Source organism: Streptomyces sp. NPDC107498, assembly GCF_055582805.1.
Genome location: NZ_JBVJPE010000035.1, coordinates 1 through 51,708 on the forward strand (window position 1 = coordinate 1; position 51,708 = coordinate 51,708).

The window sequence follows — 51,708 nt, forward strand, 5'->3', positions numbered from 1 at the left end:
GGGTCCGCTGCGCTCCCCCGCCTGACGGTCCTTCCGGCTGCGCCTCCAGTCCCTTGGGGCCCGCTGGCGCGGGCCGGGCTGGCTACGAGGGGGTGAGGGGTCGCTCGTTCGTGTGGGTTCCAGTGTACCGCGTGCATCCGTGAGATGCAGCATGTACCGTTGGCGGAAACACAGGACACCCCCCAGCCCCCCGCTTTCGGCGCGGCTTTTGAGGCTGCATCAGCACCGGCATTCTGCCCACCACTTGCGCGAGGAAAAAGGAATTGGGACGGCTCCGACCTCAGCCACCGAACGGTACCCCGGAAATCGGAAAGTCAAAATTCCGACGTGCGGAGGTACCGAAGCCGAACGGCCCCCCGGGCCGGGCGGCGGAACCGCCCACCGGTACCGGCCACGCTTCCTCGCTTTTGATCGTCACGGCCGGTACCACCCGAGACTCAGAGCCGCTGATGCCGCCTACGGTCCGCACCCGAACCGCGGAGCCGCACGCGAAGCCGCCTCAGCCACCCCGCCCCAGCCCCGGGACGGGTGAGAGCGCGGCCAGACACGCCCGGCTTCCCGCTGCTGCCAGCCCAGGGGAGCCAAGGCCGGCACCCGCCCGACAGGCCCGGAGGGTGTCTTACAGACACCTAAGAGTGCTCGCGGCTCCAAAACGCCCTGACCTGCACAAACGTCAAACGGCGTGTTCTAGATCTCCAGAACAAAGGGGGGTCTGTTTGTTCTGGAGATCTAGAACAAACTCCGGGCGTGCCGGAGCGGCTCAGTGGCCCGCTGGAGCCAGGGCGTGTTCTACCCCTCTGAAACAAGACGGTTCCCCTAGTGATACCGTTCGTGCCCGACGCACGATGATCTTCCTGGAGGCTTTGATGGAGCAGCTGCCGGTCGTTCGGCCCGGCCAGCGCGTTGTCGCGCGGTCCGACGGCAAGGGCGGCATGGTCGTCAGTGTCGAGAAGATCCAGGGCCGCGAGTTCGCGGTCAGCGCGGAGGCGAAGGGCTACGTCCTGGACGCCCGGCTGCTGATGGACGTCCTGGGCAGCCTCAAGATGCCGGGCAGCTGGTTCCAGGTGTGGTGCAAGCTCGTGGCCGCGCAGGACCCGGCCTACCACGGCGTGGACCGGACGAAGGCGCCGCGCGGCTACGTCGAGATCAACCAGCGCGTCCTCCAGCAGCGGTGCAGCCTGTCCGCGGCCTCGGTGAGCGAGCCGTGTCAGTTCTTCCATCAGATCGGCTGGATGCGGACCGCGAAGCCTGGGGTGCTGCAGCTCAACCCGTGGCTCACGGTGGCCGGCACCTCCGCCGAGCAGGAGCAGTGGCAGAAGGAGTGGAACGCCGCGAAGGGCCCGGCCTGCATCATCCCGGCCCCGGACTACCCCGCCGAGTGGCGCAAGGAGCGGGCCGAGGCGAAGAAGGCCGCCGAGGCCGCCCGTCGCAGCGAGAAGGTTGTGAAGCTGTCGCGCCGCCGTCTGCCCGCCCGGAAGGCGAGCGCGTGACGCGCGCGGGCATATCCTCAGAGCCAGAAGACATCGACCAGGAGGCCCTCGTGAGCACCACTTACGTACCTGGCCTACCGTCCAACGAGCCCGTCACGCTCACCCGTGACGCTCTGCGGATGCTCGCCCTCGTGGACATCTCCCTGACCGCCCGGCGTGTGCTCGATGTGCTCCTGGCCTTCCAGGACCCGGACAGCGGTGCTGTCGGCATCAGCCAAGCCGAGATGGCCGCCGAGCTTGGCGCCGGGAAGCCTGCGGTGAACCGTGGCTTCAAGGAGCTGCGGGAGGCCGGCCTCGCGTGGCTGCTGCGCCGCGGCTGCTACCAGCTCCACCCCGTCCTCACCGGCGGCCGGGTCGCTGGCACCGCGATGGCGGTCCCCGAGATCAACACGACGCCCGCAGAGGACTTCACCGAGCAGCGCCGAACCCGCTTCGCCGCGCAGGTCGCCAACCTCGCGCAAAGCGCCTGAGCGGCCCCACAGGGCCCTTCCCGTCGCTACGGCGCCGCACCCCCCAGGGTGCGGCGCCGTTCGCGTGCCCAGCGGTCCGCTCGGGGCCTTCGGGTGGCACATCCTTCCCGCCCAGGGGAAACCACAGGTCGTCGGGTTGCCGCCCCGGTTGTCGGTATCACCAGAGGTACCGACATGTTCTAGTTCTCCAGAACACGCGTCGCCGGGAACGGGACATCGGGCGCACACCATTCCCCTCCAGGAGAAAGGTGCTGGTCAGCGGAGCGCGGCCCGAGTTTCGGTAGCACCAGGGGAACCGTCTTGTTCTGGTTCTCCAGAACAAGCGCCGACGGTGCGCTGAGGAGCGCGTACATCGTTCCCCTAGAGGGGAAAGCCGCAGGTAGGACGGCCCGTACGAGCGTTCCCGGAAGGCCCTGCCGCGCGCCACCCGCCCGAGTGTCGGTCGCCGCGGTACGAGTGAGTCGTGACCCACAACTTCGGCCTCTACCTCACCCTGGAGCTGGGCAGCCACTACGGCTCGCCCTCTGACAGCTGGCCCGCCGGTAGCTGGCCCGCGAGCACAGAGCACGTCATCCCGTTCTTCACGATCGTGGTCAACGAGCTGGGCGCGGACCGGGCAGCGCACTGGTTCATCGCGGCCGAAGAGGCTCACAAGCGCGTGGTCGCTGCGGACCAGGCCCAGGAGTACCAGTTCGGCTTCGCTGCCCACCTGAACACTGAGATCGGCGACGACCGTGAACCGTCCCTCCCCTGCGCGGCAGCGTGGGAAGCGATGAAGGCCCTGTACGAACTCGTGCGCCGGGACACCGCTGCCGACCCTGCCGTTCTCTTCAGCTGCGCTGTGCTGGCGAGCGGACGGAACAGCGGCCGGACGGACGAGAGGCTGGTTGCAGCAGCCGGGCCCGCGTAGCCGGCTCCGGTGCAGCAGCCATCCGCGCTGCTCCGGTGATGCTGGCCTTGCTACCCGTGCAGCACCCATGTGCCGTCTGGGCCGTGCGAATGCTGCGCTGCGCTGCTCGCCGGACGTGCAGCAGGCGTCTTGCACCCTTCACCACCAGGAGCAGCAGGACGTCGGGGGCCGAGCAGCACGAGGCGCTGCACCCGGTCGCTGACGGCCGCGGCCTGGCGGGAGCGGATCGCGTCTTGCACCCCATTGGTAGGTACTACAGGTAGTACCTATGTGCGGGTTGAATCTCCTTCCCTCTGAGAGCAGAGCTCGGGCCGGGAGCAGCGAGAGGCGGCGACCGGGGAGAGCGCCGGCGCCCGTCGCGGAGCCGTTGCCGAGGCGCGGGGCGCTTCATTCGCCGCCCGAAGCGCTGTACGCCGCTGTGAGCGCCTTTCAGGGTCTTGATCGTCGCTCGGGAGCCCGGAGGGCGTCAGAACGCCGCAGACGGCCGTACAGGGCCGGGAAGGATCATGTGCGCCGGAAGGCGGGGTCGACTTCTGCTGAGGCGAGGGCGGGGTGATGTGTGCCCGCGCAGCGAGCTTCGCTCTCAGGGGGAGAGATCTACAACCCGCACATAGGTACTACCTGTAGTACCTACCAATGGGGTGCAAGGCGCGCTCCGGCCGGTCCGGGTCGGGACCCTGCAACGCGGAGCGCAACGCGCGCCCGATCGGCGCGGTGCGGGGTGTTGCAGCAGGTCAGGGCCGCAACGCGGACCCTGTTGCACTCGTGCGTTGCACCGGCGTGTTGCAGGGCGCACCGTCGGCCTGGAGCTCCGGGCCGACGGCGGCACGGCGATGGGTGCTGGGTGCAAGGCAGGTGGCGAGCCCGGCGAGGACTGCCTGGCTGTACTTCCGGTACTTCGCCTACGGCGGGTGGGAAGAGCGTGCTCGTCCCCTGGTCAGTCAGTCTTAGGTCTTTCTTGTACGCGAGCGATCCCTCACCAACCGGCGGACCCGATCCCTCACCAACCGACGAACATGCGCAGAGGCCGGCCGGGCCCGGCGGCACGCGGTCGGCCTGGTCCAGGTCGTCGCGGGTCAGACCTCGAGGTAGGCGACCACGACCACGGTCTTTAAGGCCGTGACCCAGTACAGCAAGCGCACGCGCTCGACCTCGTCGGCGTACTCGCGCAGCTGGGGGCCGGCGGTGTCGCCGGGGATCGGCTCGCCGACCTCGGGGTCGACGGAGACAACGACCAGGGCGCGGTCCAGGGCGTGGATCTCCGCCTCGCTGGTCAGGTTCTCCAGCTGCTTGGCGGCGGAGTCGGAGAACGCGATCCGGGCGCGGCGCCGACCGTGCTGCGGGGCCATCAGGCGACGGCCGGGCGCTGGGAGGCGAGGCGGGCGAGGTGGGCCTCGCGCAGCTCCTCCCACGGGGTGCACTGCTCGGGGTCGGGCAGGCCGTTGGTGGCGATGTCTTCCAGGACGGCGGCGAACCGGTCGGCGTCGGCGCGGGTCTTGGCCGCGTACGCGCGGACCGCGTCGGCGGCCGCGGGCTCCAGCTGCCGGGCGGTGTCGGCGGGGGCCGGCTGTTCGCTCATCGAGGGCTCCAGGGGGCAGAACTGGCGTTGCTCACCACGGTATCGCCGGGTCGCGGAGCCCGGGACCACTCCGGCTGAACCGCCCCTCGTGACTACGTTCCGTACTGCTCGTAAGCGCTCGGGAGATCAACTCTTATGTGTCACGCTCCGCCCCCGAAACCGCCCTGGAGGCACCTACAGGCCCCGAGAAGCGGACATACAGGGACATATTCGAGGTGGTGTGACACTTTTTCGAGGGAGCGTGACAGTCGGTGTCACGCTCACACTCAGTCAGCGTGACACCCGGCCGGGGAGGCCGGGTCAGTTCGCTTCCGGGTCATCCTGCACCAGGTCCCGGTAGGACTGACGCATCGCGTCCAGCGCGGCGCACCGCGCCACGATCGCGTTCATCTCCTGCGCCAGGTCCTGCGCTCTGCCGGACAGTTCTTCGCCGCTGTACAGAACCCTGCCGTCACAGAAGGCCCGGAGCCTGTCGGAGAGCCCCAGCAGGGCACCGGACAGGTTCGCCGTGCGCAGGTCGATCTGCTCGTACTTCAGGTGCAGGGTGTTGTCGGCCACACCCTCATGATGTCGCCGGCGTGCCGGGCGCGGCGGGCGATTGGCAGAACGCGCCCGGGAGCGGTTGGCCGTACTCCGTCCTACGAGCGGGCGCGGGCGAGGAACACCGCGAGGTCACCGGCGGCTTCGGGTTCGCTGGTGGCAAGCCGGGCCGCGAACGCCAGCTCGTCGACGTCGGCGCCGGGGACCAGGCGGGCGAGTTCGGCGAGCAGTGCGGCGTGGGCGAGGACCGGCGGCGTCAGGAGGCCGGCGGCGGCTTCGCGGGCGGCGGGGTCGCGGTAGTGCCCGCGGTGGGCGGCCAGGGCGTGTGCGAGCCAGGCGTCGACGTCGGCCTGGACGTACCCGCCGGCTCGCCGGGTCAGTTCGTCGCGGGCGGCTTCGTCGCCGTCGCGGGGCTCGGTCTGCTCCAGGGCGTGGAGCTCGCGCAGCGCCTGGAGCTCGTCGGCGCGGGCCGCGACCCGGGCGGCTTCGCGCAGCTCGGCTTCGCGGGCGGCGGCGGCCGCGGCTTCGGCGGTGAGCTCGGCCTGGACGACGTCGTCGGTGTCCGGGTCGTAGACGGTGCCCGATGGTGCGGCGGCGAGCAGCTGGTCGAGGCGCTCCCATTCCGCGAGCTCCGCCCGGCCGCGGACGTCGTCGGCCAGGTCCTCGAACCGGGAGTTCTGCCGCGCGTCGAAGCGGGCGTCCTCGAGGGCCGCCGCGACGGCGCCGGCGTCCATCCCCTTCGCCCGGCGCCGTACGACGCGGCGACCGATCCGGGCCGGGTCGACCGGCTCCCGGGGCGCGGCGACGCGCGGGGCGAGCGGGCGGCGGGCGGTGCGCGGGGGTGGCCAGGGCGTGGTCATCGTCGGCCTCGTTTTCGTGGTGTGGATTCGGGAGCGGGCCGTCGTCAGAGCGCTGTGCGACGGCCCGCCGAATACGTTTCTAGCAGGTCTTGAATTTGGCTGGGTCAGAACCGGAATTCTATTCTCAAGACGTCGGTAAAATCTGCTCGCAGGCCAGCGGCTCGGGTACCCCACTCCGTGAAATACGACTCCGTGATGGCCTCCGCGACGATCGGATGCAGGTCCTCCTCCGTCGCACCCGCTTCCTGGAGTTCGAGGATCTGCTTCGCGTAGTAGGGCGAGATGTCCGTGGTGATCTGGCGCTCGCGGCCGTCGTCCGAGCTGCCTGTGCAGGTGAATCCGAAGTGGGCCGTCACGTCCACCATCATGCCGCTGGAGGTGGCTGCCTGTTGACGCGCCTGTGCTCTGACCTGCGGTTGCCACTCTGATTCCGTCTCCTCCACCAGGGCGGCCTGGAGGCGCTTCTGCGGGGTTGTCAGCGTCCCGGCGCGGTAGCGCTCCACCGTGCGGCGCGAGACGCCCAGGCGCTCCGCCAGGGCCTTGGCCGACCCTTTCGAACGCGTGAGAAGGAATTTGACCTGAGCCTTTGCGGATTTCGGCGTGGGTCGGGTGAACACCTTCCGCTCCGCCCGTGCGAGGGCCTCCAGGACCTTGCCGCGGCGCGGGGCCGGCTGCTGCTGCTCGTCGTGATCGCTCATGTGTCCTAGTCGGCCACGGGGAGCCTGTGGACAGTGGCCGAGCTCCGACAGCCAAGATGGCTGAGTCGCAGGATGTGAAGCAGAGGCCGTGCGGGGGAGTGTTGCGGTGGACAAGGGGAGGACACCGTGGGGAAGCAGAAGGGCGGGGCGCGCAAGGGTGCCCGGCGGTCGGGAAACCCGGCGCGTCGTGAGGCGGAGCGCCTGTACTCGAGGAACGTGCTGGGCGGGACGTACGCCGTTCCGGCCTCCAGGGCTGGGGTGCAACCGGGCAAGGTCATCCCTGTGAGCGTTCCGTCCGTACCGGACGGAGTGGTGATCCGGGACGCGATGCAGTCCGACGCGGCCACTCTGAAGCCCGTGATGCGACTGGCCGACCCGGACAACCCCGATGGGTCCTGGCGACAGCTCCCGGCCGCGATCCGCCAGAGCCTGGACGCCGACAATTACACCCGCGTCCGCGTGGTGGAGGAATCCGAGTCCGGCGCGCTGGTCGGTGGTGCGATGTCGCTGCCGGCTGCCTGGGCGTTCACCCACCCCATGCTCATGGGATCGCCCAACGCGCACGTCATCGCCGGACTGGTCGCCAGCCTGGACTCCCTCGCGGTGGTCGAAGCCTGGCGCGGCAAGGGCATCGCGCGCACCCTGGTCGCCGACGTGGAACGCGGGGTCAGCTCCCATGAGGAGGGAAAGTTCGGCGCGGCGATCCTGTACGTGACGCACGAGCCGGAGCTGACGGACTTCTACGCCGGGCTCGGCTTCACCGTCTCCCCCGACGGCATCGGCATTCCCACCCCGGCCGGGTTCATCTGCCACGGCCCGATCAAGGGCTTCCGCTTCTCCGTGAAGGCGCTGCGCACCGGCGTCCAGATGGAACCCCTGCCCACTCCCTACGGGCGGCAGCTCGTCATTCGCGGCGTCCTGCCCAGCCCTGCACGCTGAGCGAGTGACCCGGGCGCCGGCCTGTCGTTGGGCATGGCATCGCGTGCTTGAACATCCTGCCCCCCGCGGATACGCGAGCGAGCCCCGGACCACATCGGTCCGGGGCTCGCGGGCTGTTCGGGGCGCGGCTGCTACAGGTCGAACTCGAGGTGCTCGATGTCCGTGAACCGGACCTCCTCCAGGGAGCCGGCGCGGCGGCCGCCGTCCTGGAAGTACACCTCCTTGAGTCCTTCGGCTGCGATCTCCTGCAGCTCCTGGTCGCTGGCGCCGGCCTCCTGGGCGTCGAAGAGGCGGGCGGCGTACTGCGGGGGCAGGGCGACGGTCAGGTGCCGGATGCGGTCCTGGTCCGTCGACCCGATCGGCGCGGTGTAGCCCATGCGGGCTCGGGTGTCGATGACGATGCCGCCCGTGGACGCCGCCTTCGCCCTGGCCATGGCCCGGATCTGCGGCTGCCAGCGCTTCTTCACCTCGCGCTCCAGGCGCGCGGCGAGGGCGGGGCGCGGGTTCTTGGCCTTGCCCGCCACGTACCGCTCCACCTGGCGCTGGGACATCCCCAGCAGGTCGGCGACCGGCTTGGTGCCGCCGAGCTTCTTGACCAGGTACCGCATCTGCGGGCCCGCGGTCTTGGGCGCCGGACGCGTGAACGCCTTCTGCACCGCGGCCTCCAGGCCGTCCCCGAACAGGCTCATCGTGGCCCTCTCCTACTCTCCGTTGTCGACGTCGGTGACGGTGCCGTCCTTGATGTACCGGGCGAGGTTGAGCTCCGGGGCGTTGAACTTCTCCCGAACCTCCTCGCCCCACAGGACGTCCTGCGTGCCCTCCCACTTGACCAGGCCGGGGTTGATGCCGAGCTTGAAGCCGCCGGGCAGCGGCTTGCCCTCCCGGTAGGGCAGGAAGTCCAGCGGCGAGGGCCCGCCTGCGGCGTAGACGACGCAGTCCGACAGGATCGCGATCGGGTACTGCCCAGTGAACGCCGCGTGCTTCACGATCTTGCGGTGCAGGTTGATGCGCGTGCGGGAGATGACGGCCGCCCGGATGTCGGGCCGCCAGGTCGGCCGGGACAGCGCGCGCCACGGCTCGCCGGGCCGCCAGCCCTCGCCGCGGGGCCGCTCGCGCAGCTTCCCCAGCCCGCCCTTCACCGTCGCCTTGATGGCCGAGGTGACGATCGCCAGCTCTGGGTCGCGGGCCTTGTAGCCATCCATCGCGGCGAGGAAGTCCCCGGGCGACAGGTCGGCGTCGACGCCGAGGTCGGCCATCGTGGCGAGGTAGGCGTCGCGCAGCCGGTTGTACCAGCCGTCCAGATAGCGGCCGTTCTCGTAGCGCACCCACGCCTCGACCGGGCGCACCTCGTAGCCGAGCTCGACCGCGTACGCCACGGTGGGCGTCGCGTACCAGGCCGGGCCCTCGGGGCGCTCGCCCTTCGGCGTGAAGGGGGAGGGCAGGAGGCTGCCGTCCAGCTCCACCCACTCCTTGCCGACCTTCACGCGGGACAGGTCGACATGGCTGAGGTCGACGAGCCAGGAGCCGGGCAGCTTCGGGTCGAACGCGGGGGCCTTGACGTGCGTCGCCTCACCGAGGCCGACCGGCAGGCCGTTGGCGCCGGCGGCGAAGGCCATGTTGACGTCGATGCCGACGAGGTGGCGCAGGGTGCACTCCGCGTCGGTCATCGGACGGGCCCAGTCGTACGCCTCCTCGAACAGCTTCTCCGCGGGTCCGCGCACGTGGAACCGGGGCAGGTCCTTGAGGACGGGGTGGCCGTCGGGGACCTCGCACGGCGGCCAGTTCATCGGGTCGATGGCGTCCTTGCCCAGCGAGCCGGGGTTGTGCTCGGAGTGCCGCTTGCCGTCGGCATCCGGCTCGGAGGCCCGCGTCGGCGGGTGCAGCGCGGTCATCAGCTCCAGGCCCGTGACGGCCGTGGAGCCGCGCGGCGTCATCACCCGCGAGGCGTACACGCCCAGGACGCGGGCGAGCTCCGCCGGCGGGAGCTGTGCGGCGGTGCCCCAGTGCCGGGTGTCGAGCGCGTTCCACGACGGGATGCACAGCTGCACGCAGGCCCGCTCCGAGCCGGTGGCGGGGCGGTAGATCCGCGCCCACGGGCCGAACCCGCGCTTCGTCAGCTTCCACTCCGCGCGGGCCAGCTGCTTGATGACCTTGTGGCCCTCCGGGATCCGCCCGGCGTGCTTCTCCTCCTCGGTGAGCGTGACGGGCAGGCCGTAGCGCTCCAGCGCGGCCTCGGTGAGCACGATCAGCGGGTCGGCGTCCTTGCCCGGCCCCGACAGCTTCGGCTGCCCGAGCTTGGCCTCGCGCAGCGTCCAGTCGACCAGGGCCGGGATGGACTTGGCGGGCACGTCCAGGACCAGGCCGCCGGTGCAGTACGCCAGCACCTGCCCGTCCTCGACGTCGACGACCGCCAGCGGCCCGTTGGCGAACCGCGGATCGGTGCCGCCCGCCGGGGTGCCGACCGGGACCGCCTTCTTCGCACCCGGGCGACGCGACGTCGACGACGGCCTGGCGGTGCGTGCCGGACGCGGCGCGGCCGCCGGAGCAGCAGAGGCAGGGGCAGGGGTCTGGGTGTTCTCGGTTGCAGTCATGACCGCAGCCTCGGACGCCTGGCCTGTGGACAGAGTCCGCGCTTCCGCCGGGGCGGGCGCGGCGGTGAACGTCGCCGGCACCGCAGCGTCGGCGGCGGGCGCGGCTGTGTCCGTATCGGTCGGGTCGGCGGGGTAAAGCTCCGCGAGCTTGTCCAGCAGCCGGGCGTAGGCGTCGCGCTCGGGCGGGCGGGGCTCCGTCTTGCCGGACTCCCAGCCGGACACCGTGGCCCGGCGCACCTTCAGCGCGGTGGCCACCTCATCGATCGTCAGGCCGTGCGCGGCACGCAGCCGCTTGCGCTCCGCCGGCGGCGGCAGCGCGGCGCGGGACGCCAGCAGGGCGTCGACCGCATCGAACAACTCGGACATCAAAGCACCTCCTGACCACACTCTACCCCATGAAGCGTACGTTTCGCGTACGAACAGCGTACATATCGCGTACGGGCGCTCTATCGAGTGAAGCGACACTTCACGCTGACGTCCGCAGCGGAGCCCGCTGAGGCGTCACCGCTGCTACCGTCCCGGCCTCCTTCGCCGCACGCTCCGCACGGGCCCGGCGCACTGCCGCAGCGTGCGAGGCGTCGGCTTCCCGACGGCGACCGGCGCGGGCCTGTTCGATCGGGGCCGGCACCACGACGTCGGTCTCGGAGAACGCTCTGCGGGACAGCTCCCGCATCGCGGCGGTCTGCCGCTCCACCGCCTCCGCGATGGCCGGGTCCGCCAGGGACGGCCGGGCGGCCTGCCGGTGGGCCTCGATCGCGCGGCGGTATCCCTCGGGCGGGGTCCGGCGCTCCATCGGGACGCCGGGCATTGTCGGCTGCGGGGCCGTGGTGGCGGCCGCCGTGGCGGGGCCGCCCTTTCCGGGGGTGGGCGGCAGGACGTACAGGGTGCGCACGTTCGCACCGGGCGCCTTCTCGTTGGCGGCCGCGATCAGCTTTGGCGCGATCCAGCGCACCTTCGTGCCGTACGCCGGAGCGTCGGGGGCGACGTCCAGGCGGCCGGTGCCCGCGTCGAACTTCACCGCCTGGACGTGCCCGGCGAGTTCGGGCGCGGCCGCGGCGAGGATGTCGTCGAACCGGGCGAGGACGCTACCGCCGGCGGCCGGTGCGACCATGCCGCGCTCGGTCATCATCATCGTGATCGCCGCACCGAGCCCGAGCGGCTCGCGGCCGTCTCGCCGTACGGCGGTACCGGTGCGCCGCTTCGGCTTCTTCGTCTGGGCGCCGTTCTTCTCCGCCGCCTCCCGGGCGGCGAGCAGGGCCTGGCGGGCGAGGTCGACGCCGGACAGCTCCGGGACGGCGTTCACGCGGTCACCTCCAGGGCCTCGCCGTCCAGCGGGCGGGCGGCGAGCTCGGGCAGGCGCCGCGACCACGGCGCGGACCGGACCGGCTCGGGCCGGGCCTGAGCGTGCAGCTGCTCCAGCCGCACGGCGAGCAGGTGCTCGGCGGTGCGGGTCTGCGCCTTCGCGGCGGCCTCGGTCGCGGCGCGCTGGGCGTCGTCGCTGTCGGGCAGCGCCTGGAACCAGGGCTTGGCGAGCTCGGTCGCGTACGCCTTGCGGGCCTCGGCCTGGGCCTCCGTGCTGCGGCCGAGCATCACCAGGGCCTCGTGCCGGTACTCCCCGACGGCGCTCTCCGCGACCACGAACGCGTTGTGCGCGGCGGCGTCCTCGACAGCGTCCGGGCCGGCTGCCTCCAGGGCGGCCGGGTCGGTGATCTCCTGGAACTGGGCCCACGAGGCGGCGATGGCGTCCTCGATGGCCGTACGGACCTCGGCAGCGACGGCCGCGACGGCCACCGGGTCGCTCGGGTCAGCCGACCAGGCCGCCGCGAGGAGACCGGCCTCGCCGATCAGGGCCTCGGTCTGGCACCGGTGGTCACACGCCTCGCACAGCCCGGCCGAACGCTCCCGGCCGCAGTCCTCGCACGCCACGGCCTGCCGGACCGCCGCCTCGGCCACTGCCCGCTCCCGCTCGATGGCAGCCTGCGCCTCGGCCTCGGCACGGGCCGCCGCACGCTGGGCCGCCCGCTCCCGTGCCTCGGCCTGACGGGCCACAAGGTCGGCGGCCTCGGCCTCGGCATGACGGCGCATCCGGGCCTCGATCTCCCGGTACCGCGCGTCCGTCTCCAGGCCGGGCAGCTCCTGGTCGACCTCGGCCGCGATCCGCACCCGCCACGCCCTCCGAGAGTGCAGGATGTTGGCGCAGTTGTCGCAGTCGGCGCCGGTGTCGAGCCGGACACCGTCGTCGCACCGCACATCCGAGCACGACGGCCGGCGCACCAGCCCGCGGCGGGTGATCCAGCCGAACGGGCGGGCAATCAGGGCCTCACCGCCGGTCTCCTCGAGCCGGGACGTCAGCCGGGCGGCCAGCACCGACGGAGCCTGCCCCGCCCACTCCAGCACGTTCCGCAGCTGCGCCAGCTCCGCCTTCGCGGCCTCTACGACGCGGTCCTGCTGCCAGCGGTTCAGCTTCGTCCACAGCCAGGACACCGGCGCCAGAGCCACCCGCAGATCAAGATCGGCCGGAAGCTCCGACCGCCCCTGCTGCTGCGCCTTTCGACCACCCACGACCGTCAGCCGGGCACCGGCACCAGCGGCAACGCCGCCTGCCTGCTCCTGCTCGTCGACCGGTGACTTGGTGGGCTTTTCACCGCGAAGCGGGTCGACCCCGGCCACCGGGCTCCCGGACCCGGCCACGGCGGTCTCGCCGTCGGCGGCCTGGTCCTCGCGCACGCACGCGCGTCCCGGCAGACGGCCCTCACCCCCACGGCCTTCGCCGGAAAAGCCACCAGAGAGCTGCGGAGGAACTACAGGAGTAACCACAGAAGCGTGGTCTGCGTGGAGCTCTGCACCATCGGGACGCTCCTGAACCGCCGCATCTCCGGCCTCCTCAGTACCGCCGATCCCAGACGTACCAAGGGCACCCGTCGCAGCGGCCGGAGCATGATCTCCGCACGCACCATCGGGACGCACCGAAAACACCGATCCAGCCCCCGAAACAGCCTCCACAGAGGCCAGCGAGCGCCCGTACGCGCGGGCGACCGGCAGCAGCATGACCTTGCCCCGGCCGTTCATCCGCGTCGACGTCGCCTTGCGCTGCCGCGCCACGACACCGGCCTCCGTCAGCCGCGCCAGCACCTTCCGCGCCCCCGACGGCGAGCAGCCCAGCAGCCGGGCCAGCGTCGCCGCCCCGCGCCCCTCGCGCTTCTTCACCGAGCCGCCGACCAGCTGCAGCCAGCCCGACGCCCGGGTGTTCAGCACCATCAGCAGCAGCCCGAGCCGGTCGGTCGCCGCGCCCTTACCCATACGGCCGGCCAACAGCCCCGGCGGCGTCGGCTCCTTGTCCTTCGGCGTCCAGCCGTGCCCAAACAGCGCCTCGCACAGGTGCAGCAGCGTCGCCAGCTCCGCCTTCGTCAGCGCCAGCGGATGCCCCGCTCCCCCGCCGTGATGAGCGCGCCACAGCGGCATGACCAGGCAGTCCAGTCCGGTCGGGTGCCCCTTCCCGTCCCTCACCACCTGCGTGTGCACCGCGTCCGAGCTGCGGAGCACCGGCAGCACCTTGTGGTGGACCGTCGACTCCTTCATGCCCATCCACCGGCCGAGCTCCGCGCCCCAGATCGAGGTCTGGAGGTCGTCGTCCTCGCCCTTGGGCGCCCGCGACTTCGCGTACAGCACCACCGCGGCCAGCTTCGGCGCGTCCTTCAGCCCGGCGATCGACGGGTCCGCCAGCAGCGTCTGGACCGCGTCGCGCAGCCGAAGCCGCATCGCGCGACCAAGGCGCAGCGGGTCGTCCGGGCCGCCGTCGTCCGACTGCCCGGAGGCCGGCACCGACCGCAGCGCGGTCCGCTGGCCGGGAAGCCACGGATCGCCGACGGAGTTGTCGACGTCGTCCCGCAGGAGGTGGTCCAGCACGGCGGCCGGCGCCGCGACCGTGCTCATCGGCCCACCGCCGAGACCGCAGCGGCGGACACCGCGAGGACCGAGGTCATCTTCGTCATCGGGCTGGTGTACACGCCAAAGCGGACACCTCCCTGAGCAGGCAGAACGCGCGATTCTTCATCCACCCGCCGAGCCTGTACGAGTCGGCCTGTGGACAAAGTCCGCCGAGCCCCGATCGCCCCCAGTCCTCCCGCACGGCGGGCAACAATCGCGGAAACCGTCCCGCCACACGGGACGGCCCCCTCGAGGACACCGCCGACGCAGTTGTCGATGAAGTCCCGCACGGGGTGAATCAGGGCAGCGGTCGATCCCGGCTGGGGGACTCCCGAGGCCGGGCGGCCCACGGGTCGGGCGGCAACGGTGTGACAGTCAAGGGGTGTGATATAGGTCACAATCCCGCTAGAGGGGACACCACAACCTGCGGTAATCACCCCAGAGGGGGTACTGACCTGGTCGTGGTCGACCTGACAAGACCTGCGGTGCTCGTGCACTATGGCGATACCAGCCTTCATATGGATCAACGCGTACGGCCCCCTGGCGGGGGCTTGACTCGATGGCTCGTGTGATGGGCGAAGACCAGCGGCGGATCTCCTTCCTCTCGGTGGTTTTCGAACTGGTGTTTCGAAGCCCTTGGCGGGGCCTCGGAACGAACCGCGAAGCCCCTTGGCGGGGGCCCGCGGGTTGTGCAATGGCCCTGATAAGGGGCCGGATCAACATGAGCGGCTTGATAAGCCGCAGCTCAGAACCGGTAGCAGCCGGGATCTGAGCGGACCGCTCTGGTGAAGAGCCAGGCGGTAGACGGGCCGCGCGGGGCCGAAGGGATGGCTAGTCCACTTCTTCTTGGCGCGCGCGGCCGATGGCCGGCTAGGTCATCCCAACCCCCTGAATCCGGAGGCTGGCGTCAGCATGCCCAGGCACGCACCCGATGGCGTGATCGCGATGGAGGAACGGCGAAGCTGCGCGTGTAGTTCCGCGTCGGCGGGTAGCCTTCATCCCGCGAGCACCTCCCATCAAGGTGTGTCGCCCAACGAGGCTTAGCCCCGTTCGAGATGCCCCAGCAGACCATGCCCGGTCGCTGGGGTTCTCGTCGTTATGGATCACTTCTGGGCACAGCCTAACCGCATGACCCGACAGAACTGCGGGACGAATTCGGGAAGCGTCCGAGGTGCCCGGAATGCCGCGCCCCCGTGACGGGAAGCACGAAGTAATTTGCCTGTCACACGGGAAGTTCATTGGCCACCCCGCAGTTCGCGGAGGTGAGCGACGAACTCCTGCGCCTCGGAGGCGTGTCCGTAGTGCGTCTGGAGGGCCTGCCCGAGGTCGGCAGCCACCATCGCCAGGCTGGGCAGCGACTTCCGCTCCCCCGCCAGGGCACGCTCCCCGTAGGCGAGCGCGGTGTCCAGGTCACCCTCGCGGGCAGCGACCACGCCGAGCGTGACGCGGGCCTCCGCGATCCGCATGGGTGACCGCTCCGTCCCGTCGAAATCCGTGCCAGCCCGAATGACTTCGGTGGCCAGCTGCTCCGCGAGCCGGTTCTCGCCGGACTTCCTGAGCGCGTCCATGCGGTAGAAGTCGTATTTCGCGGGGTCGACCACGAAATGGTTCTCGATGTCTTCGGGGTACGGCTGGAGTTCGAGGATCTGGCGTCCCTTGTCGAGCGCCACTTCGGTCTGGGACCGATCGCCCAGCCGCGCCCACGCCTTCGCCTTCTGCGCGTAGAGCTGCGCGGCGACACTCTCGTTCGGCGCCACGGCGATGCCGGCCTCCGCGGCCGCGATGACGCCGCGGTAGTCGCCCCGGGTCAGCGCGAACCACGCCCTCATTTCGTGCGCCCAGCCCTGCACGCTCAGCTCCCCGGCCTCCTGGCCGAGCATCAGTGCGGCCTGTCGGGTGGCTTCGGCGTCGCGGGGCCGGCCGGAGTCGTACTCGACACAGCCCACCAGGAGCGAGAGCTTCCCGGCGAGCGCGATGATCTCGCGGTGCTGAGCGAGGCTGACTCGCTGGTGCTGGAGGCCGACGACGCGGGCGAGCCAGGCTTTGCCCTCCAGGAGCAGCTGGTCGGCGGGCATGTACGCGTACTCGCAGCACAGCCGGTCCGCCGTGATCCGCAGCGCGTCCAGCGTCGCGACGTCGACGTCCGAGGCCCGCAGCCGGGCGATGATGTCCACGGTGTCCATGCCGCTGACCTGCAAGATTTCAGCGCGGCCGTCCCGGCGAGACTTCTCAGGGAAAAAGGCACCGGTCGTCGTGCCGAAGGTCTGAGCGATGGCGGACCTGTACTTCACGGGCTGCGCGTCGCCGGCTTCCCAGCGCTTCCACTGCCGCACCAAGTCCTGCTCGCTGACGACCTGGTCCTCCGGGAGCCGGGCCATCAGCGCGCGCACCGCGTCGGTCTGCGACCAGTCGCGTGCCGCGCGCTCTTCGACCATCCGGCGTGCCCAGTCGGGACGCTCATCCATCGCCGTTCCCCTTCCCCGTACGGTCCAGCGGCGCAGCCTGCCCGACAGGGTGATGTCCGAACGGAGGCCGGCCCTTCTGCGGCCGAGCATGGCACGGCCTCTTGATCGTGCGGAGGTGACAAGTGCCGGTGACATTCCGGATGTCACCAGCAGTCGTCACTTTGCGCCGCGTCCGGAAGGGCGCACGGTGTGTGCCGTTCACACGAGTTGATCCACGTCCCAGTGGGAGGCGAACGGCACATGCTGAGTCCCGCCCGACGGCCGCAGAAGACGAGCGCGGCGCTTGCTTCACGGCTCCTCCTCTGCGGTGGCTGCGGGCTTCTGGGTCAGTTAGTCGTGTCGCTGCTGGCGGCGCGATGGGCCTGGAGCACGTACGCGTACGCCGCTCCCAGGTGGCCGTACACCGTCGCGGAGTCTGCGGAAGTCGCGGCGGCTGCCGACTCCGCGGCCCTGCGCAGCTGCTGCGCGACAGCGGAAGGCATGGTCGGCGTGTTCGCGAACTCGCCCAGGCTCCGAGCGATCTCGGAGAGGGGAGCGTCCTCGAGTACGCCGGTCGGACCGTCCGGGCCCGAGAGTGCGGGGATCCACCCGTTGGCCATGGTGAGGGAGCTGCGGATCTCGTCCACGAGTTCGGTGGTGGTGAGCCGCTTCTCAGTGTTCATGGGGGGATCGGTCTCCAGGGACTCGCAGGGGCTTGCGGGGTGGGCGCCCCGGCGCGGCCGGGGCGCCCTGGACACTTCGTCAGGCGAGCGGAGCGGCGTAGCGCAGCTTCCAGCCCTTGCCCAGGACGTGCTGGGTCACCTCAACAACGCGTCCGTCGGCGGTGCCGATGTGGTTGATGGTCAGCACGTCCGCGCCCTCGGGCAGGCCGAGGCGCTCGGACTCCTCCGACGTGGCGGGCCGGAGCTCGATGTCCTCGATGGCGGTGTCGCCCTGGTCGAAGCCGGCCTCCTTCATCCGGCTGATGATGCCGCCGATGCCGGTGTCCACCTGCTCGATGCCCGCCGCCTCGGCGACGTCGACGGGGATGTACGTGGTGACGAGCTGGATGACGCGCTCACCGTCGAACATCTCTCGGGCTCGCACGACGACATCGCCGTCGACGCCCAGGAGCTGAGCGACATCCGTCGGCGCAGCGGCGCGGCTGACGTTGACCTCGGTGCGCGGGGTACGGCCGGACCGGCGCAGTTCGGCGTCGAACGCACCGTGCGCGCCGTTCTCTTCGCGCTGGTCGGTGGTGTACCGAGTGCGCGCGTCCCGCAGGATCACGCCGCTGTCGTCGATTCGGTTGCTAGCCATGTGCTGGATGCTCCTTGCTGGTGTGTTGACGGACGTCTGAGTGCTTCTCGTTGGTCAGCCGGTTCCCGGGTCGTCGATGCCCCACTCGTAGGCCAGTTGCCATTTGGCGCGCGGCAGTACGTGGAGACAGATCTCCACGACCCGGCCTTCGGCTGTGAGGCCCTTGTGGGTGATCTCCATGACGGCCTGTTCGGCTGCGATGCCGAGGGCCGCTGCTTCCTCCGGAGTGGGAGAACGGACTTCGATCTCTTCCCGGAGGCGCACCTGCTTGAAGCCGGCCTCTGCCATGCGGGACTTGCTGCCGCCCACACCGGTCTCCTCTGCGGCGAGCGCAGGACAGGCGTCGACGACGTCCGGGGGGAACCACGAAGTCGCCACCTGGACGACCTCCAGGGCCTCGGTGTTACCGGGCAACCCCACAGACATGACTCGCTCGCGCTTGACGGTCTTCGCCCGATGGTGCATCTCGAAGATGCTGGTCACCTTCTTCGGCGGCACGTCCTTGGCGATGGTGACGACGTTGTTGGTGTCGAAGCCCTTCGCCCGCATCTCGGCTTCGAAAGCGCCGACGGCTCCGCCGGCGTCACGGAAGCCGGGCAGGTAACGGCTGGTTCGATCCGACACGATCTTGTCGATCACCAGCGCGACATAGGTTCCCTTGCCGCGGCGCGAGAACACCAGGCCCTCGTCTTCCAACGTGCCGTAGATGTCGCGCGCAGTTTGATAGGCGATGCCGTGTTCCTTCTGGAGCTGGGGCACGCCAGGCAGGCGCGACCCAGGTGCGAGTGCGCCTCGCTCGATCTTGTCCCGGATCTCGGATGCGATCCGCTCGACCTTCCCCGGTTCCTTCTGCTTGGTGGCCACTGCTCCCCCTCCCGTGCGCATCGTGCGGCCAGCGGATCTCGCTGCCCGGTGCGCACAGCATCGCATGTCTAGTTGTTTCTCGAAAGCTGGGACTCGCCGCCGTTTAACGATGCGTAGAAACCAGCAGGTCAGATGGGGTGCGGAAAACAAGTTAGCTAGACAGGTTGACCGAGGGGGGATAGCAGGGTTCTAATCGAAGTGCCCAGCAAGCGGTGAGTAGCCGAATGCGGGGCGTAGCCAGTGGTGTGCTCATGCGTTTCGGAGCCCCGCTGGACGTACCACTGCACCACCGCAGTTTCTGCAGCTCGTCTCCTCGGAGTCGGGCAGGTGGTCGGAGGCGGTAGCACGACCAAACCCCCCGGCCGGCAGGACTGCTTGTACGACCTCAGCGCTGATGCGCTGTCTATCCGCCGGGACGCGGGCCGCTGGCTCGTGGACCTGGTGGGTGGAGAGAGCATCCGCCTCCCCCGCGAACCCCCCTCCCTCTTCCTGCCGAGGAGTCGCCATGCCCGAGCTCGCCATGCCCAAGGCCGCCAAGCGCAAGGGCCGCACCCGTACCTCCCGCCTCAGCCCCCTCGACGCGATCGTCCTCTCGACCCTGTCGCCCGGTCACATCGACATGCGGACCGTGGAGACCACACAGACCCGCCGCATCTCGCTGGTGTGCCCGGACTGCGGCACCTGGGTGGCCGTGACCCCCCACCGCGGCACCTACCTGCTCAAGACGGTCCCGCACCACACCGGCAAGGCCGGCGTCGCCGACGCGATCCGCTGCCCCTCCAGCAACCGCCTCGTAGACGTGGACATCAGCGAGCACACCTGGAGCCGCCAGTACAGGGACTGGGCGCGCGAGGAGCGCCTCGCCGTCGATCTGACCCGCCACCGCCGCGCGACCGTCCAAACCCTCAAGGTCGCCCGGCCGCAGGAGCGCCCCGCCGACCGGCGGGCGCAGTGGGAGCGTGTGGTTCCCGCCGCTCGCCGGGCCGAAGCCGCTCGTACGGTTCCCGCCGACGCGATCCCCACCACTCGCGGTCGGGCCGTCGACGGCCCCGCCGGCGCCCCGCTGGCCATGGTCCCCCAGACCGCTGGGGACCGGCGCTCCGTCCGCGCCCTGGCCACCGGCACCCTTCGCGCCCTGGCCGACGCCGCACAGGACCGCTCGGCGAGCGACGTCCTCGAGGAGCACCTTGCCCGCGCCGCCTACACGCACCTGGCCACGGTCTGGCGCCGCCCCCTGACCCCGACGGACCAGCCCGCGCACACCGCGCTGGTAGCCGAGGTCAGGGCCGCGCTGCCCGCCCCGGCGCCCGGCGAGACCGCCGCCGCGTACACCGCCCGCTGCAACAGGTCTGCCTTCGCCGCCTGACCCGCACGAACGACCACGGCCCCGGCCACCCCGCGAGGGGTGGCCGGGGCCGTGGCTGCTCGTACGGCGGCCAACTCCCCAACTGGGGAGTGAATGGCGACAGCCCCAGGGATTGGGCCCCCGGGGCTGTCCAGGACCTGACTGGAGGACCTGATGCAGAACAGCATGGCACGCACCGCGGCACAGCCGCAGGCGGGGATCATCGACGACATCGAGAGCGAGGACGAGGCCACGGACTACGAGCCCGAGGACGCCGTCCGCGTCGACGTCGCCCTGGTCCTCGTCTCCACCGTCGCCCCGGCGCAGGCCGGTTGGGAGGTGGCGGCGTGATCACCAGCCTGACCGACGCCGAGCGTGAGGCGCTCTCGCAGAAGAACCGGGAGCAGAACCAGCGGTCGGAGAGGCACCAGAAGTGAGCGCCCGCCCGACCGATGACCTGTACGTCCGCTACATGAAGTCCTTCGAGGACTCCACCACCCACCTCGGTGGCTGCGCGGCCTGCCAGGCCGAGCAGACGTGCGAGGTCGGGACACCGATCCACGAGCGGTTCGCCCGCCTCCAGGACGCCTACCTCGCACGCCAGAACAAGCAGCGCTGAACCCGGCCCTGCCCGTCGTCCCCGCGCCGTCCCGGCCGGGGCCGGCGGAGAGCGCCGGGAGCTCCCGCCCGCTCCGGCCGTCCGGCCGCCGTACACGCAACAGCCCCGGGGCGGCCACCCCGGGGCTGACTTCTGCACTGGACCTTCTGGGAGGCCCTGATGAATCGCAGCTACATCGTAAACGCCAGCTACTCCCCCTCCGCAGACCTGCCGGTGAATACGAACTGGCGGGACCGCAGCGCGTGCCGCGAGGAAGACCCCGAGCTGTTCTTCCCGATCGGCAACACCGGCCCGGCCCTGCTGCAGATCGAGGAGGCCAAGGCCGTCTGCCGCCGCTGCCCCGTGATGGAGACCTGCCTCCGGTGGGCGATGGAACACGGCGAAGACGGCGGCGTCTGGGGCGGCCTGAGCGAGGACGAGCGCCGCGCCATGAAGCGCCGCGCCGCCCGCCAGCGGGCCCGCAACGCCTCCTGATCCGGTCTGCAGGCTGCCTGATCCGCCCGCACCGCCCGCCGACCACGGCGGCCGGGACGGGCGGTGAAGGGGAGCCGGACAGCCCGGACCGAACAGTCGAGGGAGGCCCTCATGGCCACGACGATGACCCCGCTCCAGCCCGGCACGGAAGCCACCGCCCAGGCGTGCGCCTTCGCGATCTTCGGCACCGACATCCCGCCGATCGACCCCGAGGACTACGACGGCAGCTGGCGCACCACCCTCCACGTCATCGCGGAGGAGTGGGTGGGCGAGGGACGTGTCGAGCGGCACGCCGCCCGCACAGCGACCGCGATCAACGACCTGCTGAACACTCAGCGGCTGTTCGGTGAGGGATCGCCCGAGGCGCGTACCGCCGGCACCGCGCTCAAGCCGCTGATCGACAAGTGCCGGATCTACGGCATCACCACCGACGACCTCCGCCGCCACGGCGCGCAGCTCCAGAGCTGATTTCGCGCCCGCCCGGCGGGAGCCGATCGCAGTTTCGCTCCCGCCTCACGCCGCTTCGCGAGCACGGCCGCCCGCCTCCCGGACCGCCGGCCTTTTCGGGCGTGCGGAGCGGGTAGAGCCGGTGTCCAGTTCGCAAGCAACCATCCGCATCACGGGCTGTTTCGGGAACGCCTTGCCACGTTTCGGGAGCAGCCCCCGCCGTTTCGTGCACACCTGAACGATCCCTCTCGGAGGCCCCTATGACGATCACCGACTGGCCGCGAACCGCGGCTGAACCCGACCCCGACACGGCTTCACCGGCCGCCGTTTCGGGAACGTCCACGCCGGTTTCGCGGACGGCCGACGTCGTTTCGGAGACGCCGGAGTTCGTTTCGGAGACGGAAAGCGGAACCGGAGCTAAGCCCTCCCCGGGGAAGCTGACCGGCAGCCAGAAGTGGGCGGCAGGGGCGATCGTGATCGCCGCGCTCGTCCTCGCGGGCATCGGCCTCTACCTGTCCTTCGAGCACGTCGCGATCTTCGCCTTCGAACGGCTCCGCTTCGGCTCGCTGGGCAAGGGCCAGATGTTCGCGGTCGGCGTCGACGTCGGCATCATGGTCATGATCGCCGTCGACCTCCTGATGGCCTGGCTCAAGCGCCCCATCACCTGGATCCGCTACCCGGTGTGGCTGCTGACGGCCGTCACGGTCGTCCTCAACGCAGCGTCCGGCGCTCCCCGGGACCGGGCGTGGGCGCTGATGGACTACGTCGCGGCCGGCGCCCACGGCGTCGTCCCGGTCCTGTTCATCACGGTGGTGGAGCTCGGCCGCGATGCGATCGACCGTGTTGTCCGGCCTGACCAGGCCGAACGGGACTCGATCCCGTGGCTGCGGTGGGTCCTCGCCCCGGTGGCGACGTCCCGGATCTTCCGCCGGATGCGGCTGTGGGGTGTCACCTCCTACCCGGAGATGATCCGCCGGGACCAGGAGCTCATCGCCTACGAGCAGTGGCTCAAGCGCAAGTACGGGGGCGACATCTCCCAGGCCACCGAGGACGAGCTGCTGCCGATGAAGATGGCGCCCTACGGCTACACCGTCGCCCAGGCCCTGGCCATGCCCGATGAGCAGGAACAGGCAGCCGCCGAGCGCGAGGAGGAGGCGGAGCGCCGCCGCCTGGACGCGGAGACGCGCAGCGAGGTCGCCAAGGCGGAGTCCGCGGCCGAGAAGCTGCGCGCCAAGGGGAAGGTGGAGCTGGTCCAGGCGGAGGTCGACGGCCAGACCGGGCAGGCCCGCGCGCACGCCCGAGCCCAGGTCAGCGCCGCAGAGCGGGCCGCTGAGCTGGAGCAGAAGGCCCTCGACAACGCCGTGGTCGCCGAGGCCCGCGCCCGCGAGGCCGAGGCGGAGCGCCTGGAGGCCGAGGAGCGCAAGGCGGCGGCCGAGGCGGACCTGGCGAAGGCCGAGCTCGAGCGGAAGGCTGCCGAGCAGCGCAGGGCGGCGGCCGAGGCGGACAAGGTCGCGGCGGCGGAGGCCGGCGCGATCGAGACCGAGCGGATCGCTCAGGCGCGCAAGGCGGCGGCCGCCGCCGACCTGGAGGCGGCCGAGCTGGAGCGCCAGGCGGCGCAGAAGCGGAAGGAAGCTGCGGAGGCCGACCGGGTCGCTGCGGCCGAGGCTCAGGCCATCGAGACCCAGGCCATCGCCGAAGCTCGCCAGGCCGCGGCCGAAGCGGACCGGCGTGCTTCCGAAACGGAGAAGGCCGCCGCCGAAACGCGGCGCGCCGCTGCCGAAGCCGACCGCAAGAAGGCGGAGGAGGACAGCCGCCGGGAGGCCGCTCTCGCTGACGCCGCGCGCTCCCGCAAGGAGGCCGCCGAAGCCGAGAAGGCTGCTGCCGAAACGCGGCGGGCTGCCGCCGAAATCGAGCGGCGCGCGGTCGAAGCCGAGGACATCGCGAGGCTGATGCCGCGCGAGCGGGCGGTCCGCAAGGTCGTGCGCATGGCGCTCGCGGCCGGCGCGGTGTTCGTCGGCCTGGACGCCGACGGGATCCACCGCGAGCTGTGCCGGGTCGTCTCCATCGCCGACGTCCAGCGCGAGTTCGACGTCTCGTCCACCGACACCGCCTCCAAGTACCGCCAGGAGGCCGTCGCTCTGCTCGCCGGCGGCTACCGCCCCTGATCCACCGTCCGGCACACACCAGTGAGGGCCAGCCCGAAGGAAGCGGGCTGGCCCTCGCTGCGACTGCCGGAAGCAGTCACAGCTCCATCAGTACACCAGGAGGGAATCCCTGCCGTGAACAGCAACAACGACCCGAACTACTCCCCTCTGCGCGACGTCGCGCAGAGCCCGGAGGCCACCGCCCGGTACCTGGCCGACGTCCAGCGGGTCCTGCTGGACATCGGCAAGAACCTGGAGACCCTCTCGATCGAGACCCAGGTGCACCTGCGCGACACCCACGTGGAGGGCGACCGCTGGTACCACGCCAGGCTGCGCGCGATGCCCGTCGAAAGGGCCCTCGGAAACGTCCTCAGGAACCTGAAGAACCTCACCGAGGGCCTGGAAAAGAGCGCCTACAAGCGCCGCGCCCACGACGAGGCCGTGGTGAACACGGCGAAGGAAAGGAAGGAAAAGGAGCTGGAGAAGCAGCGGAAGAAGAACCCGCCGGTCCTCCAGGCCGCGCCCAACCCGCCGCAGCAGGGTGCGCAGCCGCAGAATTCCGGCTATGGTGGTCCCACGTCGATTTACGACCTCGGTAAGAGGGATTCGGCGTGACGCGCCCCCTCAGCAGCATCGAACGCTCCATTCAAGGGCGGATCGGCTGGCTGCGGGAAGAAGAGCGCAAGGCGATCGAAAGTCGCGGAGAGACCGGCCGGATGGAATTCTGGCTCCGAGTCACCCGGACTGAAATCGCCAGGGAAGTCAAAGCCGGTCGCGATGATGTCATCACCGCATTCACGCTGGTCTGCCGCCTCTTCAAGCTGGTGCTGGAGAAGCGGCAGGCGGGCGACCCGCGGCTGTTCGACCACCTCATGAAGTACGCGGACACCGTCCTGAAGCAGCACGGCCCGCATCACTGAGCGTTACCCACGAAGGCCCCGCCGGGCTCCGGCGGGGCCTCGCGCGCGTAAAGCGTGCACACGTGCACGTGCACGCGCGTGCACACGAGACCCCACTGTCTGTCAAGTCCCCAGGAGGGGAGGTGCCCCGTGTCCGACGAGTCCGACGAGACCGACGGCGGGACCCTGGTCCACGGCCCGTGGAGCGGTGATTCCACCTACGAGCTGCCGCCGATCCCGGATTTCATCGACACCATTCCGCCGCCGGAAGACGTCCCGGAGGCTCCCCCGGAGAGCCCGGAGGAGACCACCATGGAACTCCCCGCAGTTCCGGCGGCCCCCGACCCCGCACTGGCAATGCGTTCCGAGGGAATCGCCCCGCCGGTAGCCGAGGAATCCGAAGGCGAATACGAGGAAGGCGAATACGAACAGCGCCGCTCTCTCGCCGACCGTCTCGGTGACTGGTTGGAATTCCGGCTGGAAATGGCGCGGGCCAATCACGAAAGCGAGGCTCCTTTCCGCGAGGCAGAAATAGCGCGGAAGGCGGCGCTGATCGAGGGTCGCACCGCTCAGGAAGTCGCGATGATGGAGCAGAACGGAAAGCTCCATGCCGCGATGATGAAAGCGAAGGGCGACAAGGCGGCGGCACGCGGAAAGGCCGACGCCGACCGCACGAAGGTGTCCGGCTCCGGGATGGGGACGGACAAGGGGCGCTCGAAGGCCGGCGGCGGGGGCGGCTCCTCGCGCGGCGGAGGCGGCGGCGGGCCCTCCCGCACCAACTCCTCCGGTGCCGGGCCGAACCGGACCGGGTCGTCGCGCGGCTCCAACTCCGGCGGGCCTGGAGGCCGTTCGGGGTCCGGCGCGACCGGAGGCGGCAAGGGCGGCGCGAAGGGCCCCGAACGGGGCTCTGGCGGCCGCGCAGCCGGTTCCGGGCGCGACGGGTCGTCCGGGGGCTCGAAAGGCTCTCAGAAGGGCTCTGGCGGCTCCGGCCGCAGCGGCAACTCCAAGGCCGACAGCGGTGGTCCGGCCTCCAGCCCCCGTGCCGAGCGGGCCCGCGGCCGCCAGGAGCGCGCCGGGGCCCGGCAGGCCGGACGGCAGGAACGGCGCACCGCCGGGCACGCCGCCGGTGTCGCGGACCGGTCCAAGGACCGCGACCAGGCCCGCGCCCAGAAGCAGCAGGCGTGGGAGGACCGCCGCGCGAAGCGGCAGGAGCGGGCGAAGGCGCGGCAGGCGAAGCGGGAAGCCGCGGCGTCGGCCGACCCGGGCCGCACCACGCTGGGCCAGGCCATCGGCGAGGAAGCCCAGCGCCGCTTCGACAAGCGCCGCGCCGACGCGAAGGCCGCCAAGGAGGCGAAGGACGCCAAGGCGGCCGGGGCGGAGAAGGTCAGCCTGACCAAGGAGAAGGACTCCAAGGGCAAGGAATCGGAGGACTCCAAGGCAAAGGGCGCCGACGGCAAGGACTCCACGACCGCCAAGGACGGCCCTGACGGGGTCTCCAGCGCCGCGAAGGACGGCAAGGCGGGCGACGAGCCGGACAAGGACTCCAAGGCCGGTGACGGGGCGTCTGACGGCGCGAAGAAGCGCCGCCGGTTCCGGCGCCGGCGCACCGCTGGCACGGGCCGGGCCGGACGGCGCGGACGTACGAGCCGCGCCGGTCGCACCGGCCGGGCGGGACGCGGTCGTACGGGACGTGCCGGACGGTCCGGCCGCCCGGCGGACAGTCCGTTCGGCGCGGAGGATTCCACGCCGACGGTGGAGTGGCCCGACCGTCCCACCCGCCCGCCGCGCACCGACAGCAAGAGCGGCGAGGACGACATCGTCGACGCCGACATCGTCCCCGACGGACCCGCGGCCGTCACGACCGGCGTGCGGGGCCTGCCGCCCGCGCCGGAGCCGCACACCGCCAGGCCCGGCACCAGCCGGCCGACAGCCACGGAAGGGAGCAGCGTGAGCAGTTCGCAGGTCAGCAGGCCGTCCGGCAGCGGCGGCCTGGCCGCCCAGCACCGCACGGACATCACGTTCGACGAGTACCTGATGGAGATGGCGAACATCGCCATCCAGGCCGCCTCCGACCAGGAGCGCGCCGAAGCCCTCGCGGAGGCCCTGGACAAGGTCGCCGACGCCCTGCGGGACATGGCCACCGACCTGGTCGGCGACCACAACGTCAGCACCCAGGTCACCGAGCTGATCTCGGACCTGGCCGACTCCGCGGCCCGTATGAAGCAGCAGGCCGAACGGTGCGCGAGTGAGTGCGGGCTGGCCCTGGAGGCCGCCAAGCTCGCGGCCGCGATGGTCGCCCGCGTGTACGGCGAGGACATGGCCGCGAAGGAAGACGCGGGCCTGACCTACGCGTCGGCCGCCGCCCACCACGACTAGAAGCAGGGAGGAAACCGCTGATGAGCAGCCCCGCACCCCGCACCGACGGCACGGCGCCCGCCGTCGCCGACGGCGACAACCGCTACAAGGCCGTCCAGGCCAAGCTCGACGCCCTCGGGCGCGCGCTCGACGACGCCGGGCTCGGCCTCGAGGAGCTCGTGCGCAGCGTCAGGAGGAACGCCAAGCGGGCCGAGGACGTGGCCCGCGACATCGACAACGCCGGACTCGACGCGAAGTTCGTGGAGCTGACCAGCAACGTCGCCGTCGCCCTCGGTGGCGCCGGGGTGCAGGTCAAGAAGCTCTCCGACACCGCACAGGAGACCGCCGACCTCACCCACCAGACCCGGCGCACCCACGCCCGGCTCTACGGCGCGCTGGACGACATCCGCTCGGGCCGGCGCGAGAAGACGCCCCGGCCCGGGTTCTTCAACCGCTGACCCCCCACTCCCCCACCCCTGCCACGGGCGGCCCCGCGACAACGCGGGGCCGCCCGTGGCCATTCGCCCCGAAGGAGAAGCCGGTGGCCACGCCGCGCAGTGTCACGCTCGAACGCCTCGCCTACACCCTCGCCGCGCCCGTGCTGGCCGTGGCCCCGAACCTCTACCCCGACAGCCCCGTCAACCAGGTCGTGCAGCTGGCCGGCGCGGCCGGGATCGGCGGCTGGGTCCTCGCCGCCAAGAGCGACGAGACCGGCGCCGGACGCAAGATCCTGCGCTGGACCCCGCTGGTCCTGGCCGCCGCCGTCGACGTCGCCGCGAAGACGACCACCGGCTGGGGGCCGTACGGGATGGACGGGCTGCTCGCCGCCGGATGGGCGGCGCTCGGCCTGCTGGTGCTGCCCTACTCCCGGCACGCCCGTCGCCGCCACCGCCCCGCCCTCGCCGCCCCCGCCCCGCAGCCGGCGCCCGCCGAAATCCCCGAGCCGGAAGCCCCGCCGGTGGTGGACGACGGCGCGGACCTGCTCACCCGCGAAGTGCGGATGCTGTGGGAGAACGCCGGGATGCCCGGCCGCACCCACGTCGTCAAGGCCACCCGGCACCCCGGGCAGCGGCACGACCTGACGATCCTGCTGCGCGCCTCGGAGACCGGACGGCCGATCACCGGCCTCACCGAGGCCGCGGTCGCCGCCCCGTTCGCGGTGCCCTCCAGCGACGTCGTGCTCTCGGAGGTCGCCATCCAGCCCGGCCGCCAGGGCGGCCCCGGCTGGATGGAGGCCCACATCACCCCCGACGCCAACCAGCGCCGCCGCACCAAGCCGACCGACCAGGAGAAGTGGACGGACAAGGTCGCCAGTTCCAAGGGCGGCGCCCCCGGCTCAGAGCTGGTCCACACCACCCGCGACACCGAGCGCGGGGTCACGTTCTACCGGGCGAGGATGGCCGACCCCACCGACACCCCGCGCATCGACCTGTCCAAGGTCTGCCGCGGCCTGGGCCTGCCCGATGACGACAGCCGCGTCTTCGTGCTGGTCGAAGGAGCCGAGTTCCTGATCAGCGTCTTCGACACCCCGCCGCTGTCCCCGAAGTTCCCCGCCACCCGCGAGCTGCTCACCCCGGACGCCAGGGGCATGTACGTGTGCGGGTTCAGCATCACCGGCCAGCCGGTGCACAACTTCGTCTTCCAGCACGACAAGAACGCTGCCAAGCACGGCCTGGTCCTCGGCGTCACCCGTGGCGGCAAGACCCAGTTCTTCGCCGTCACCATGGTGGCCGAGTCCAACGCCGGACAGATCGTGTGGCTCTCGTCCTGCTTCAAGGACGAGAAGACCACCGCCCTGGGTGAGTTCATCGACCGCCAGGGCATCACCCCGCTCTACATGGCCCGCCAGCTGCGCGCGGCCAAGGCCCTGTGCCAGATCCGGGCGGAGATGCCGTGGGCGCACGACGGCAAGGCGCACGACTACAAGCCCGGCGACCCGCGCTGCCCCTACAAGCAGCTCAACGTCTACGCGGATGAGTTCATGACCGCGAGCCAGGACCCCGAGTACGGCGAGTTCATCCAGGCCGACGGCGACGCCCTGACCGTCATGGGCCTCAAGTACGGCATCGGCTTCAACCCGGCCGGGCAGAGCCCGTTCGCGCACAACGGCTTCTCCACGGAGATGAAGGACAACCTCCGGCAGAACAGCCGTCCGGTCATCTTCAACATGGGATCGCCCGGCGCCACCCGCAAGGCGGCGGAGGGCACCATGGAGAACGCCTACGACGTCCCGACCATCCCCGCCCGCTACGCCCCCAAGGAAGGCAGCGCGATCGAGCGGGCCATGGCCGGCGAGGCCGAGCCCGAGAACGGGGTCTCCACCGGCGGTGTCGCGGTCGTGGTCCTCGACAACGGGCGGGCCGTCCTGATGAAGGCCCTGTACGTGGACTTCGACCACGACCTCTCCGGCCTGTTCCCCAGCGAGATCCACCGGCTCACCGACTACGAGATCGAGGAGCTGACCAAGCTCGGCCTGTGGTTCGACTGGAGCGAGCCCGAACCGCGGCCCGGCGAGTTCTGGCCCGAGCCCGACGAGGACGACGACGGCGACGGCAAGCCCCGCCGGCGCGGAGGCGGCGGCAAGGGCGGAGGCGGGCGCGGCTCCAAGAGCACCCGCCGCGCCGAGCCGAAGGTCACCTCGCCCCGCCAGGCGCTGGAGGCCATCAAGAGCCTCACCGACGCCTGAACCACCCACCCATCACCCAGGGGCCGGCCCGCCCGAACGGCGGCCGGCCCCCAACCGTTCATGAAGGAGCACCCCCGCCGTGGGCCTGTCCATCTCCGCCGCCGCGCTGCTCGCCATCATCGTCGTCGTCCTGGTCAAGGGCGGACACGTCCGCGTCGGCCCCGCGCTGACCTGCACGCTGTTCGGCTTCACCCTCGCCGCGACCGGCCTGGCCCCGGCCATCAACACCGGCCTGACCGGGATCGCCGGACTGCTCGCCAGCTTCTGACCTACGCCTCGGTCCACGGCGGGTCGGGCGTGTAGTTGAGCCCGTCGCAGAAACGGCAGTCCCACTCCGACGGGACCTCCCACTTGTCGACCCACCAGCCGACCTGCCTGCCGACGAAGTAGTTGTCCCCGCCGCACCAACCGCAATCGAAGACGAACTCCACCCGAATCCCTCCACCGCGCTGCCGGATCGAGGATGCCCGGGGCGCCGGGCGGTGACTACCCACCCGCCAGCCACAAACCACCTCCTGCACAACGCCGAAGGGCGCCGCCGGACACCACTCCGGCGACGCCCTTCCCCGCTGCGCGCGACCACTCCCCCACGCGCCCTCCCCGCCACCACGGCCAGGAGGGCGCACCCCTTCCCGCGTGATCGGAGACCCCCTCATGGACCCCCTGCACACCACCCAGTCCGGCCTGCCCGAGTCCGAGGCCGCAGCCGAAGCCCGCCGCCTGCTCGACGAGTGGGCGGGCAAGCCCGTCCGGCAGCACCCCACCTCCTACCGAGACGACACCGCGCCGCCGGCCTTCGGCACCACCCCGCCCGTGCCGCAGCCCGACCACCGGATCGTCCCGGCCTGGGCGGCCGGGATCGCCGTCGCGAGCATCGGCGTGGGCGCCGGGATCACCGGCATCGGCTGCGGCGCCTGGCTCGTCCTGCAGGGCCTGGCCTCCGTCAGCCTCACCGGGGTCCTCATGGTCACCCTGCCGTTCGCGGGCCTGGCCATGGCCGCCACCGCCATCGGCGGCGCGATCAGCAAGGCCCGCGCGGCCGTCACCAAGAACGTCTACGAGGGCCCGGTCACCCACCACACCGAGATCCACAACAACAGCACCACCCGCGGCGCGTTCTTCGCCCGCACCCGCAACGACATCCACTGACCCGCCCACCACCCGCCTTCTGGCACAGGGAGCAGCCACGCCATGACTCACAACGACAAGCAGCCGATCAACGGCCAGAACAACCCGTCCTTCCTCGACCTGTTCAACCAGTTGCCGCCCGTGCCGCCGGCCCCCGAACTCGACGGCCAGCACGGCAAGGGGCGGCTCGCGTGGCTGCGCGCCGCGTGGAAGGCGTCCTGGGAGGAGGGCGGCTTCCTCTACGAGCGGTGGGAGGAGGTCGGCCAGGCCCGGCACGTCAGCTGGTACGAGATCGCCACCTGGATCAAGGCGGCCCTCCTGTTCGGCGGGCTCAGCCTCATCGTGCTGATGCTGGACGCCGCCGGTGACATCGCCTCCGCCACGCTCAAGGGCCTGTCCGACGTCCCGGCCTCCGACGCCGGGGACGGCAGCGGCCTGTGGGGCACGGTCGACCACCCGATCAGGGTGTTCCTCGCCGACCAGGCCGCGCACCTGCCCGTCGCACCAGCTGCCCTGTACGCGTTCTGGCAGCTGACCGGACTGCTCGGACTGGTCGGCGGGTTCTTCGGCAACGCCGGAGCCCGCATCGCCTGGCTGCTGTTCGGGATCGGCTCCCTCGCCATGATCTGGTCCGCCACCCCGGCCGGAGGCCGCGCCGCCGCCACCGGCCTCGCCGCCCTCATGTGGGCGCTCGCCAGCATCTTCGCCCTGCGCGGCCTGAGCCTGCGGCCGGTCGTCCACAACCACCCGCCGCAGTTCCAGCCCCAGTTCAGCCCCGCCCTGCACATCCACGCCACCCTCCCCGCCCCCACCCCGGCCGGGGACGACTTCGGCGACGAGCCCGACAACGTCCACCCGCTCCAGCGCTGACCCCGGTCCGCTCCGCCTACTCCGACACCACCTCTGGCGCGCTCCCGATCAGGACGCGCGCCGAACCGAAGGGAATCCCATGCAGCTCAAGGAAAACGAGTACCGGTTCGGCACCTTCCACGGCCGCCACGACGGCGCCCCGGCGAAGGTCACCGCCGTCCGCGACGACACCCGCCCCGAGCCGTACTTCTGGCTGTGCAGCTGCGGCGCCGAGCGCTCGTTCCCGACCGAGGACGGCGTGTTCGCCACCGCCTGGCGGCACACCCACCCCACGCGCCTCGACCGGCTGCGGCAGTGGGCCACCCGCCGACTGTGCACCCGCCGCGCCCGCTGACCTGACGCCCTGCCTGGCCCTCGCCCACCCCGCCCGTACGGGGGCGGGCGAGGACCGGACAGGCCGCCCGGCCGCACGCACCACCCCATCCGAGAGAAGGAGACGTCGTCTTGGCGAAAGCGCCGACCGTCATAGGAGTGCTCACCGAGCCCCCGCCCCCGACCTGGTGGAAAGCCAACCGCCACAAGGTCTTCGGCATCGGCGGGCTGCTGATCGGCTACCTGATCGGCACCCACCTGGCAGGCGCCCCCGAGCAGCAGCCGGCCCCGCCCGCTCCGGACCACAGCACGCCCGCGCCCGGTGAGCACTCCACCCGCACGGCCCACGGCCTCGCCGCATAACCAGCCGCACCCCCGCTACGCCCCGCCGACACCAGCACGACGTCAGCGGGGCGCAGCGCTGTCTGCCCGACGACTGGAGGAGACCGCTCGTGCTCACCCCCCGCCCGCGCCGCCGGATCGGCCGGCCCCGCCCGCAGCGCCCCGGACCCCGCTACTCGCAGCGCCCCGCCCGGCTGCCCGGCACCTGGAGCAGGTGATGGACGACCAGGACCAGGACCTGGTCGACGTCGACCCGCACGACCCCGGCGACGGCTCCTTACCGGTCTTCCGGTGGAGGCAGGCCGGGCGCGAAAACCTCGCGACTCGCCGCCAGCTGCGCGCGATGGGCCTGCGCCCCGGAGGCCACGAGCCCGTCGCTCGGATCGAGTGCCGTGGCGGCAAGCGCTTCGCGTGGTTGTACCGGATCGACCTGGCGAAGCCGAAGTTCGCGATGACCCTCGCGAAGGAGGCCGCGCTCGACAAGGCGATGGCTGCTCGCCAGACGTGTCCCGGGCCCTGTGGCCGGCGCTATTTCCACTGCCTTCCCTTGAGGACCTTGGGGTCGTGCTTGGAGTGCTACGACGGCACGCCCGCCGACCCCACCTCGTACATCGCTTCCCCGGCCAAGCACCTGCTGGCCGCCTGATCCGAGAGGACCCCAGCCCATGAGCACCGCCACCCTCGCCGCCTTCACCGAGCCCGACCGCCCCAGGAACCTGCTGATCAGGTTCCTCACCGTCGGCGGCTCGTACGTGGACGTCACCGGCCCCGGCAAGCACTCGGAGAAGAACCGCTGGCACTGCCACGGCTGCGGCGACTCCTCCGACCGGCCCGAGGAGGACTACCTGTTCCGCATCCGGCCGGACGCCAACAACCACGCCGCCGCCTGCCGCGCGATCCCGCTGAGGTGACCGGCCGCCGTCTGCGGGCCGCCTTGCTGCTCGCCGCCGTCCCGGCCGCCGCGGCCGGGGCCGTCACCCTCGCGCTCCGGGTCGGGCACCGGCGGCTGCACGCTGACCGGCACCGCATCGAGCTGACGCCTCTGCCCCGCCGCTCCTGCCCCGACTGCCGGGGCGAGGGCGGCTGGTGGGTCGACGGCGCGAACCCGGAGATGGAGGCGTGCGGCTGCTGGGCGAACCGGCCCACCTGGCGCATCCGGCTCCTGCCCGTCCCGGCCTGGCCGGACGAGCCCCCGTTCTGAACGACCCGACCCCGGCCGGTGCGGCCGGGGTCGGACCTCGGATGGCCGCGCATCGGCAAAGGGCCGGCCACCCGCTCCCTCACCCAGATCCGAGATCAGGAGAACTCCAGCATGCCCCGACACCTCACCATCGAGCGCCTGGCCCTCTTCGGCACCCTGCTGGCCACCTTCGGCGAGCTGCATCCTGCCTGTGACCACTGGGTCCAGGGCAGCAAGACGGCCTCGCGGAAGCGGCTGTACGGCAAGGACCTGGTCCACGCCGACGGCTCCCCCGCCACGCCGGACTCCACCCGCCCGACCATGACCACCAGCACCCTTGGCAGGCGCGCGGTGGCCTGCCACGTCGCGTCGTACACGGCCGTGCAGCTCGGGGCGACCGTCGCGATCACCCGCGCGTTCGGCTACCGCGTCACCCCCGGCGCGCTGCTCGCCGGCGCGGCCATCAACGCCGGAACGCACGCCGCGATCGACCGTGGAGCCGTACTGCTGTGGCTGGCGAAGAAGACTAAGAAGACCGGCTACATCGAGCACTGCCAGGCGGTCCGGCTCGACGACGAAGGCGCGGTCACCAAGGAGATCACCGGGCCGGGCAGTGCGTGGATGGAGCTGGACGCGGCACTCCACCGCGCCATCGGCATCGGCGCCGCCGCCGTCACCACCTGGCTCACCACCCGCCCCGGCGGCCGCCGGTGAGCCGCACCCGCCTGGACCGCGTCCGCGCCTCGGTCGGGATCGCCCAGCTCGCCCTCCAGCAGATCGAGGACGACCTGACCGCCGACGACATCGCCGCCCCCGAGCTCGCCGCGATCCTGCGCGAGCTCCAGGAGGACATCGACGTCCCCGGCGGCCTCTTCCCCGCGCTCGCCCAGCTCGTCAGCACCGCCGCCCGCCGGGCGGAGCAGCTCGAGCTCTACCGCGACGGTGTCGCCTCCCGCTCCCTGTACGAGGCCGCCGCTCTGATCACCGACAACGCCGGGCAGCGCATGACCTGGGCCGCCCGCGCCCTTGAACCGCAAGGAGACGACACGTGAGCCAGACCCAGCCGCAGCTTCCGGAGAACGCGCTCGTCGTGCTGATCGGCGCGAGCGGCGCCGGGAAGAGCACCCTGGCCCGCACCTGGCCGGCCTCCCAGGTCCTCTCTCTCGACACTCTGAGGGGCACGGTCAGCGACGACCCGGGCGACCAGGCTGCCACCGCCGACGCCGCCGACGTCCTCAAGCTCATCCTGGAACGCCGGATGGCCCGCCGCCTGAACACGGTCATCGACGCCACCAACGTGGAGGAGGCCATCAGGGTCGAGCTGGTGATGACGGCGAAGAAGTATGGCGTGCCGACGGTCGCGGTCGTCGTCTCCACGCCGCTGTCGCTGTGTCTCCAGCGCCAGCACCCGCGCCCGGCCAACCGGCGCGTGCCCGACGTCGTCGTCCGGCGTCAGCACGAGGCGATGACCTTCTCCCACCAGAGTCTCGCCCGGGAGGGCTTCACCCAGGTTCTCTTCGCCCACGACCTGAACCGGCTGGAGCCGTACCTGCGGCGGCTGAGCGCGGCCCGCCAGGCCGACCTCGGCCTGGACGGCGGCGACGGCCTGGGCCACCTGCTCCTCGTACGCCGCTTCTTCGGCGAGGAGATCCTGCCGATGTGGCAGTGGAAGGACGACTCCGACATCGCCGACGGCGACCGTGTCGGCGAGGTCCGCCTCGGCCAGCAGTCCCTGACCCTCGCGCTGCGCCTGGACGTCGACGGCGAGGGCGACATCGGGTTCGACGTGCGCGTGCCGTGCCCGTTCGACCCCGACTGCAGCGCCACCGCCTGGACGCCGGCCTTCAGCGTCACCTGCCTCCACCGGGCGCTCACCGGCGACCTGGACCACCGCGACGACATCGTCTGCACCGTCCATGGCCCGGACAACGACGACCAGGACGATGAGGTCGACGACCCCGACCTCGAGGCGCAGGCCCTCGAAGCGATCCACGGCTGACGGACCTCCGTGCCGCCCCGGCCCCGTCCCCGGCTCACCGCCGCGGCCGGGGCGGTCGCGGTGGTCCCTCAACCACCGCGATCACGAGAGGAGATGGACGTCATGACCCAGCCCCAGCCCCCGTACTTCGAGGTCGACGTCCCCATACGGAGCACCGAGACGCCCACCCTGCGCGGGGTGCACGTCTTCACCGGCTGGGCGAGTAGCCGCGCCGCCGCCGTGAAGGCCGCGCAGGAGGTCTACGACGCGGCACGCGCCGCTGCGGAAGCCGGCCGCGAGATCCCCCACGGAAGCCCGGACGGCTGGTCGGCCTGCGGATACCGGCCCGGCTGGGAGCTCGATTGGCCCGCCGCGAAGGCCGGCCCCTGGAGGAACCCGTACAGCTGGCTCAACTCCACGCCCTTCGAGATGTAGCTCTGCCCCGGGACAGCCGCTCTGCTTGACCGGCTTCGACGGCTGTCCCGGGCCCACCCAACCCGTACGAGACGAGAGGGAGATCCTCAGTATGGACTCCGTCCTGCACACCTGGGGCCGGTTCGGCCCGCGCACCCTCCTGATCACCACCGCCGCCCTGCCACTGACCGGTTGGACCGTGCACGCCCTGGCGCTGCACCGCAAGCTCGCGGCGACCCGGAAGGACCCGCTGACCGGCCTCATGCGTCGCGACGCCTACACCGCCCGCGCCTGCCGGCTCCTGGCCCGCCACGGCGGCGACACGACCGTAGTCATGGTCGACGCCGACAGGTTCAAGGAGATCAACGACCGGCTCGGGCACGCGGCGGGCGACACCGTCCTCACGTCGATCGCGGCACGGCTCACGGCCTGGGCGGGCCCGCGCGCTGCGGTCGGCCGGCTCGGAGGCGACGAGTTCGCCGTCGTCCTGGAGCTGCCCTCCGACCGCCGCGCTCTCCGCCTGGAGCAGCTGGTCCGGATGCTGCACACCCCGGTCGCCCTGGACGACGGCCGCACCGTCGACGTCGCCGCCTCGGTCGGCGCCGCCACCCCTGACGCCGTCGGCTCCCGCGACCTGTCCGCGTTGCAGCGGGCCGCCGACGCCGCCCTGTACGACGGCAAGCACTCCGGCCGGGCGGTCCTGGCGACCACCGCGCACGCCTCCGTGCCGTCCGTCAACGGGCGCCGCGCGGGCAGGCCCGGCACGGCCGTGTGGGGACGGGCGGCATGAGCGACCCCACCCTCCTCGCCGACCCGGGCGCCTGGGTGCGGGGCATCACGATCCGCCAGCCTTGGGCCACCTGCATCCTCGCCGGGAAGCACATCGAGAACCGGTCCGCCCACTGGCCGTGGCGCGGCTGGGTCCTCATCCACGCCGGGAAGGCGAAGCCGGACCCCGCCCTGCTGCGTGAGCCGCTGGTGGCCACCGCGATCCGCGGCCGCGAGCTGCACCGCGGCGCGGTCATCGGCGTCGCCCGGCTCACCGACTGCCACCTCGATCTGGGGCCCGAGCGCTGCACCAGCCCCTGGGCGCAGCGCGACGCGCACCACCTGGTCCTCGACGACGTTCGTGAGCTCCCTCTCCCGGTGCCCGCCACCGGCGCGCTCCCCGCGTGGAGACCGACGCCGGACCTCGTCGCCCAGGTCCTCCAGCAACTGCCCGACCTGCGACCGTGACCGCCCGGCGCCGCCACCTGCGTGCGGTGCCCGCACAGCCGGAACAACCCGTCGCGCCGGTCCAGCTCCTGAACTGGCGCGACGGCCGGCACTTCGGCCCGCCCGCCCCGTGCGTGCTGTGCGGCACCACCACCCCGCTGAGGTCCCACGCCAAAGAGGCCGTTCACAAGATCTGCGCGGAGCTCTGGAACGCGGCGCACCCCGGCGAAACCCGGTTCGTCTCCGATCCGCCCAAGGGCGGCGCGACGACCGACCACGCCTGACCTCTCCTCCAGACGGAGGCCCCCATGAGCAGCACCCAGCCCGACGTCGACCACACCCTTGCCTATCCCGAGCCGCCGGCCTCCCCGCTCTGGCACCGCCACGGCGCCAAGGCCCGCCCGCTCACCGACGCACAGCGCAAGCGCAACCGCGAGCTCCTGGTCCTCGCGCAGCGCACCACCCGACCCCGCTCCCCTCGCTCCACCGAGACCCTGGCGGAGGCCAGCTGATGGACACCAAGCACCTGGCCATAGACGGCTACGTCGACGCGATCCCGGCCCCCGGCACCAGCTGGGGCACCGCCCGCTTCGACCTGATCCACTCCCCTGTCGACGCGGACCGGATCGCCCCCGACACCCCGGACACCGTGTACGCCTGCACCACCGGCGACCCGCGCATCGCCGAAGTCCTGCTGCGCGAGATCCAGCCCGGCGACCTCGTACGCGTCACCGGCACCCTGGTCCCGCCCGACGGACCCGAGGCGCCCGCCCACTTCACCGTCGACGGCCTGGAGGTCCTCGAGGCCGCCCCGGCCCCCGTGGTCTACGGCCTCGTGCTGGAGCGGTTCGGGAACTACGTCGTCGTCTTCGACGCCGACCGCGACCAGGTCCCGGTCTTCACCGCGTCCGGCCGCTGGGTCGGCGAGGCCGCCACCGCCGACGCGATCGGCGACCTCATCGACGCCTACGAGAACGGTGACCTCCGATGACGACCGCCCTCCCCGCGCAGCGCACCGTCCTGGAACGGTTCCCCGCCGGCCACCCCCGCGGCTCCTGGCCCGCCGACGAGTACGCCGCCGCCCAGCGAGCCCAGGGCACCGACGCCCGCGTCGTCATGGACCTCAGCAGCGACGAGTTCCTCGTGGTCACCGACACCGCTACCCGGTAGCGCTACGGCCCGTGCCCCGCCGATCTGGCGGGGCACGGGCCCTTTTTTGTTTCCGGCCCGATCTCCTACGGCGGTCACCCTCGCGCCAGTTGAAGATCGCCGGAACGCCGGGCAGCTCTTTGTGACGTGGTGCGGGTCACTGAGCCGGGGGAGACGTGGCAGCATCTTGCGGAACGTAGCCACTGCATGAGGAGAGAGCCGCGCCGTGCTCATCGCCAACATCAGCCCACGAAGCATGGGCAAGACGACCGACACCGGCATGATGGGACACGCATTCCACGAGGCCGGATACCGCGTGCAGCTCTGGGATGCGGACGAGTCCGAACACCTCACGCAGTGGTCCGAGCTCGCCGGCTTCCCCTTCCCGGTGAAGCACAACGCCTCCGCGAAGTTCGCCGAGGAGTACACGCCGCTCGGGGAAGCCGGGATCGACATCGTCGACGTCGGCCACACCGAGAACCACCCGCACATCGCGGACAGCGTGCTCAAGGTCGCCGACCTGGTCCTCATCCACATGGAACCGTCCATGGCCGACTACCAGCGCGTCCATCAGCCGCGCACCTCCACCCCGGTCAAGACGATGGTCGGCCGCTCCGCGTTCGACAGGCCCTCACGCACGGCCCCGCCGATGTGGGTGCTCCTCAACCGAGTCCGCCCCAACGTCCGGAGCGAGAAGGAGATCCGGGGCCTGCTCGCCGACGACGACTACAACGTGCTCACGGTGAAGATCCCGGTCCTGGACGACATCAAGCAGGCCACCGGCTTCCCGGTGGAGAACGCGGCCCGGGGACCGTTCGGCGAGCTGGTCACCGAGCTGCAGGACCGGGGGCTGATCAAGAGTGTCTAAGCGTCGTGACTTCCGTGCGGCGGCCGGCAAAGGAGCCCAGCAGCCTCCCGCCGACAGCGCGAGTCCCACGCCGGGGAGCCTGGCTGTGCCGGACCAGCCCGCCGAACCTCCGCAGATGCGCGCTCAGCCCTTCACGATGGAGCACTGGGGACTGACCCTCCCCGACGTGGACGCCACGCCGGAGACCGCGAACGGCCCGCTCGACGAGCACGAGCAGCGTCTCCTTGCCGAGGCGCACCGCGCCGTCGACAACGCCCGCACAGCCCGCTGGATGCTCGGCTACTCCCTGGAAGTGGTCCGAAGGCGCCGCCTGTACCGCGGCGACGGCACCCGCACCTGGGAGCAGTACCTCCAGCAGGAGCACGACGGCCTCTCGACCAGCGAGGCGGACCGTCTCCAGAAGACCTGGCGCCTGGCGCAGACCGTACAGAAGGAACTCGGCCGACCCCTGCCCGACAGCCACCTGCGAAAGCTGCAGCCGTACGCGGAACGCACCAGCGACGAAGAGGCCGCGCGTGCCTACGCCGAGCTGTACTGGGCCCACCAGGCAGGCGGGGTCCGGCTTGTCGCCAACCAGGTCCAGCAGCGAGTGAAGAAGGCGGTGGCGGCCGCCAAGGGAGTCTCCGACCCGGCGGAGCGCAGCCAGGTCATCAGCGCCGCCTGGACGACCGCACCCGACCCGGTGATGCCCACGCAGCGGACCGAAACGGCACCCGAGCAGGGCGGCATGCCCAGACGGAGCCCAGATCCCGTAGACGGCGCACTCGAGCTGCTGAACGTGGCGCGGCAGGCAATCGAGAACGCCATGGAGGACAAGGCCGCACGTAAGGCCCGTAGCAGCGAAGAAGCCCAGCGGCAGCAGGACGCCATCCGCCGCATCGGCCGGATCCTCAGCAAGGTGAAGGTGGACGCGGACGCCGCCCCCGATGGCAACGTCGACGCTGACGCCGTCGATGAGGACGGCATCGTCGACGCAGAGCTGGTTGAGGACTGACCCCTGCGGTTGAGCGGGACTTCCCCAATTGGGGAAGTCCCGCGATTTTTGGCGGCAGCAGCTCGGGCAGTCAGCGTGAGGCGACACCCTTGAACCCCGGACCGAGCCCCCGCCGCTTGCCGCGCGCTGCGACAACGGGCCGGGCGGTGAGGGCCGCGACCACCGCCTGGGCCGCCTGCGGGGTGAGGCCGACGCTCACCTGCCCCGAGGCAAGGACCGCGCGTACGCGCCAGTGCCGTGCGCGCGGACAGCGAGACGGTGAGGCGCTACGGGCCGGTGAGGATGTCGTGGGTGCCGATGCGACGCCAGATCACGTGCGGGGTGTCAGGGCGACGTGCTGGTCCGTATTGCCACGTGGCGCGTCCTGCGGGGCCGGCGCCCATGGACCAGGTGAGTTCGAAGATCCCGGTCGCCCGTTGAACACGCTTGATGCGAAGGCCAGCGCGGAAGCGTCCTCCGGCGCGCAGGTCCTCGACGAAGGCTGCCACGGTCTGACGGAACTTGCGGCGTTGTTCCGGGGTGAGACGGTCCAGGTCGGCGGTGAAGCGCGGCAGGGTCTCGTACGTGGGCACGGCGAACTCCTCCAGGACGCACGAAGCCCCCGGCCGGTCGGCCGGGGGCGGTGGTGGCTGTTCGTGTTGAAGGGCGTCGGTTACGTGGTGCTCAGTCGTGCTGGGTGGTGTTGATGAGGTCGTGGCGCAGCATTCGCACGGTCCGGGTCAGCTCTCGTCGCGGGCGTTCATCGCGTCGTTCCACTTCTGTGAGTTGAGCGGGTCGCTGGTGCAGCTGTCGCAGTGGGGCAGGTAGTCGGTCCGGGTGGGGTACGGCACGCCGGCCGAGCAGACGATGACGTCCGGGACCAGCCTGAGAGGGCGGTGGCACAGCGGGCAGAGGTCTCCGTGGAGCAGTTCGGTGGTCATGCGGCGGACTGTGCACACACCGGCGGCTTACCGTCTCGGGCTGTCCCCGCGGCCCGCCTGGCGGGCGCTCCGGTAAAGATCTGGTGATGCCCTCCCGCCCTGCGGGACCGGCCCCGGATAACACTTCTGCGCAGGTCAGAGCCGGGGTTCCATGGGCCGATGATCAGCATGTCGCCAGTTCGCCCGGGGGCCGGGGTGCGCTACCTCTTCCGTGGCGTGATGGTCGGCGACGGCCACCGCCGGGCGGGCACGTCGCTGCGCGACGCCCAGGACGAGGCCGGTGTCCCGCCCGGCGTGTGGAAGGGCCGGGGCCTGGCCGCCCTCGGCCTCAAGGCTGGGGACGTGGTGACCGAGCGGCAGGCCGAGCTCCTCCTGGGGGAAGGCCGGCACCCGGACGCCGACCGGATCGAGCGCGAGCTCCTGGCGCAGGGCAAGAGCCCGGCGCAGGCGCGGCGGGCGACCGTGCTGGGCAGGCCCATCGAGCACAACCGCTCCCCGAAGACCGACAAGGCCAAGGAGCGCACGCCCTGGCTGGCCTTCGACCTGGTGTTCCGGCCCCCGCCGACGGCACACATCGCGTGGGCCCTGATGGACGACGAGCACCGCCGGGTCCTGGAGCTGTGCGACGGCATCGCCCGCGACAAGACCCTGGCGTGGCTGGAGGAGTCGGTCGCCGAGATCCGCTGGAAGGCCGGCGGCAAGCAGCGGGCCCGGGTCAAGGACGGGCTGGTCGTCGCGGTGTTCCGGCACTACGAGTCCAGGGCCACGGAATCGAGGCCGCTGCTCCACAGCCACGCGGTGGTGTCGGTCCGCGCCCGGCGGCCGCACGACGGGAAGTGGGGCAACCTGTCGGCCGACTCGCTGATGACCCACATCGTCGCGGCCGACACTCTCTACCTCCTGCACTTCATGGAGGAGGTGACGGCGCGGCTCGGGTGGGCGTGGGAGCCGCGCGAGGTGACGCCCGGCCGCCGGCCCGTGATGGACATCGCCGGGATCGATCGGCGGCTGATCGGCTGGCAGTCGACCCGCCGCCAGCAGATCGAAGACGCGCTGTCCGTCATCACCGCCAGGTACGAGGAGCGGCAGGGGCACGAGCCAGGGGAGCGGGCCGGCTACGTGTTGGCCTGTCAGGCTGCCGACCAGACCCGCTCGCCGAAGCGCACCGAGCTGTTGTCGCTGACCGAGCTGCGGACGCGATGGCGTGCTTCGGCGATCCGGGCGTTCGGCGCCTGCACCGTCTACCGGCTCGCCGAGCGGGCGCGGGCGGCAGCCGCGGCGGTGTGGGCGCGGGTGCGGCCGGTGGTCGACCTCGCCCTGGCGGCCGTCGACGTCGTCGCCGTGGTGTACGTGATGCGCGGCGCCTTCGCGCGCCATCACCTCCTCGCCGAGGCCCGCCGCCACCTCTCCTATGTCCTGCGCGGCCGCCGCCACGAACCCGGCCTGGACGAACGGATCGTGCAGGCGGCCGTCGACGACCACACCCGGCCCGTCGGGCGCGGCCGCAGGATGACCGCCGACCTGCGCGCCCTGTACCCGCGCGACACCGAGGACCAGGCCGTGCTGCGCCCGCTGACCCGCAACCGCACGGCGACTCAGTACGAACGGGCACGCCTCGCCGCCGACGCCCTGGCCGCCCGGGTCCACGCTGCGCGCCGTGCGGAACGCCTGGGCTCCCGCCCCCGCCCGTACGCCGTCGCCGTGCCTGCCACCTCGAGGTCGCGCCCGCGGCCGTTCCGCGACGGCCGGAAGGACGGCCGCGTCCTGGAGCAGGAGACCGGCGTCGACACGGTGGAGCGGACCCGCCAGACCTTGGAAGCCGCCGCCGCGCAGGTGGCCGCCACGCTCCAGGACAGCCGGCGGGCGCGCGAAGCCGCCCACAACCTGCGCCCGCAACCCGCCCCGGCGGCAGTCCTGCCGCCGCACACCCAACAGCCCGGCACCCATCACATGCCGGGCCGAACCGCAGGAGGAGTCACGTGAGCACACCGGAAGAACGCCCCAACCCCGACGAAGCCCTCGCCCGTGCTCGTGCCGCCCGCGAGCAGATGGCCGCCGCGCTCGACGAGGACCAGGAGCTCGAAGCCGACGAGCCAGTGGGGTGGCAGCCGATCTGGAAGCGTCCGCGGAAGCCGAAGTCGAAGGCGGCGAAGAAGGCGGAGCTGCGCAAGCAGCGCAAGCGACTCCAGGACGCCGCCAAGCGCCGCCTCGCCGCGAGGAACTCGCGCCGGCCTTGCTCCCGGCAGAACCGGATCGGCAACGCGGCCGCGCGCCGCGATGCTCGCGCACTGTCCCGAGTGCGGCACTCCAACGCCTGGCTGTGGTGACGAGGTCGGGCACCGTCCACTCGATGGAGTCCACCCGATGTCGCGCATCGCCACCAGATGCAGAACATCGAGTGGGCTCCACTCGGTGGGTTCCACTGAGTGGGTTCCACCGGGTGGACTCCACCGGGTGGACTCCACCGAGTGGAGTCCACTCCGGTGCGCCGGACGACGATCGACTCCACCGTGGTGCGCACCGCGTTGTGCGCCACCGCGCCCGGCACCGCACCACTCTGACGATGCCCGGCACTCTTGCGCGCACCGGTGCGCCGCACCCGAGGCTCCGCACCGCACCGGTGCGCCCGCCGCCGCGACCCCCTTGTCCGGCTCCGCCACACTCCCCCCTTGACCACCTCTGCTAACGCGACGTTTCTCCTTGCCATCGCCGGTTTCGGCTTGCGATCAGGTCGCGGTCAAGGGGGTGTGTGATAGAGGAGCCCGCCCGGTCGGGGCGCGCCCCGGCGCGGTGCGGTGATGCCGGGAGACCGCACCGCCGACGCCCGGCGGTGCGGTCTCGATGGTGCGGTGGAGCGCACCACGGTGGAGTGGTGCGGTGCGGTGGTGCGGGTGGAGCGCACCACGGTGGCGCGGTGCGCCGGGGACGCGCACCGCACCACCACCGTCCCGGAGGTGCGGCTACGCGGTGGTGCGGTGCGCCGGGTGCGCTTCCATCGCCTGCTTCATCCCCGCGGCCTCCAGCTGGCGCAGGACGTCGGCGACGTCGCCGTGGTCCTCGGTGAGGATGTTCTCGGTGAACAGGATGATGGTCCGGGCGACGTTCCGCGCGTTGGCCAGGCACACGCCGTGGCACACGAGCTCCAGCAGCAGCCGTCCGAGCGCGGCGGCCAGGAAGGAGTGCGCGCACGGCTCCCCGTCGTGGTCGTCTTCGGCGGTGATGGGGATGAAGACGCGCGCGGCGACGTCCACGAGCATCCGGCACAGCTGCTCCGGGCCGATGTCGTCGGCGACCGCGCCGGCGGTGTCGATGTCGTCGGCATGGATCGCCTGGATGTAGGCGAAGGCGTCGAAGACGTCCTCCGGCCCCATCGGGGCGAGCGGAGTGGTGACGGTGTTCTCGGGCATGGGTGGCTCCTCATCGTCGGGCCGCCCCGCTGATCGCGGCGGCCTCGAAGACACCCTCGATCTGCGGCCCTGTGGACAGAGTCCGGCCGCCGACGGGGGAGAACTCTCCCCCTCAGATCGAACCGGACGAATCGGCACTGCAAGGGGCAAACGTGGCCCCCTTGTCCGGCAGGGTCGGCCCGAGCTCGAATCCGGCTCTGACCCCTTGTCCACCTCTGCTACCGCCCCGGCCACAGCCACGTTTCCCCTGGACAGCGTCCGCTACCGGCACCGGTCAGACCGCGGACAAGGGGGTCGGTTGCACGCTGCTCCTTCGCCCCGACCACCCCGGCCGGGGCCGGCGAAGGAGACCAGACGATGACGACCACCTATCCGGAGGCCGGGCAGCACCGCCGGTCGGGCCGATCCTCCCGGAAGGCCGGCCCGCGTGGTGCAGGCCCAAGGGGGATCCCCGGGTGCCGCCTTGGGAGGGCCCTTGGGAACCCCCTTTGGTGCCCGGCACCCCAGGCCGGAGGAAAACCCCTTGTCAGGGCCACAATGACCGCGAAAATTGCGCCGTCACAACCCTCTTCTCTCCTCCTGATGTCCGCATTGGAGGAGAGCATCGGGTTCCGGGGGGCCCGGATGCCCTCCCCGGCCGGGCGCGGCCAGCGGCAGCAGCAGCAGCAGCGGCGGCGGCGGCGGTTGGCCGGCGGCCGGTCGCGAGCGACGAGGGAGCAGAGCTGATGGCGGGGAAGCGGAAGACCAACCCGGCGGGGTCGACGAACAGCTACCGCGGCGACGTGCTGCGCGTGCTCGGAGCGCTGAAGGTCGCCACGGCGGATCAGATCCAGCGGATCGGCGCTCCGCACCTGACGTTCCGGCACGCCGACAAGGAGACCCCGTCGAAGCAGAAGCAGGCCCGCACCGCCTCGCACACGGCTGCGCTCTCCGACATGCGGGCGCACGGCCTGTCCGAGAACGGCGGCTCCACCGAGACGGGCGACGCCCTGCGGAACCTGACCCCCAAGGGCCTGCAGGCTGCCTCCTACGAGTTGAACCGGCCGGTGACGGAGATGGGCTCCACCGCACGCGGCGCGGGCTCCTCAGGGGCCTCTCACCCGATGGCCGTCAACGAGACCGTGATCGCGATGCTGCGCCCGAAGCCGAACATGGCCAGGCTCACCAAGGACCCGGCTCACGTCCAGGCCGCCGCCCAGGCCGCCGTCGACTCCCCGGACGGCATCGGCACCATCGCCTCGTACTGGACCGAGGTCCCGCTCCCGGCGACCGGCACCTGGAACGCGCCCGGCAAGGGCGGCGCCCAGGCCGACCTCGTGCTCACCGCCCCGCAGGACGGGGTGCCGCTGCTGTTCATCGAGGTCGACAACTGCCACGAGACCGCCGAGGAGCTCGCCGCCAAGCTGGAGAAGTACGCCCGCTTCTTCAAGCGGCAGGTGAAGGACACCGACGGCCGTGAGCGGCCGATGTGGCGTACGCGCTGGACGGCCCCCGAGGGCCGGTACGAAACGCCGCACCCGCCCGTGCTGCTGGTGTTCAACCGCGTCGGTGAGCGCAACCCCAACCTCACCGTCCCGCGCCTGCAAGAGCTGACCCGCCACCTGTGGCAGGGGGAGCGGCAGCGCGGCGGCCACTACCTCTACGACCGGAAGATCCCGATCATCGCGGTCGGGCTGAACCAGCTGCGCCAGCACGGCCCGGCCGGGGAGGTGTTCGCCCGCTTCGGACGCAGCGGCCCGCAAACCCTCCTGGAGGCGATCGGCAACGCGCGCCTTGAGGCTGCCGAAGCCCGCGAGGCAGAGGAGGCCAAGGCACGCGCGGCGGCGTACCAGGCGGACCTGCGGAGGGCAGCCCAGGAGCAGGCCGCGAAGCAGGCAGCCGAGCGCGAGGCACGCCGTCCCGTCTGTACCGCCTGCGGAGCGAAGTTCACCGACGCCCGCTGGGAGGCGGTACAGCCGAAGGACTGGGGAGCCACGAAGGACTCCCACCCGCACCTGTGCGACACCTGCAAGGCCGGTACCGTCGTCAGCCCAGCGGCTGTCACGCAGGAGCGCCAGGAGCCGGTACGCGGCGAGGCAGGGTCGGACGATTTCTGGCCCGCCCCCGAGCGTCCCGTCTGCACCGAGTGCGGTGCCGCGTTCACCGACGAACGGTGGAAGGCGACCAAGCGTGTCGGCTGGACTGCTTCCCCGGCGAAGAACCCGTCGCTGTGCGGGGACTGCGACCAGCGGTTCGAGGACTTGGACCGGGCCTGGGGGGTGAGCCCCCGGCAGGAGGAGCGCGACCAGGAGCAGGAGCCGGCTGTGCCCGAGCAGAAGGCGGAGGGCCGCTGGTACTCCCGCTTCCGCAGGTGACCCAGGCAAGCCCCGGCCGGCCTCCCGGGCAGGCATCCCGGACGGGACGCCTGCCCGGGAGCGGTGGCAATCAGGGGCGGCAACGGAGCTTGCCCTACAACTTGCCTTTCAACTTGCTCTACAACTAGCCCTTCAACTTGCCTTTCAACTTGCTCTACAACTTGCCCCCAGCGCATCCCGGATACGTGTGAACCTGCACGTCAGAGGGCTAGTCAAGGGGTGGAAATCACGCCGACTACTTCTGTTAGACACCCAGGGAGACCCGGGTATCCACAGAAGTCCGACCAACCAGGGAACCCGGCTGCTACACCAGGGCGGCGGCCACGCTCTCCAGTACGGTGCGCTGCCTTGCGTCCAGCGGTACGTCGGCCTGGCGCAGGGAGCGCAGCGTCGTGCCGTTGGCGCACAGCCTGCACAGGCCGATCACTGGGAGCGGGCCGGCGCCGATGAGCGTGCCGGAAGAGGAGCTCTCGTAGACGGGGCGGTAGCAGCCGGGGCACGGTGTGCTCTCCTCGGGCTCGTCGGCCGGCGGCGCGTCCGGACCGAGGAGCGGGACGATCCGGATCAGGTTCTCCCCTGCCTCGGCCCACAGCGCCATCGGCCGCTCCGCACGCCGCTCGAAGACGATGGCGCCGTCGGGGCCGGTCTCGGTGCGGAGCCGGGCCAGGGTGCCGACGGCTTCCTCGGGATGGTTCGGGATGAACATGAGCACCCGCTCGTACCCGGGCCCGGTCTCCCCGACGACGCCGTGCGGCCGACCGGAGGCGAGCGCCGTGCCCAGCTCGCTCAGCCCCTGGCCGTCGTCGTCGTTGCGGATCCGCAACGGCCACCCGGCCAGCACGCCGTCGACCTCGGCCGGGGTGCTGGTGATCAGGATGCCGTTGCCGGACTGCCTCACGTCCAGGTGCTGCATGCCCGCGGTGGAGTGGAACGCGGTGCCGAACCACTCCGTGGCCGACTCACCCGTGACAGGCTGCTCGCTTCCACCGTGCGAGCGGCGCGGCTTGTGCTGCTTGTGACGTCCCATGATGTGCCTCGCAGAAGTGACTCCATGCACGGGCCGAATGGTCCGCTCAACCCACAACCGACAACCCGATCACCCGGGTACGCCCAGAGAGCCGGCGTTCATCCATCCGGCCCACGGCGACTGCAACACCCCGTGCAACAGAAGGAGGGTGCAACAGAGCCGTGTTGCACCCCTGGTCTGCGGAAACACCCGATCCGAGCTGGGGTAGGGGAGCGCGTTGCACTCTCGGAACAGCACCGGACCCCGAGCGTCCAAGAGGCCCGGGGTCTGGTCACGGCACTGGAGCGGTCAGACGCTGTTCGGGGCGACCTGGGGGACCGTCACGGGCTTCGCCCAGTCCATGCCCAGCTTCGCGAGGGCGGCGAGCTGGTCGGCGTCCAGCCGGTCCCTCCTCGATTTCGTGTTCGAAATCCATACGCCCAGCTTCACCGTCACCGGCTCCGCCTCACCGTCGACGGCGAGCTGTTCGCTGTGCCCCCTCGGCACCGGCCGGTCGCCCTCACGCTCCACCCACTGCGCAAGGGCCGCCAGGCCCCGCTGGAACGCCGCCTGCGTCTTGCTCGGGCCCTTCGTCGTGCGCGCGGCTGCCGGGGCGGGAGCGGGCGCCTGAGCGGGCTGCACGCCCAGCTTCGCCAGCCGCTCCTGCTGCTCGGGCAGAAGCTGCGCCCAGGTACCCGGGTTCTTCTGCCGCTGGAGCCACCGCCCGATGTCATCGCCCTCGAACAGCACCCCGGGCTCGATGGCCGGCAGGACGCCGTCGGCGTCGACCAGGTCGGCGAGGACGCGGTAGTGCCGCTGCCAGTCCAGCGGCCACGGGCAGTTCCAGTCCTCGTCGATCTCGGCGAGCTGCGCGGCCCGGGTGGCCGCGGTGTCCTCGTCCTTCCCGAGCCCGTTCTTCGTGCCCTTGCGGCGGAGGTTGGCCATGTACTGCCCGACGGGCACCATCGCCTCGCCCTCGCCCCACACCGCGTCCTGACGCGGCGCGAGATGCCCCATGGCCCGCCGGTAGGACCGCAGCGCGGCGAGCTTGTTCTCCCACGCCTCCTCGCCCGGCTCCCACACCATCCCGGCCTCCGGCGCGTCCAGCAGCGTCTTGCGCCGCTCTTCCAGCTCCCCGGCCCGCAGCGCCTTCCTCTGCTGATGCACCCATCGGCCAAGCGGAAAGTCCTTGGTGACGCCGACCTCGACCTCGACGTCATACGGGACGGCGTAGAGCCCGGTGATCTCGTTCTCCGCCCGCCACCGGATCAGGGCCTGGTAGCCCTCCAGCCACACCAGCGATTCGGGCCGGTAGACCCGGGTGCGCAGGAACGCCGCGATGGTCGCCGCGTCGCGCGGGCTGGAGAAGTGCAGCAGGGCGGCTTCGGCGGCGGCCTGGGTGTCGTCGTCCTCCTGGTCCTCGCCCTCGCCGCCGGCCCCGACGATCCGCCCGTCCTCGTCACGCCGGACGTGCACCTTGCGCTTCCCGCTCGTGAGCGCCCTGGAGGCGAGTTGCTCGACCAGGCGCTCATCATGCGAGCGCAGGCCCTGGAGCACGGCCACGAGCGGCTTGAAGCTGGCGCTGGCGACCATGTCGGTCGGGTCCTCGCCGGGCTCCAGGAACACCGGCACGATGATCCTGGCCACCTTGGTGGAGCCGTCGCGGTTGAGCCGGAGCGCGCGGCCGATGTTCTGGACGATCTCGACCTGGGAGCCGCGGGTGTCGGCGAAGCAGATCGAGTCGACTCCCCGCTCGCCGGTGATGTCCACGCCCTCTCCGAGGACGCGAACGCTGGCGAGGAAGGCGCGGTGCACCCGGCGGCCCGCGGCGTCGATGCCGTTGGCGAACTGGCGCAGGACCTCACGCCGCTCGCTGACGAGGTGGTCGCCGCACAGCCATGCCGACCACACCCGGTCCGGCGGGACGTGGCGGCCGGCCTCCAGCTCGTAGAACTCCGCGTCGATGGAGGACTTCGGGAGCTTGTCGGCGGCGGCCAAGTCCTCGTCGGTGGCGTCGTTGACGTACAGCGCGGCCGCCGTCTCCGGCAGCTTCTCCGCGAACGCCGCGGCTTCCTCGACCTTCTGGTGGAACGTCATGACGGTGCGCAGGTTGTACGCGGCGGCGTGCTCCAGGAGCGCGGTCTGCAGGAGCGCCAGGCGCCGGCCGCGCCGGGCTTCCTCGGTCTCCCCGAGGACGGGGGAGGGGTCGCGGATCTCCAGGACGTCGATCTCGAATCCGGCAAGGATTTCGCGCTCGATCGCCTCCGAGAGTCCGAGTTCTGCGATCCACGCGCCGTAGGTCCCGTCCGGGTCGTCGGCCATGGTCGCGAGCTCCAGCTCCTGGCCGTCCGCGCCCTTCTGCGGGCGGGGCGCGGCGAGGATGCGCGGGGTCGCGGTCAGGTAGAGCCGGAAGTCCGCCGGGATTCTGGCGTTGTCGTGGATCGCCGCCCACGGCCGACCAAGATCACCAGCGGTTCCGTGGGCCTCATCCACGATCGCGAGGTTGAAGCCGTCCATGCGCTGGCCGTAGAGCCGCTCCCCGCCTGCCAGGGCGGCCTCCAGCGGCCCGCGAACCTTCCGCTGGCCCTCGGGAGCGTCCACGTCCTCACGGTCCACGAGAGAGGCGTACGTGGCGAACACGACGACCGGTCCGTGCCCGGCCCACAAGGCCAGCTGGATCGGGTTGGTCGTGGTGCGCACCCCCAGCGAGTTCAGCACGGGGTCGTTCTCCAGCGAGCACACCGCGACCATCGGGGCCCGGTGGCCGACTGCTCGCCACGCCTGGGCGGTCTGCGCGAGCAGGTCCAGGGTCGGGACGGTGACGAGGATCCGCCCGTCCGCGAACGACTCCAGCGCGCACGCGGCGGCCATGATCGTCTTGCCCGAGCCGGTCGCTGACACGATCGTGGCACGGGCACCCTGCGGCGGCACAGATGACCTTGCAGGGAATCCCACCCACCCGCGAAACGCGGCGCGCTGGTCTACCTGGTGTTCCTTGAGCGGAATCGCTGACATTTCCTTGCCTCCCCTAAGCCTAAATTCCTGTGGTCTTTCAGATGGCCGCGTGCGGAATGCAGGCCGCGCCCGCGTCGTTCCAGATCGACGCATCCGCCTTGTGCCAGCCGCCCGGCTTCCCGTCCTTGAAGGGCGGCTTGTCGTCCGGGTCGTAGTGCCCGGCAGCGAGCGTGCACACGATGACGTCCCCGTCCGCGTTCCGCGTCCGCGCGGTGCACAGACCGCCGGCCTCGCCCAGCGCCTCCAGCACCCGGCGCCGCGCCGTGGTGTGCGGGTGGGTGCCCGGCAGCACGGCCTCCCGGACGAACCTCTCCAGGCGCACCAGGTCGGCCCGCTCACGCTGCCTCACGTCCGCGATATGTACGGCCAGCTCAGCGGCCCCAGCCGACCGGCCGCCGCGCCGGGACCATTCCCGGTCCGCGATGCCCACCAGGGCCTCGCTCACGGTCCTGACGCCCTCGTCCCAGCCGTCCTCGAACAGCTCGCCCCGAGAGGCCGGCGCCATCCCGTCCAGCTCCACCACCTGGCACTGCGCCCCGGCGACCGCCCCGGCCTCCAGCGCGGCCACCAGGTCGTCCGCCTCGCTGGCGGCCACGCCCTGCGCCTCCAGGAGCGCGAACAGCCTCAACCGGGCGTTCACGCCCGCCGTCTGGTACTGCGTCACCCGGCGCACAGAATCGCTGCTCAGCGCGGGATCGGGTCCGGTAGATTCCTGGTGACCGGTCATCTGCGGTCGTTCCTCTCGGAATTGAGGGAGGTCCCCGGGTAGTTTGGGGGTGTCCTGTGTTTCCGCCAACGGTACATGCTGCATCTCACGGATGCACGCGGTACACTGGAACCCACACGAACGAGCGACCCCCCACCCCCTCGTAGCCAGCCCGGCCCGCGCCAGCGGGCCCCAAGGGACTGGAGGCGCAGCCGGAAGGACCGTCAGGCGGGGGAGCGCAGCGGACCC

General features: G+C 71.5%; 58 protein-coding genes. 38 read left to right on the forward strand and 20 right to left on the reverse strand.

The window, feature by feature from the left end:
• Positions 1-866: 866 nt before the first annotated feature.
• From ACZ66Z_RS34625 to ACZ66Z_RS34635, 3 genes are all read left to right on the forward strand, one after another.
• Positions 867-1,490, forward strand: coding sequence for a hypothetical protein (locus ACZ66Z_RS34625; protein ID WP_469939791.1), 624 nt, complete (start codon positions 867-869; stop codon positions 1,488-1,490).
• A 50-nt stretch (positions 1,491-1,540) separates the two neighbouring features.
• The gene (locus ACZ66Z_RS34630) at positions 1,541-1,960 is read left to right on the forward strand and encodes a helix-turn-helix domain-containing protein (protein WP_469939792.1); all 420 of its coding nucleotides are present in this window, start codon (positions 1,541-1,543) and stop codon (positions 1,958-1,960) included.
• Positions 1,961-2,423: 463 nt separating this feature from the next.
• Positions 2,424-2,870 (forward strand): hypothetical protein, encoded by a 447-nt coding sequence (locus tag ACZ66Z_RS34635; RefSeq protein WP_469939794.1) that lies wholly within the window; start codon positions 2,424-2,426, stop codon positions 2,868-2,870.
• A gap of 1,076 nt (positions 2,871-3,946) precedes the next feature.
• On the opposite strand, the gene ACZ66Z_RS34640 is transcribed toward ACZ66Z_RS34635, so the two are convergent.
• The 5 genes from ACZ66Z_RS34640 to tpg (ACZ66Z_RS34660) form a co-directional block, all read right to left on the reverse strand.
• Positions 3,947-4,219: a hypothetical protein gene (locus ACZ66Z_RS34640; protein WP_469939795.1), complete on the reverse strand. Its 273-nt coding sequence runs from the start codon at positions 4,217-4,219 to the stop codon at positions 3,947-3,949.
• Positions 4,219-4,449, reverse strand: a complete 231-nt coding sequence (locus ACZ66Z_RS34645) for a hypothetical protein (RefSeq protein WP_389525181.1) — start codon at positions 4,447-4,449, stop codon at positions 4,219-4,221. Before ACZ66Z_RS34645 ends, ACZ66Z_RS34640 begins: the two co-directional genes overlap by 1 nt.
• Before the next feature lie 300 nt (positions 4,450-4,749).
• On the reverse strand, positions 4,750-5,007 hold the full coding sequence (locus ACZ66Z_RS34650; RefSeq protein ID WP_469939797.1) for a hypothetical protein: 258 nt from the start codon (positions 5,005-5,007) through the stop codon (positions 4,750-4,752).
• A gap of 80 nt (positions 5,008-5,087) precedes the next feature.
• The gene (locus tag ACZ66Z_RS34655) at positions 5,088-5,849 is read right to left on the reverse strand and encodes a hypothetical protein (RefSeq protein ID WP_469939798.1); all 762 of its coding nucleotides are present in this window, start codon (positions 5,847-5,849) and stop codon (positions 5,088-5,090) included.
• 104 nt (positions 5,850-5,953) lie between these two features.
• Positions 5,954-6,547, reverse strand: a complete 594-nt coding sequence (gene tpg, locus ACZ66Z_RS34660; RefSeq protein WP_469939799.1) for a telomere-protecting terminal protein Tpg — start codon at positions 6,545-6,547, stop codon at positions 5,954-5,956.
• 282 nt (positions 6,548-6,829) lie between these two features.
• On the opposite strand from tpg (ACZ66Z_RS34660), the gene ACZ66Z_RS34665 reads away from it, so the two are divergent.
• Complete coding sequence (locus tag ACZ66Z_RS34665) at positions 6,830-7,486, forward strand: GNAT family N-acetyltransferase (RefSeq protein WP_469939801.1); 657 nt, start codon at positions 6,830-6,832, stop codon at positions 7,484-7,486.
• Positions 7,487-7,617: 131 nt separating this feature from the next.
• Here the strand turns inward: ACZ66Z_RS34665 and tpg (ACZ66Z_RS34670) are convergent, their stop codons facing one another.
• From tpg (ACZ66Z_RS34670) to ACZ66Z_RS34705, 8 genes are all read right to left on the reverse strand, one after another.
• On the reverse strand, positions 7,618-8,175 hold the full coding sequence (gene tpg / locus ACZ66Z_RS34670; protein ID WP_469939802.1) for a telomere-protecting terminal protein Tpg: 558 nt from the start codon (positions 8,173-8,175) through the stop codon (positions 7,618-7,620).
• A gap of 12 nt (positions 8,176-8,187) precedes the next feature.
• Entirely contained in the window at positions 8,188-10,443 is a 2,256-nt protein-coding gene (tap, locus tag ACZ66Z_RS34675) for a telomere-associated protein Tap (RefSeq protein ID WP_469939804.1), read from the reverse strand.
• A 100-nt stretch (positions 10,444-10,543) separates the two neighbouring features.
• On the reverse strand, positions 10,544-11,380 hold the full coding sequence (locus ACZ66Z_RS34680) for a DciA family protein (protein ID WP_469939805.1): 837 nt from the start codon (positions 11,378-11,380) through the stop codon (positions 10,544-10,546).
• The gene (locus tag ACZ66Z_RS34685) at positions 11,377-14,010 is read right to left on the reverse strand and encodes a hypothetical protein (RefSeq protein WP_469939806.1); all 2,634 of its coding nucleotides are present in this window, start codon (positions 14,008-14,010) and stop codon (positions 11,377-11,379) included. Before ACZ66Z_RS34685 ends, ACZ66Z_RS34680 begins: the two co-directional genes overlap by 4 nt.
• A gap of 1,229 nt (positions 14,011-15,239) precedes the next feature.
• The gene (locus ACZ66Z_RS34690; protein ID WP_381421663.1) at positions 15,240-16,469 is read right to left on the reverse strand and encodes a tetratricopeptide repeat protein; all 1,230 of its coding nucleotides are present in this window, start codon (positions 16,467-16,469) and stop codon (positions 15,240-15,242) included.
• 326 nt (positions 16,470-16,795) lie between these two features.
• The gene (locus tag ACZ66Z_RS34695; protein ID WP_469939808.1) at positions 16,796-17,131 is read right to left on the reverse strand and encodes a hypothetical protein; all 336 of its coding nucleotides are present in this window, start codon (positions 17,129-17,131) and stop codon (positions 16,796-16,798) included.
• 79 nt (positions 17,132-17,210) lie between these two features.
• Positions 17,211-17,768, reverse strand: a complete 558-nt coding sequence (locus ACZ66Z_RS34700; protein ID WP_469939809.1) for a UTRA domain-containing protein — start codon at positions 17,766-17,768, stop codon at positions 17,211-17,213.
• 54 nt (positions 17,769-17,822) lie between these two features.
• Positions 17,823-18,632, reverse strand: coding sequence for a GntR family transcriptional regulator (locus ACZ66Z_RS34705; RefSeq protein WP_469939811.1), 810 nt, complete (start codon positions 18,630-18,632; stop codon positions 17,823-17,825).
• A 505-nt stretch (positions 18,633-19,137) separates the two neighbouring features.
• Between ACZ66Z_RS34705 and ACZ66Z_RS34710 the strand changes: the two genes are divergently transcribed.
• From ACZ66Z_RS34710 to ACZ66Z_RS34765, 12 genes are all read left to right on the forward strand, one after another.
• On the forward strand, positions 19,138-19,998 hold the full coding sequence (locus tag ACZ66Z_RS34710; protein ID WP_469939812.1) for a hypothetical protein: 861 nt from the start codon (positions 19,138-19,140) through the stop codon (positions 19,996-19,998).
• A gap of 153 nt (positions 19,999-20,151) precedes the next feature.
• Positions 20,152-20,328 (forward strand): hypothetical protein, encoded by a 177-nt coding sequence (locus ACZ66Z_RS34715; RefSeq protein ID WP_469939814.1) that lies wholly within the window; start codon positions 20,152-20,154, stop codon positions 20,326-20,328.
• Positions 20,329-20,410: 82 nt separating this feature from the next.
• Positions 20,411-20,596, forward strand: coding sequence for a hypothetical protein (locus ACZ66Z_RS34720; protein ID WP_469939815.1), 186 nt, complete (start codon positions 20,411-20,413; stop codon positions 20,594-20,596).
• Positions 20,597-20,755: 159 nt separating this feature from the next.
• A complete protein-coding gene (locus ACZ66Z_RS34725) occupies positions 20,756-21,070 on the forward strand; it encodes a WhiB family transcriptional regulator (protein ID WP_469939816.1) in 315 nt (104 codons plus the stop codon).
• A gap of 111 nt (positions 21,071-21,181) precedes the next feature.
• The gene (locus ACZ66Z_RS34730; protein ID WP_469939818.1) at positions 21,182-21,538 is read left to right on the forward strand and encodes a hypothetical protein; all 357 of its coding nucleotides are present in this window, start codon (positions 21,182-21,184) and stop codon (positions 21,536-21,538) included.
• 452 nt (positions 21,539-21,990) lie between these two features.
• Positions 21,991-23,682 (forward strand): DUF2637 domain-containing protein, encoded by a 1,692-nt coding sequence (locus ACZ66Z_RS34735; protein WP_469939820.1) that lies wholly within the window; start codon positions 21,991-21,993, stop codon positions 23,680-23,682.
• Between the two features lie 114 nt (positions 23,683-23,796).
• The gene (locus tag ACZ66Z_RS34740) at positions 23,797-24,276 is read left to right on the forward strand and encodes a hypothetical protein (RefSeq protein WP_469939821.1); all 480 of its coding nucleotides are present in this window, start codon (positions 23,797-23,799) and stop codon (positions 24,274-24,276) included.
• Positions 24,273-24,581, forward strand: coding sequence for a hypothetical protein (locus ACZ66Z_RS34745; protein ID WP_469939822.1), 309 nt, complete (start codon positions 24,273-24,275; stop codon positions 24,579-24,581). The genes ACZ66Z_RS34740 and ACZ66Z_RS34745 overlap by 4 nt, the downstream gene beginning before the upstream one ends.
• Positions 24,582-24,710: 129 nt before the next feature.
• Entirely contained in the window at positions 24,711-26,936 is a 2,226-nt protein-coding gene (locus ACZ66Z_RS34750) for an ATP/GTP-binding protein (protein ID WP_469939824.1), read from the forward strand.
• Positions 26,937-26,956: 20 nt separating this feature from the next.
• Positions 26,957-27,373, forward strand: coding sequence for a conjugal transfer protein TraB (locus tag ACZ66Z_RS34755; protein ID WP_469939826.1), 417 nt, complete (start codon positions 26,957-26,959; stop codon positions 27,371-27,373).
• Positions 27,374-27,456: 83 nt separating this feature from the next.
• Positions 27,457-29,601: a chromosome segregation protein ParM gene (locus ACZ66Z_RS34760; protein ID WP_469939827.1), complete on the forward strand. Its 2,145-nt coding sequence runs from the start codon at positions 27,457-27,459 to the stop codon at positions 29,599-29,601.
• A 79-nt stretch (positions 29,602-29,680) separates the two neighbouring features.
• The gene (locus tag ACZ66Z_RS34765; RefSeq protein ID WP_469939828.1) at positions 29,681-29,869 is read left to right on the forward strand and encodes a hypothetical protein; all 189 of its coding nucleotides are present in this window, start codon (positions 29,681-29,683) and stop codon (positions 29,867-29,869) included.
• Position 29,870: 1 nt separating this feature from the next.
• On the opposite strand, the gene ACZ66Z_RS34770 is transcribed toward ACZ66Z_RS34765, so the two are convergent.
• Positions 29,871-30,032 (reverse strand): hypothetical protein, encoded by a 162-nt coding sequence (locus ACZ66Z_RS34770; RefSeq protein ID WP_199815995.1) that lies wholly within the window; start codon positions 30,030-30,032, stop codon positions 29,871-29,873.
• A 223-nt stretch (positions 30,033-30,255) separates the two neighbouring features.
• On the opposite strand from ACZ66Z_RS34770, the gene ACZ66Z_RS34775 reads away from it, so the two are divergent.
• The 19 genes from ACZ66Z_RS34775 to ACZ66Z_RS34865 all read left to right on the forward strand — a co-directional run bounded on the left by ACZ66Z_RS34775 (position 30,256) and on the right by ACZ66Z_RS34865 (position 40,051).
• Positions 30,256-30,750 carry a hypothetical protein gene (locus ACZ66Z_RS34775; RefSeq protein ID WP_469939863.1) on the forward strand — a complete coding sequence of 165 codons (495 nt, stop codon included), beginning with the start codon at positions 30,256-30,258 and terminating at the stop codon, positions 30,748-30,750.
• Between the two features lie 42 nt (positions 30,751-30,792).
• Positions 30,793-31,599, forward strand: a complete 807-nt coding sequence (locus tag ACZ66Z_RS34780; protein ID WP_469939829.1) for a hypothetical protein — start codon at positions 30,793-30,795, stop codon at positions 31,597-31,599.
• 79 nt (positions 31,600-31,678) lie between these two features.
• Positions 31,679-31,933, forward strand: coding sequence for a hypothetical protein (locus ACZ66Z_RS34785; RefSeq protein WP_469939831.1), 255 nt, complete (start codon positions 31,679-31,681; stop codon positions 31,931-31,933).
• Positions 31,934-32,043: 110 nt separating this feature from the next.
• Positions 32,044-32,274, forward strand: coding sequence for a hypothetical protein (locus ACZ66Z_RS34790; RefSeq protein ID WP_469939833.1), 231 nt, complete (start codon positions 32,044-32,046; stop codon positions 32,272-32,274).
• 196 nt (positions 32,275-32,470) lie between these two features.
• Positions 32,471-32,899, forward strand: a complete 429-nt coding sequence (locus tag ACZ66Z_RS34795; protein ID WP_469939835.1) for an RRQRL motif-containing zinc-binding protein — start codon at positions 32,471-32,473, stop codon at positions 32,897-32,899.
• 19 nt (positions 32,900-32,918) lie between these two features.
• Positions 32,919-33,164, forward strand: coding sequence for a hypothetical protein (locus ACZ66Z_RS34800; RefSeq protein ID WP_469939836.1), 246 nt, complete (start codon positions 32,919-32,921; stop codon positions 33,162-33,164).
• Positions 33,161-33,454, forward strand: coding sequence for a hypothetical protein (locus tag ACZ66Z_RS34805; protein WP_469939838.1), 294 nt, complete (start codon positions 33,161-33,163; stop codon positions 33,452-33,454). The genes ACZ66Z_RS34800 and ACZ66Z_RS34805 overlap by 4 nt, the downstream gene beginning before the upstream one ends.
• Positions 33,455-33,565: 111 nt before the next feature.
• Positions 33,566-34,147, forward strand: a complete 582-nt coding sequence (locus ACZ66Z_RS34810) for a hypothetical protein (protein ID WP_469939839.1) — start codon at positions 33,566-33,568, stop codon at positions 34,145-34,147.
• Positions 34,144-34,485, forward strand: a complete 342-nt coding sequence (locus tag ACZ66Z_RS34815) for a hypothetical protein (protein ID WP_469939841.1) — start codon at positions 34,144-34,146, stop codon at positions 34,483-34,485. Before ACZ66Z_RS34810 ends, ACZ66Z_RS34815 begins: the two co-directional genes overlap by 4 nt.
• Positions 34,482-35,432, forward strand: a complete 951-nt coding sequence (locus ACZ66Z_RS34820; RefSeq protein ID WP_469939842.1) for an AAA family ATPase — start codon at positions 34,482-34,484, stop codon at positions 35,430-35,432. The genes ACZ66Z_RS34815 and ACZ66Z_RS34820 overlap by 4 nt, the downstream gene beginning before the upstream one ends.
• A 102-nt stretch (positions 35,433-35,534) precedes the next feature.
• A complete protein-coding gene (locus ACZ66Z_RS34825) occupies positions 35,535-35,846 on the forward strand; it encodes a hypothetical protein (RefSeq protein WP_469939843.1) in 312 nt (103 codons plus the stop codon).
• 91 nt (positions 35,847-35,937) lie between these two features.
• Positions 35,938-36,615, forward strand: a complete 678-nt coding sequence (locus ACZ66Z_RS34830) for a GGDEF domain-containing protein (protein ID WP_469939845.1) — start codon at positions 35,938-35,940, stop codon at positions 36,613-36,615.
• The gene (locus tag ACZ66Z_RS34835) at positions 36,612-37,061 is read left to right on the forward strand and encodes an ASCH domain-containing protein (protein ID WP_469939847.1); all 450 of its coding nucleotides are present in this window, start codon (positions 36,612-36,614) and stop codon (positions 37,059-37,061) included. Before ACZ66Z_RS34830 ends, ACZ66Z_RS34835 begins: the two co-directional genes overlap by 4 nt.
• 26 nt (positions 37,062-37,087) lie before the next feature.
• Entirely contained in the window at positions 37,088-37,324 is a 237-nt protein-coding gene (locus ACZ66Z_RS34840) for a hypothetical protein (RefSeq protein WP_469939848.1), read from the forward strand.
• Positions 37,325-37,348: 24 nt separating this feature from the next.
• Positions 37,349-37,552, forward strand: coding sequence for a hypothetical protein (locus ACZ66Z_RS34845; RefSeq protein ID WP_469939849.1), 204 nt, complete (start codon positions 37,349-37,351; stop codon positions 37,550-37,552).
• The gene (locus ACZ66Z_RS34850) at positions 37,552-38,031 is read left to right on the forward strand and encodes a hypothetical protein (RefSeq protein ID WP_469939850.1); all 480 of its coding nucleotides are present in this window, start codon (positions 37,552-37,554) and stop codon (positions 38,029-38,031) included. Before ACZ66Z_RS34845 ends, ACZ66Z_RS34850 begins: the two co-directional genes overlap by 1 nt.
• The gene (locus ACZ66Z_RS34855; protein ID WP_469939851.1) at positions 38,028-38,210 is read left to right on the forward strand and encodes a hypothetical protein; all 183 of its coding nucleotides are present in this window, start codon (positions 38,028-38,030) and stop codon (positions 38,208-38,210) included. The genes ACZ66Z_RS34850 and ACZ66Z_RS34855 overlap by 4 nt, the downstream gene beginning before the upstream one ends.
• A 205-nt stretch (positions 38,211-38,415) precedes the next feature.
• On the forward strand, positions 38,416-39,057 hold the full coding sequence (locus ACZ66Z_RS34860; RefSeq protein WP_128977351.1) for a P-loop NTPase family protein: 642 nt from the start codon (positions 38,416-38,418) through the stop codon (positions 39,055-39,057).
• A 115-nt stretch (positions 39,058-39,172) separates the two neighbouring features.
• Positions 39,173-40,051: a hypothetical protein gene (locus ACZ66Z_RS34865; RefSeq protein ID WP_469939852.1), complete on the forward strand. Its 879-nt coding sequence runs from the start codon at positions 39,173-39,175 to the stop codon at positions 40,049-40,051.
• Between the two features lie 266 nt (positions 40,052-40,317).
• On the opposite strand, the gene ACZ66Z_RS34870 is transcribed toward ACZ66Z_RS34865, so the two are convergent.
• Both ACZ66Z_RS34870 and ACZ66Z_RS34875 read right to left on the reverse strand, forming a co-directional pair.
• Positions 40,318-40,623, reverse strand: coding sequence for a hypothetical protein (locus ACZ66Z_RS34870; protein WP_469939853.1), 306 nt, complete (start codon positions 40,621-40,623; stop codon positions 40,318-40,320).
• Positions 40,624-40,770: 147 nt separating this feature from the next.
• Entirely contained in the window at positions 40,771-40,971 is a 201-nt protein-coding gene (locus ACZ66Z_RS34875; RefSeq protein ID WP_469939854.1) for a hypothetical protein, read from the reverse strand.
• A gap of 159 nt (positions 40,972-41,130) precedes the next feature.
• On the opposite strand from ACZ66Z_RS34875, the gene mobF reads away from it, so the two are divergent.
• Both mobF and ACZ66Z_RS34885 read left to right on the forward strand, forming a co-directional pair.
• Positions 41,131-42,954: a MobF family relaxase gene (gene mobF, locus ACZ66Z_RS34880; protein WP_469939855.1), complete on the forward strand. Its 1,824-nt coding sequence runs from the start codon at positions 41,131-41,133 to the stop codon at positions 42,952-42,954.
• The gene (locus ACZ66Z_RS34885; RefSeq protein ID WP_469939856.1) at positions 42,951-43,298 is read left to right on the forward strand and encodes a hypothetical protein; all 348 of its coding nucleotides are present in this window, start codon (positions 42,951-42,953) and stop codon (positions 43,296-43,298) included. The genes mobF and ACZ66Z_RS34885 overlap by 4 nt, the downstream gene beginning before the upstream one ends.
• Positions 43,299-43,931: 633 nt before the next feature.
• Here ACZ66Z_RS34885 and ACZ66Z_RS34890 read toward each other — a convergent pair.
• Positions 43,932-44,378: a hypothetical protein gene (locus ACZ66Z_RS34890; RefSeq protein WP_469939857.1), complete on the reverse strand. Its 447-nt coding sequence runs from the start codon at positions 44,376-44,378 to the stop codon at positions 43,932-43,934.
• A 725-nt stretch (positions 44,379-45,103) separates the two neighbouring features.
• Here ACZ66Z_RS34890 and ACZ66Z_RS34895 point away from each other — a divergent pair.
• Positions 45,104-46,732: a replication-relaxation family protein gene (locus ACZ66Z_RS34895; RefSeq protein ID WP_469939858.1), complete on the forward strand. Its 1,629-nt coding sequence runs from the start codon at positions 45,104-45,106 to the stop codon at positions 46,730-46,732.
• 304 nt (positions 46,733-47,036) lie between these two features.
• Here the strand turns inward: ACZ66Z_RS34895 and ACZ66Z_RS34900 are convergent, their stop codons facing one another.
• The 3 genes from ACZ66Z_RS34900 to ACZ66Z_RS34910 form a co-directional block, all read right to left on the reverse strand.
• Positions 47,037-47,759, reverse strand: coding sequence for a hypothetical protein (locus ACZ66Z_RS34900; RefSeq protein WP_469939859.1), 723 nt, complete (start codon positions 47,757-47,759; stop codon positions 47,037-47,039).
• Positions 47,760-48,047: 288 nt separating this feature from the next.
• Positions 48,048-50,753: a helicase associated domain-containing protein gene (locus tag ACZ66Z_RS34905; RefSeq protein WP_469939860.1), complete on the reverse strand. Its 2,706-nt coding sequence runs from the start codon at positions 50,751-50,753 to the stop codon at positions 48,048-48,050.
• Positions 50,754-50,790: 37 nt separating this feature from the next.
• Complete coding sequence (locus tag ACZ66Z_RS34910; RefSeq protein WP_469939861.1) at positions 50,791-51,417, reverse strand: hypothetical protein; 627 nt, start codon at positions 51,415-51,417, stop codon at positions 50,791-50,793.
• Positions 51,418-51,708 lie beyond the last annotated feature (291 nt).

Excerpts from the sequence above, each read along its gene's own strand:
- ACZ66Z_RS34625 (WP_469939791.1), top strand. The coding sequence starts at position 867 with ATGGAGCAGCTGCCGGTCGTTCGGCCCGGCCAGCGCGTTGTCGCGCGG.
- ACZ66Z_RS34640 (WP_469939795.1), bottom strand. The coding sequence starts at position 4,219 with ATGGCCCCGCAGCACGGTCGGCGCCGCGCCCGGATCGCGTTCTCCGAC.
- ACZ66Z_RS34645 (WP_389525181.1), bottom strand. The coding sequence starts at position 4,449 with ATGAGCGAACAGCCGGCCCCCGCCGACACCGCCCGGCAGCTGGAGCCC.
- ACZ66Z_RS34655 (WP_469939798.1), bottom strand. The coding sequence starts at position 5,849 with ATGACCACGCCCTGGCCACCCCCGCGCACCGCCCGCCGCCCGCTCGCC.
- tpg (WP_469939799.1), bottom strand. The coding sequence starts at position 6,547 with ATGAGCGATCACGACGAGCAGCAGCAGCCGGCCCCGCGCCGCGGCAAG.
- tpg (WP_469939802.1), bottom strand. The coding sequence starts at position 8,175 with ATGAGCCTGTTCGGGGACGGCCTGGAGGCCGCGGTGCAGAAGGCGTTC.
- tap (WP_469939804.1), bottom strand. The coding sequence starts at position 10,443 with ATGTCCGAGTTGTTCGATGCGGTCGACGCCCTGCTGGCGTCCCGCGCC.
- ACZ66Z_RS34685 (WP_469939806.1), bottom strand. The coding sequence starts at position 14,010 with ATGAGCACGGTCGCGGCGCCGGCCGCCGTGCTGGACCACCTCCTGCGG.
- ACZ66Z_RS34690 (WP_381421663.1), bottom strand. The coding sequence starts at position 16,469 with ATGGATGAGCGTCCCGACTGGGCACGCCGGATGGTCGAAGAGCGCGCG.
- ACZ66Z_RS34695 (WP_469939808.1), bottom strand. The coding sequence starts at position 17,131 with ATGAACACTGAGAAGCGGCTCACCACCACCGAACTCGTGGACGAGATC.
- ACZ66Z_RS34700 (WP_469939809.1), bottom strand. The coding sequence starts at position 17,768 with ATGGCTAGCAACCGAATCGACGACAGCGGCGTGATCCTGCGGGACGCG.
- ACZ66Z_RS34710 (WP_469939812.1), top strand. The coding sequence starts at position 19,138 with ATGCCCGAGCTCGCCATGCCCAAGGCCGCCAAGCGCAAGGGCCGCACC.
- ACZ66Z_RS34715 (WP_469939814.1), top strand. The coding sequence starts at position 20,152 with ATGCAGAACAGCATGGCACGCACCGCGGCACAGCCGCAGGCGGGGATC.
- ACZ66Z_RS34725 (WP_469939816.1), top strand. The coding sequence starts at position 20,756 with ATGAATCGCAGCTACATCGTAAACGCCAGCTACTCCCCCTCCGCAGAC.
- ACZ66Z_RS34730 (WP_469939818.1), top strand. The coding sequence starts at position 21,182 with ATGGCCACGACGATGACCCCGCTCCAGCCCGGCACGGAAGCCACCGCC.
- ACZ66Z_RS34755 (WP_469939826.1), top strand. The coding sequence starts at position 26,957 with ATGAGCAGCCCCGCACCCCGCACCGACGGCACGGCGCCCGCCGTCGCC.
- ACZ66Z_RS34775 (WP_469939863.1), top strand. The coding sequence starts at position 30,256 with ATGGACCCCCTGCACACCACCCAGTCCGGCCTGCCCGAGTCCGAGGCC.
- ACZ66Z_RS34780 (WP_469939829.1), top strand. The coding sequence starts at position 30,793 with ATGACTCACAACGACAAGCAGCCGATCAACGGCCAGAACAACCCGTCC.
- ACZ66Z_RS34785 (WP_469939831.1), top strand. The coding sequence starts at position 31,679 with ATGCAGCTCAAGGAAAACGAGTACCGGTTCGGCACCTTCCACGGCCGC.
- ACZ66Z_RS34795 (WP_469939835.1), top strand. The coding sequence starts at position 32,471 with ATGGACGACCAGGACCAGGACCTGGTCGACGTCGACCCGCACGACCCC.
- ACZ66Z_RS34800 (WP_469939836.1), top strand. The coding sequence starts at position 32,919 with ATGAGCACCGCCACCCTCGCCGCCTTCACCGAGCCCGACCGCCCCAGG.
- ACZ66Z_RS34810 (WP_469939839.1), top strand. The coding sequence starts at position 33,566 with ATGCCCCGACACCTCACCATCGAGCGCCTGGCCCTCTTCGGCACCCTG.
- ACZ66Z_RS34825 (WP_469939843.1), top strand. The coding sequence starts at position 35,535 with ATGACCCAGCCCCAGCCCCCGTACTTCGAGGTCGACGTCCCCATACGG.
- ACZ66Z_RS34830 (WP_469939845.1), top strand. The coding sequence starts at position 35,938 with ATGGACTCCGTCCTGCACACCTGGGGCCGGTTCGGCCCGCGCACCCTC.
- ACZ66Z_RS34835 (WP_469939847.1), top strand. The coding sequence starts at position 36,612 with ATGAGCGACCCCACCCTCCTCGCCGACCCGGGCGCCTGGGTGCGGGGC.
- ACZ66Z_RS34845 (WP_469939849.1), top strand. The coding sequence starts at position 37,349 with ATGAGCAGCACCCAGCCCGACGTCGACCACACCCTTGCCTATCCCGAG.
- ACZ66Z_RS34850 (WP_469939850.1), top strand. The coding sequence starts at position 37,552 with ATGGACACCAAGCACCTGGCCATAGACGGCTACGTCGACGCGATCCCG.
- ACZ66Z_RS34855 (WP_469939851.1), top strand. The coding sequence starts at position 38,028 with ATGACGACCGCCCTCCCCGCGCAGCGCACCGTCCTGGAACGGTTCCCC.
- ACZ66Z_RS34865 (WP_469939852.1), top strand. The coding sequence starts at position 39,173 with ATGCGCGCTCAGCCCTTCACGATGGAGCACTGGGGACTGACCCTCCCC.
- ACZ66Z_RS34875 (WP_469939854.1), bottom strand. The coding sequence starts at position 40,971 with ATGACCACCGAACTGCTCCACGGAGACCTCTGCCCGCTGTGCCACCGC.
- mobF (WP_469939855.1), top strand. The coding sequence starts at position 41,131 with ATGATCAGCATGTCGCCAGTTCGCCCGGGGGCCGGGGTGCGCTACCTC.
- ACZ66Z_RS34890 (WP_469939857.1), bottom strand. The coding sequence starts at position 44,378 with ATGCCCGAGAACACCGTCACCACTCCGCTCGCCCCGATGGGGCCGGAG.
- ACZ66Z_RS34895 (WP_469939858.1), top strand. The coding sequence starts at position 45,104 with ATGGCGGGGAAGCGGAAGACCAACCCGGCGGGGTCGACGAACAGCTAC.
- ACZ66Z_RS34900 (WP_469939859.1), bottom strand. The coding sequence starts at position 47,759 with ATGGGACGTCACAAGCAGCACAAGCCGCGCCGCTCGCACGGTGGAAGC.
- ACZ66Z_RS34905 (WP_469939860.1), bottom strand. The coding sequence starts at position 50,753 with ATGTCAGCGATTCCGCTCAAGGAACACCAGGTAGACCAGCGCGCCGCG.